General features: G+C 60.1%; 44 protein-coding genes, 3 tRNA genes and 1 pseudogene. 26 read left to right on the forward strand and 22 right to left on the reverse strand.

Annotation, left to right across the window (positions count from 1 at the left end; all coding sequences use genetic code 11):
- Positions 1-256: 256 nt before the first annotated feature.
- From AWT75_RS13845 to AWT75_RS13855, 3 genes are all read left to right on the forward strand, one after another.
- Positions 257-964, forward strand: a complete 708-nt coding sequence (locus AWT75_RS13845) for a GAF domain-containing protein (RefSeq protein ID WP_062789677.1) — start codon at positions 257-259, stop codon at positions 962-964.
- Positions 965-1,047: 83 nt separating this feature from the next.
- Positions 1,048-1,671, forward strand: coding sequence for a GTP cyclohydrolase II (gene ribA, locus AWT75_RS13850; protein WP_045847162.1), 624 nt, complete (start codon positions 1,048-1,050; stop codon positions 1,669-1,671).
- 176 nt (positions 1,672-1,847) lie between these two features.
- Positions 1,848-2,510 (forward strand): hypothetical protein, encoded by a 663-nt coding sequence (locus AWT75_RS13855; RefSeq protein WP_062789679.1) that lies wholly within the window; start codon positions 1,848-1,850, stop codon positions 2,508-2,510.
- 46 nt (positions 2,511-2,556) lie between these two features.
- Here the strand turns inward: AWT75_RS13855 and AWT75_RS13860 are convergent.
- The 3 genes from AWT75_RS13860 to AWT75_RS13870 form a co-directional block, all read right to left on the reverse strand.
- Positions 2,557-2,632 (reverse strand) — tRNA-Ala (locus AWT75_RS13860).
- Positions 2,633-2,653: 21 nt separating this feature from the next.
- Positions 2,654-2,729 (reverse strand) — tRNA-Glu (locus AWT75_RS13865).
- A 25-nt stretch (positions 2,730-2,754) separates the two neighbouring features.
- Positions 2,755-2,830, reverse strand: a tRNA-Ala gene (locus tag AWT75_RS13870).
- A 130-nt stretch (positions 2,831-2,960) separates the two neighbouring features.
- Here AWT75_RS13870 and hpnC point away from each other — a divergent pair.
- From hpnC to AWT75_RS13910, 8 genes are all read left to right on the forward strand, one after another.
- Positions 2,961-3,773 (forward strand): squalene synthase HpnC, encoded by an 813-nt coding sequence (hpnC, locus tag AWT75_RS13875; RefSeq protein WP_062789681.1) that lies wholly within the window; start codon positions 2,961-2,963, stop codon positions 3,771-3,773.
- A 65-nt stretch (positions 3,774-3,838) separates the two neighbouring features.
- Positions 3,839-4,684, forward strand: a complete 846-nt coding sequence (gene hpnD / locus AWT75_RS13880) for a presqualene diphosphate synthase HpnD (RefSeq protein ID WP_045847165.1) — start codon at positions 3,839-3,841, stop codon at positions 4,682-4,684.
- Between the two features lie 7 nt (positions 4,685-4,691).
- Positions 4,692-5,996 (forward strand): hydroxysqualene dehydroxylase HpnE, encoded by a 1,305-nt coding sequence (gene hpnE / locus AWT75_RS13885; protein ID WP_062789683.1) that lies wholly within the window; start codon positions 4,692-4,694, stop codon positions 5,994-5,996.
- Between the two features lie 20 nt (positions 5,997-6,016).
- Entirely contained in the window at positions 6,017-6,775 is a 759-nt protein-coding gene (locus AWT75_RS13890; protein WP_062789685.1) for an SDR family oxidoreductase, read from the forward strand.
- A 56-nt stretch (positions 6,776-6,831) separates the two neighbouring features.
- Positions 6,832-7,431 carry a hypothetical protein gene (locus AWT75_RS13895; RefSeq protein ID WP_062789687.1) on the forward strand — a complete coding sequence of 200 codons (600 nt, stop codon included), beginning with the start codon at positions 6,832-6,834 and terminating at the stop codon, positions 7,429-7,431.
- A gap of 22 nt (positions 7,432-7,453) precedes the next feature.
- On the forward strand, positions 7,454-8,818 hold the full coding sequence (radA, locus tag AWT75_RS13900; RefSeq protein WP_045847169.1) for a DNA repair protein RadA: 1,365 nt from the start codon (positions 7,454-7,456) through the stop codon (positions 8,816-8,818).
- 2 nt (positions 8,819-8,820) lie between these two features.
- The gene (locus AWT75_RS13905) at positions 8,821-9,381 is read left to right on the forward strand and encodes a sigma-70 family RNA polymerase sigma factor (protein WP_062789689.1); all 561 of its coding nucleotides are present in this window, start codon (positions 8,821-8,823) and stop codon (positions 9,379-9,381) included.
- Complete coding sequence (locus AWT75_RS13910; protein WP_045847171.1) at positions 9,378-9,557, forward strand: zf-HC2 domain-containing protein; 180 nt, start codon at positions 9,378-9,380, stop codon at positions 9,555-9,557. Before AWT75_RS13905 ends, AWT75_RS13910 begins: the two co-directional genes overlap by 4 nt.
- A 72-nt stretch (positions 9,558-9,629) precedes the next feature.
- Here AWT75_RS13910 and AWT75_RS13915 read toward each other — a convergent pair whose 3' ends face one another.
- From AWT75_RS13915 to AWT75_RS13925, 3 genes are all read right to left on the reverse strand, one after another.
- Positions 9,630-9,983 carry a DUF2325 domain-containing protein gene (locus tag AWT75_RS13915; protein WP_062789692.1) on the reverse strand — a complete coding sequence of 118 codons (354 nt, stop codon included), beginning with the start codon at positions 9,981-9,983 and terminating at the stop codon, positions 9,630-9,632.
- Between the two features lie 125 nt (positions 9,984-10,108).
- Entirely contained in the window at positions 10,109-10,888 is a 780-nt protein-coding gene (locus AWT75_RS13920) for a hypothetical protein (RefSeq protein WP_062789694.1), read from the reverse strand.
- Positions 10,889-12,571, reverse strand: coding sequence for an ABC1 kinase family protein (locus AWT75_RS13925; RefSeq protein ID WP_045847174.1), 1,683 nt, complete (start codon positions 12,569-12,571; stop codon positions 10,889-10,891).
- Between the two features lie 60 nt (positions 12,572-12,631).
- On the opposite strand from AWT75_RS13925, the gene AWT75_RS13930 reads away from it, so the two are divergent.
- The 7 genes from AWT75_RS13930 to nudB all read left to right on the forward strand — a co-directional run bounded on the left by AWT75_RS13930 (position 12,632) and on the right by nudB (position 18,058).
- Positions 12,632-13,417, forward strand: a complete 786-nt coding sequence (locus AWT75_RS13930; protein ID WP_062789696.1) for a C40 family peptidase — start codon at positions 12,632-12,634, stop codon at positions 13,415-13,417.
- Between the two features lie 75 nt (positions 13,418-13,492).
- Complete coding sequence (locus AWT75_RS13935; RefSeq protein ID WP_045847223.1) at positions 13,493-13,705, forward strand: hypothetical protein; 213 nt, start codon at positions 13,493-13,495, stop codon at positions 13,703-13,705.
- 13 nt (positions 13,706-13,718) lie between these two features.
- Positions 13,719-14,966 carry a lipoprotein-releasing ABC transporter permease subunit gene (locus tag AWT75_RS13940; protein WP_062789698.1) on the forward strand — a complete coding sequence of 416 codons (1,248 nt, stop codon included), beginning with the start codon at positions 13,719-13,721 and terminating at the stop codon, positions 14,964-14,966.
- Positions 14,959-15,648, forward strand: a complete 690-nt coding sequence (lolD, locus tag AWT75_RS13945; RefSeq protein WP_062789700.1) for a lipoprotein-releasing ABC transporter ATP-binding protein LolD — start codon at positions 14,959-14,961, stop codon at positions 15,646-15,648. The genes AWT75_RS13940 and lolD overlap by 8 nt, the downstream gene beginning before the upstream one ends.
- Before the next feature lie 28 nt (positions 15,649-15,676).
- A complete protein-coding gene (locus AWT75_RS13950; protein ID WP_062789705.1) occupies positions 15,677-16,984 on the forward strand; it encodes a mechanosensitive ion channel family protein in 1,308 nt (435 codons plus the stop codon).
- Positions 16,981-17,616 carry a response regulator transcription factor gene (locus AWT75_RS13955; RefSeq protein ID WP_045847178.1) on the forward strand — a complete coding sequence of 212 codons (636 nt, stop codon included), beginning with the start codon at positions 16,981-16,983 and terminating at the stop codon, positions 17,614-17,616. Before AWT75_RS13950 ends, AWT75_RS13955 begins: the two co-directional genes overlap by 4 nt.
- Positions 17,606-18,058, forward strand: coding sequence for a dihydroneopterin triphosphate diphosphatase (gene nudB / locus AWT75_RS13960; protein WP_062789707.1), 453 nt, complete (start codon positions 17,606-17,608; stop codon positions 18,056-18,058). Before AWT75_RS13955 ends, nudB begins: the two co-directional genes overlap by 11 nt.
- Here nudB and chrA read toward each other — a convergent pair.
- Positions 18,055-19,389, reverse strand: coding sequence for a chromate efflux transporter (chrA, locus tag AWT75_RS13965; protein ID WP_062789709.1), 1,335 nt, complete (start codon positions 19,387-19,389; stop codon positions 18,055-18,057). The two genes, nudB and chrA, sit on opposite strands and share 4 nt — an antisense overlap.
- A gap of 141 nt (positions 19,390-19,530) precedes the next feature.
- Between chrA and AWT75_RS13970 the strand changes: the two genes are divergently transcribed.
- On the forward strand, positions 19,531-20,133 hold the full coding sequence (locus AWT75_RS13970) for a phosphatase PAP2 family protein (RefSeq protein WP_062789711.1): 603 nt from the start codon (positions 19,531-19,533) through the stop codon (positions 20,131-20,133).
- A 1-nt stretch (position 20,134) separates the two neighbouring features.
- Here AWT75_RS13970 and AWT75_RS23535 read toward each other — a convergent pair whose 3' ends face one another.
- Positions 20,135-21,313: a HoxN/HupN/NixA family nickel/cobalt transporter gene (locus tag AWT75_RS23535; protein WP_082696108.1), complete on the reverse strand. Its 1,179-nt coding sequence runs from the start codon at positions 21,311-21,313 to the stop codon at positions 20,135-20,137.
- A gap of 74 nt (positions 21,314-21,387) precedes the next feature.
- Here AWT75_RS23535 and AWT75_RS13980 point away from each other — a divergent pair, with 74 nt between their 5' ends.
- The 5 genes from AWT75_RS13980 (at position 21,388) to AWT75_RS14000 (ending at position 25,241) form a co-directional block, all read left to right on the forward strand.
- Complete coding sequence (locus AWT75_RS13980; RefSeq protein ID WP_062789713.1) at positions 21,388-21,675, forward strand: metal/formaldehyde-sensitive transcriptional repressor; 288 nt, start codon at positions 21,388-21,390, stop codon at positions 21,673-21,675.
- A gap of 136 nt (positions 21,676-21,811) precedes the next feature.
- Complete coding sequence (locus tag AWT75_RS13985) at positions 21,812-22,561, forward strand: endonuclease/exonuclease/phosphatase family protein (RefSeq protein ID WP_420835425.1); 750 nt, start codon at positions 21,812-21,814, stop codon at positions 22,559-22,561.
- A 339-nt stretch (positions 22,562-22,900) separates the two neighbouring features.
- Positions 22,901-23,638 carry a methionine ABC transporter ATP-binding protein gene (locus tag AWT75_RS13990; protein ID WP_062789717.1) on the forward strand — a complete coding sequence of 246 codons (738 nt, stop codon included), beginning with the start codon at positions 22,901-22,903 and terminating at the stop codon, positions 23,636-23,638.
- Complete coding sequence (locus AWT75_RS13995) at positions 23,638-24,324, forward strand: methionine ABC transporter permease (RefSeq protein ID WP_045847186.1); 687 nt, start codon at positions 23,638-23,640, stop codon at positions 24,322-24,324. The genes AWT75_RS13990 and AWT75_RS13995 overlap by 1 nt, the downstream gene beginning before the upstream one ends.
- Before the next feature lie 107 nt (positions 24,325-24,431).
- Complete coding sequence (locus AWT75_RS14000) at positions 24,432-25,241, forward strand: MetQ/NlpA family ABC transporter substrate-binding protein (RefSeq protein ID WP_045847187.1); 810 nt, start codon at positions 24,432-24,434, stop codon at positions 25,239-25,241.
- 140 nt (positions 25,242-25,381) lie between these two features.
- Here the strand turns inward: AWT75_RS14000 and AWT75_RS14005 are convergent, their stop codons facing one another.
- The 7 genes and pseudogenes from AWT75_RS14005 to dnaE form a co-directional block, all read right to left on the reverse strand.
- Positions 25,382-25,801 (reverse strand): VOC family protein, encoded by a 420-nt coding sequence (locus AWT75_RS14005; protein ID WP_062789719.1) that lies wholly within the window; start codon positions 25,799-25,801, stop codon positions 25,382-25,384.
- An 82-nt stretch (positions 25,802-25,883) separates the two neighbouring features.
- Positions 25,884-26,549 carry an HD domain-containing protein gene (locus AWT75_RS14010; protein WP_062789722.1) on the reverse strand — a complete coding sequence of 222 codons (666 nt, stop codon included), beginning with the start codon at positions 26,547-26,549 and terminating at the stop codon, positions 25,884-25,886.
- Positions 26,550-26,637: 88 nt separating this feature from the next.
- On the reverse strand, positions 26,638-27,564 hold the full coding sequence (locus AWT75_RS14015) for a pseudouridine-5'-phosphate glycosidase (RefSeq protein WP_062789725.1): 927 nt from the start codon (positions 27,562-27,564) through the stop codon (positions 26,638-26,640).
- Positions 27,561-28,667, reverse strand: coding sequence for a PfkB family carbohydrate kinase (locus AWT75_RS14020; protein ID WP_062789727.1), 1,107 nt, complete (start codon positions 28,665-28,667; stop codon positions 27,561-27,563). The genes AWT75_RS14015 and AWT75_RS14020 overlap by 4 nt, the downstream gene beginning before the upstream one ends.
- A 258-nt stretch (positions 28,668-28,925) precedes the next feature.
- Complete coding sequence (locus tag AWT75_RS14025; RefSeq protein ID WP_062789729.1) at positions 28,926-30,545, reverse strand: methyl-accepting chemotaxis protein; 1,620 nt, start codon at positions 30,543-30,545, stop codon at positions 28,926-28,928.
- A gap of 243 nt (positions 30,546-30,788) precedes the next feature.
- The gene (locus tag AWT75_RS14030) at positions 30,789-32,573 is read right to left on the reverse strand and encodes an ABC transporter ATP-binding protein/permease (protein ID WP_062789731.1); all 1,785 of its coding nucleotides are present in this window, start codon (positions 32,571-32,573) and stop codon (positions 30,789-30,791) included.
- Positions 32,574-32,773: 200 nt separating this feature from the next.
- A pseudogene (gene dnaE / locus AWT75_RS14035) lies at positions 32,774-36,206 on the reverse strand (DNA polymerase III subunit alpha).
- Between the two features lie 193 nt (positions 36,207-36,399).
- On the opposite strand from dnaE, the gene AWT75_RS14040 reads away from it, so the two are divergent.
- Complete coding sequence (locus AWT75_RS14040; protein ID WP_062789735.1) at positions 36,400-37,002, forward strand: flavin reductase family protein; 603 nt, start codon at positions 36,400-36,402, stop codon at positions 37,000-37,002.
- Between the two features lie 60 nt (positions 37,003-37,062).
- On the opposite strand, the gene AWT75_RS14045 is transcribed toward AWT75_RS14040, so the two are convergent.
- The 6 genes from AWT75_RS14045 to AWT75_RS14070 form a co-directional block, all read right to left on the reverse strand.
- A complete protein-coding gene (locus AWT75_RS14045) occupies positions 37,063-37,983 on the reverse strand; it encodes a VirK/YbjX family protein (RefSeq protein WP_052694080.1) in 921 nt (306 codons plus the stop codon).
- A 105-nt stretch (positions 37,984-38,088) separates the two neighbouring features.
- The gene (locus AWT75_RS14050) at positions 38,089-38,340 is read right to left on the reverse strand and encodes a PhaM family polyhydroxyalkanoate granule multifunctional regulatory protein (RefSeq protein ID WP_045847195.1); all 252 of its coding nucleotides are present in this window, start codon (positions 38,338-38,340) and stop codon (positions 38,089-38,091) included.
- Between the two features lie 75 nt (positions 38,341-38,415).
- A complete protein-coding gene (locus AWT75_RS14055) occupies positions 38,416-40,701 on the reverse strand; it encodes an NADP-dependent malic enzyme (RefSeq protein ID WP_045847196.1) in 2,286 nt (761 codons plus the stop codon).
- A 151-nt stretch (positions 40,702-40,852) separates the two neighbouring features.
- Complete coding sequence (locus AWT75_RS14060) at positions 40,853-42,181, reverse strand: TRAP transporter large permease (RefSeq protein ID WP_045847197.1); 1,329 nt, start codon at positions 42,179-42,181, stop codon at positions 40,853-40,855.
- Positions 42,181-42,774 carry a TRAP transporter small permease gene (locus AWT75_RS14065; protein ID WP_045847198.1) on the reverse strand — a complete coding sequence of 198 codons (594 nt, stop codon included), beginning with the start codon at positions 42,772-42,774 and terminating at the stop codon, positions 42,181-42,183. Before AWT75_RS14065 ends, AWT75_RS14060 begins: the two co-directional genes overlap by 1 nt.
- Before the next feature lie 65 nt (positions 42,775-42,839).
- Complete coding sequence (locus AWT75_RS14070) at positions 42,840-43,844, reverse strand: TRAP transporter substrate-binding protein (RefSeq protein ID WP_082696110.1); 1,005 nt, start codon at positions 43,842-43,844, stop codon at positions 42,840-42,842.
- A 152-nt stretch (positions 43,845-43,996) separates the two neighbouring features.
- Between AWT75_RS14070 and AWT75_RS14075 the strand changes: the two genes are divergently transcribed.
- Entirely contained in the window at positions 43,997-46,291 is a 2,295-nt protein-coding gene (locus AWT75_RS14075; RefSeq protein ID WP_231588874.1) for a PAS domain-containing sensor histidine kinase, read from the forward strand.
- A gap of 75 nt (positions 46,292-46,366) precedes the next feature.
- On the opposite strand, the gene nadB is transcribed toward AWT75_RS14075, so the two are convergent.
- Positions 46,367-47,947, reverse strand: a complete 1,581-nt coding sequence (gene nadB, locus AWT75_RS14080) for an L-aspartate oxidase (protein WP_062789733.1) — start codon at positions 47,945-47,947, stop codon at positions 46,367-46,369.
- Between the last annotated feature and the right edge of the window lie 561 nt (positions 47,948-48,508).

Consider the following 48,508-nt stretch of genomic DNA (forward strand, 5'->3'; position numbering starts at 1 on the left):
TTGGGGCCTCCGGGCAGCACCGGGCAGGCTGGCCAACCCGGTCGGCTGGCAGGCCGTGTTGTCGGAGCAGGGAGATGGTGCGATGACCCGCACGGATGCGCAGCGGAGAAAACGGAATATGGATGGCAGTCATGAGGCAGCGATGCAGGCAGAGGGAAGGGCGACTTTTGTTGGCAGTATTGGTATGCTAACGCGTTTTATCAGACAGCTTGGCCGTGTTTGGCTGTCTGTGTTCCAAGCAATGCCAGGAGTATTGATGATACCGACCCGCCAGCTGACCGACTACCTGCGTGAACAGGGCCTGAAGCTAGATCGAACCGAATTGCAAATTGCCGTCATGACCTTGCAGGCCGTGCTGGATGTGGAAAAACCCCCGGTGCAGCGCGATCTGTTCCGCTACCAGGTGCCCGAGCTGAGCGAAGACGGTGCCTGCTCGCTGGTAGAAGAGCTGGCTGATGAACCGTACGACCTGTCGGTATGGTTTGGCGGCGAAACCGAAGCTGCGCGCAGCTTGCTGACCAATTTCAATGCACTGGTCGATTCGGTCAACCAGAAGATCGGTGCAGACTGGCTGGGCATTTATCGCCGCGCCGGTGAGGGCAAGGATGCCCGTCTGGTAAAGCTGGCCTACCAGGGCCTGCCCAGCCGGGCTGAATTCCCGCTGACCGAAGAATTTGCCGCAGGCAGCAATAACAGCCGCGTTGGCCTGACCGGCTGGGGCGTGCTGATTGACGATGTCGCCGCCTGGCGCGCCGAAGGTGGCGGCTACTACGAATGCGACCCCAAGGTGAAGAGTGAAGTCTGCCTGCCCATCGTGGATGAGCATGACCGGGTATTGGGTATTCTGGATGCCGAATCCAGTCAGCTGAGCTACTTTGATGCCAGCCGTCAGGTATGGCTGGCGGCATTGGCCATTGTGCTGGCAGCACCGTTTGCTGCCATGCCGCCGCTTGAAAAGGCGTAAATTGCCCTCAGTTACGGAATATTCCCCACCACATGGCTTCGCGTAGCAAGCGCGAAGTTTCCCGAACAGATTCCGGAGCAAGCATGGCCGCGCAATACCCCAACCCGCAGATTGAACCCGTTGTTGATTACGTGGCCAGTTGCAAGCTGCCTACGCCGTTCGGGGTGTTCACCATGCATGGCTTTGAGGAGCAGGACAGCCGGCGCGAACATGTGGTGCTCACCATGGGCGACGTGGCCGATGGTGAGCCGGTGCTGGCACGCCTGCATTCGGAATGCCTGACCGGTGACGCACTGTTCTCCTTGCGTTGCGATTGCGGTTTCCAGCTGGAAGCTGCGCTGGAAGCCATTGCAAAGGAAGGCCGTGGTGCCTTGCTCTATTTGCGGCAAGAAGGTCGTGGTATCGGTCTGATCAACAAGATCCGCGCCTACAAATTGCAGGATGGCGGGGCGGACACCGTGGAAGCCAACGAGCAACTGGGCTTCCCGGCGGACATGCGTGACTTCCGCGTGGCGCGCCACATGCTGGATGCGCTGAATATCAAGAGCGTGCGGGTGATGACCAACAACCCGCGCAAGCTGGAAACCCTCAAGACCGCCGGTATCGACGTGGTGGAGCGGGTGCCGCTGATGGTGGGGCGCAACCCGCATAACGATCGTTACCTGGATACCAAGGCCGCCAAGCTGGGCCACATGCTGTTTTCCTGATCATTCCGTTTTTGCCGCACTTCCCCGATGCCAGCGCCGTGCGCTGGCATTTTTCATGCTGCTTACGCTGTTTGCTGTTCAACGATTCAAGTATTCTCGATACTGGTCGATAGATTTAAAATAAAACAAATATTTATTGAAAATGTGGTGGGCAGTCCGCTGAGTGAGGCATCGCGATGAAAATCACCGCCAAGCAGAATGTCTGGTTCAACACCATGGCTGAACCACAGGCCCGGCGTGGCAAACTGCCACGGCGCATGCCAAACCGGGATGGCGTAGAGGAAAGCGTGGCCCTGGCAGAGTTTCTGGACTGGGTGGCCATGCTGGATGATCTGGCACGACGTGCCGGTAGCGGACGGGATGAAGACGCGCGTCAGCTGGCCCTGGCCAAGCTGCGTTTTCTGTTGCGGCGCGTCCAGCATTTGCGCGAACAGATGATGCAGGGTGGCCGAGGACAGGCCAGGAGCGGGCTGGAACGCCTGGTGCGTCTGGTTGAGGAATGGGGGCAGGTGCTGCAGGAGTTGACCGGGCGGCAGCCCGTTGTGGTGGATGACTGGCCCTTGCCTTATCGCTTGTACAGCAGGCAGGCCGGAGAACTGCCATCGCCAGCATTTGCGCCGCGGGTGGCGGAGCGGCGGCGACGGCAACGGCCTGGTGACAATGTCTTGCTGCCACAAGAGCAAGAAGCCGCCGTGCTGGTATTGCACGGCATCCGCTTTGTGCTGGCGCTGGTTGGCGAGGGCTTTGGCATGGCGCAGCATCCGCTGCTGTTGCAGGTACAGGCAAGGCTGGCACAGCTGGTGCCGCTGCTGGGGCCGCCGGGGACGGCAGCCATTTGACGCAGGCAAAGAAAAAGCCGGAATCGCGTGATTCCGGCTTTTGTGTTGGTGGAGATAAGCGGGATCGAACCGCTGACCTCTTGCATGCCATGCAAGCGCTCTCCCAGCTGAGCTATACCCCCACGGGTACTACATCGAATTCTTGGCGTCCCCACGGGGATTCGAACCCCGGTTACCGCCGTGAAAGGGCGATGTCCTAGGCCTCTAGACGATGGGGACCCTAGGCAAAACCTGTGAAGACCTTTGGTGGAGCTAAGCGGGATCGAACCGCTGACCTCTTGCATGCCATGCAAGCGCTCTCCCAGCTGAGCTATAGCCCCGTGTCTGTTGTTCACAGTGGGGCGCAGTATAGACAGGCTGTCCGCGGCTGTAAAGGGATCTGCGAAAAAAAATTTAGCGCTGCCCCTGCGCTATAATCACCGGTTCTGCAATGACAGGGTTGGATTGCCGATGTCGGTTGGTCACTACGAAAACTTCCCGGTCGGGTCGATCTTGCTGCCACGGCGCATGCGCCGCGCCGTGCATGTCATCTATCATTTTGCCCGCTATGCCGATGATGTGGCGGACGAAGGTGACAAGCTGCCTGACGAACGCCTGCGCGAACTGACGCATTTGCGTGACGAGCTGGATGTCATCCGCGATGGCGGTATTCCGGCCATGCCGCTGATGCGCAACCTGGCTACCGTCATCAGCCAGCATCAGCTGCCGCTGCAGCCGTTTTATGACTTGCTGTCGGCCTTCAGTCAGGACGTGGTGAAAACCCGCTACCAGAGCTTTGCCGAAGTGGTGGACTACTGTCGCCGCTCGGCCAATCCGGTGGGGCGGCTGATGCTGGCACTGTATGGTGAAAACGACCCGCGCAGCCTGGCCATGTCCGATGGCATCTGCACGGCATTGCAACTGATCAACTTCCTGCAGGATGTCGGCGTGGACTGGAACAAGGGCCGCATCTACATTCCGCTGGATGATCTGGAAAAATACCGCATCCGCGAAGCGCAGATTGCCGGGCGCGATGCCACCGGCCTGTGGCGGCCGATGATGCTGGCGCAGATCGAACGCACCCGCAAGATGCTGCAAGCCGGTGCGCCGCTGGGCAAGGTGCTCAAGGGTCGCCTGGGGCTGGAGCTGCGTCTTGTCATCATGGGCGGCGAGCGCATCCTGAAAAAGCTGCACGACAGCGGCGGCGACGTGTTCCGCCAGCGCCCGGTACTGACCTGGCGCGACTGGATTTACATGCTGTGGCGTGCGCTGCGCGCCAGATAGCAGATAAACATACTTACCCAGATGGGAAGCAGCAGGCTGACCCGTCGGCAACAAAGGAGAGGCGTGTGACGCCGCAGCAGTATTGTCAGGACAAGGCCGCCAGCAGCGGCTCCAGCTTTTACTACAGCTTCCGCTTCTTGCCGGAAGACCGCCGCGATGCCATTACCGCGCTGTATGCCTTTTGCCGCGAAGTGGACGACGTGGTGGATGAATGTCACGACGAAAACGTTGCCCGCGCCAAGCTGGCCTGGTGGCGAGGTGAAGTGGAAAAGCTGTACCACGGCCAGCCCGAACATCCGGTGATGCTGGCGCTCAAGCCGCATGTCAGCGCGCTGGACCTGCCGCAGAACCTGCTGGAAGAAATCATCGACGGCATGCAGATGGACCTGGACTTTGCCCGATACGACCGCTTCCAGGACCTGCTGTTGTACTGCCATCGCGTGGCGGGGGTGGTGGGCCAGCTGGCAGCACAGATTTTCGGCTACCAGGACCGGCAAACGCTGAAATACGCGCATGAACTGGGTATTGCCTTCCAGCTGACCAATATCATCCGCGACGTTGGTGAAGACGCGCGCCGTGGCCGCATTTACCTGCCGGTGGAAGAGCTGCAGCGTTTCAATGTGCCGGCCAGCGACCTGATGAGCTACAAGGAAAGTCCGGAATTTGCTGCGCTGATGTCTTTCCAGATCGAACGCGCGCGTGAATATTACCGCCGCGCCTGGGAGCTGCTGCCGGTGGTGGACCGCAAGAGCCAGCGTCCCGGCCTGCTGATGGCCGCCATCTACCGCGCCACGCTGGAGGAAATCCAGCTGGATGGCCCGGCCAAGGTGTTGAACCAGCGCCTGTCGCTGACGCCAGTACGCAAACTGTGGCTGGCATGGCGCACCTGGACGCTGGGCTACAAGGCCTGATGCTGTGATGAAGGCCAGACCGAAAATTGCCATTATCGGTGCCGGCTGGGCTGGGCTTGCCGCCGCGGTGGAGCTGGCAGGTCAGGCTGATCTGACCTTGTTCGAGGCCGGGCGCGAACCTGGCGGACGGGCCCGCCGCCTGAATAGTGGCGACAGTCTGCTGGATAATGGACAGCACATCCTGATTGGTGCCTACCGCGATTGCCTGCAACTGATGCGCAGAGTGGGCGTTGACGAGGCCAAGGCCATGTTGCGGCTGCCGCTGGTCTGGCAGCGCCAGGGCGGCATGCGCATGCAATGCCCGCGCTGGCCTGCTCCCTTGCATGTGCTGGCCGGCCTGCTGACGGCAAGCGGCATTGGCTGGCGGGACAAATGGCAACTGGCCCGTGCCTTGCAGGGCTTGCGCTGGCAAGGCTGGCGCTTGGCGCAAGACATCACGGTTGCCGAGTGGCTGACCGCACAAAGGCAGTCGGCTCATCTGGTGGAGCAGTTCTGGCGTCCCATGGTGCTGTCGGCGCTCAATACCCCGCTGGAGCTGGCTTCCATGCAGATTCTGGCCACCACCTTGCGCGACAGCCTGGGTGGTCGCCGTGCCGATAGCGACCTGCTGTTGCCGCGCAGTGATCTGACGGCCTTGTTTCCTGGCCCGGCCTTGGACTGGCTGCGCGAACAAGGCCTGCAATGGCGTGCCGGTGTACGGGTCGCACAGATTCATCCGGCAGAGCAGGGTGTGGTGGTGGATGGTGAGCCGTTTGATGCCGCCATCGTCGCGGTGGCACCTTATCATGCGGCCGAACTGCTGCAGGAGCCGCAACTGCAAAGTCAGATCAAGGCATTTCATTATTGGCCGATATATACCGCATACCTGCGCTACGATGCCGACATCAACATGCCGGTTCCCATGACGGGTTTGCAGGGCGGCACGCTGGACTGGCTGTTCGACCGCCAGGCGCTGTCGGGTGAGCGAGGCTTGCTGGCCGCTGTCATCAGCGCACCACCGCCCGCGGTGCGCAACCTGGATCGTGCCAGCTTGCTGGACCGGGTGCAGGCGGATGTCGAGGTGCTGTTGCCGGCGCTCAACGGGCTGGTGCCGCTGGAGCGGCAGCTGATCGTGGAGAAGCGCGCCACCTTTGCCTCTGGCGTGGGTCTGACAAGACCACACTGCCGTAGCAGGGTACAATCGGTTTATCTGGCGGGTGACTGGCTGTGCCCGGAATATCCCGCCACGCTGGAAGGTGCGGTGCGCAGCGGTCTTACCGCGGCCCGCCAGTTAATGCAGGACTTGCCATCATCAAGAGTTGCCGGCAGGTAACTCACAGCTGAAAAAACAAAATGAACCAAACATTTGCCAAGAATTGTCTGGAAGGCCGCGTCATTCTGGTGACGGGCGCAACGCAAGGGGTGGGCCGGGAAGCCGCGCTGACGTTTGCTGCACATGGTGCGGATGTCGTATTGCTGGCGCGCAGCGTAAAAGGGCTGGAGAAGGTCTACGATGAAATCATGGCCGCCGGCGGCAAGGAGCCGGCAGCCATTCCGCTGGACTTGCTGACGGCAACGGACGAACAACTGGGCAATGCCGCTTTCCAGATCAAGCAGACGCTGGGCCGACTGGACGGCATCGTGCATTGCGCATCGCATTTTTATGCCTTGTCGCCACTGTCCAACCAGGGCATCGACGAGTGGATGAACCAGTACCGCATCAACACCGTGGCCCCGTTTGCGTTGAGCCGCGCCTGCCTGCCGCTGCTGAAGGAATCGCCGGATGCATCGGTGCTGTTCATGGGCGAAAGCCATTCCTTGCACCCTGCGGCTTACTGGGGTGGCTTTGGCGCCTCCAAGGCCGGTTTGAACTATCTAACCAAGGTGGCCGCCGATGAATGGGACGTCTACCCGAACCTGCGCGTCAACCAGCTGATTCCGGGCCCGGTGAATTCGCCGCAGCGCAATCGCACCCACCCGGGTGAAGCCAAGAGCGAGCGGGCGGACCTGGCCACGCTGATGCCCTATCTGCTGTACTGGCTGTCGGCAGAAAGCAAGGGTCGCAGCGGCGAAATCATCGAGCTGGACCTGCGCAGCAAAAAAGGCGAATAAGCTGCATCTGCGCCGTGGCCTGTGTGGCTGCGGCGGATGGCAAATGGGGGTAATGCATGAAGAGTCTGTGGATTCTGCCCTTGCTGGCGGTGCTGGCCGGCTGCAATTGGGTCAATAATGTATCCGGCCTGTCCAAAGAGGCACACAAGGCACTCGGTGCCGCCTGTCGTCAGACCGGCCGCTCGCTGGAAGAGTGTTTTCGGCGTAATCCGGATGCCGATACGGCGGCCATTTACGCCGGCTGGCGTGAAATGAACGAATACATGGCCAAGAACAAGCTGGATACCATGGAACCACCGGCAGACAGTGCCGCCGGTCATGCTGAAGCTTCTGCCGCGAAAGCTGCCGCCAGTTCACCGGCAGAAGGCAAGTCATCCAGTGCGGCCACGGCGCCCAAGGGTGCGGTGGCCAATGCGCCGCCGCCGCTGACCAGCGAACAGGCGGACAAAGAAGCCAAGACCGATCCGCAAGTGGCCGCCGTTCTGGCGGCCATTCGCAAGAATGGCGGTGGTGAAAAGTCCAAATCCAAGGCCAGCAGCAGCGGCGAACCAGACCAGAAACGCCTGCTCAACATCATCCAGCAACTCAATGGCAACAAACCGGCAGCCGGTGGCGAGGCTCCGGCAGAGAACGCCAACAACGCCAATCCCGGTTGAACCCCTTCCTGCGCTTTTCCTGATGGCAAAAACCAAAACTGTTTTCAGCTGCACCGAGTGCGGCGGCCAACTGCCGAAATGGCAGGGCCAGTGTCCGCATTGTTCCGCCTGGAACACCCTGGTAGAGGCCGTCTCCACGCCCGCCAGCAGCAATCCTCGTTTCCAGTCGTGGTCCACCACCAATGCCCGTGTGCAAGTGCTGTCCGAGGTCAAGACCGAAGAAGTGCCGCGTGACCCGTCCGGCATCGACGAGCTGGACCGCGTGCTGGGCGGCGGCATCGTGCGTGGTGCCGTCATCCTGATTGGCGGCGACCCCGGCATTGGCAAATCCACCCTGCTGTTGCAGGCGCTGGCGGTAATCGGCAAGCGGCGCAAGGTGCTGTATGTATCGGGTGAGGAATCGCCACAGCAAATTGCCCTGCGTGCCTCACGGCTGGCGGTTGACCCCAGCCAGGTGAACCTGCTGGCGGAAATCCGCCTGGAAGCCATCCTGGAAACGCTCAAGCAAGAGCAGCCGGAAGTCGCAGTCATCGACTCCATCCAGACCTTGTACACCGAGCAGGTGACCTCGGCACCCGGTTCTGTATCGCAGGTGCGTGAATGTGCGGCCCAGCTCACCCGCATGGCCAAGCAGACCGGCACCACCATCCTGCTGGTAGGCCATGTCACCAAGGAAGGCTCTCTGGCCGGCCCGCGCGTGCTGGAACACATGGTGGATACCGTGCTGTATTTCGAAGGCGATACCCACTCCAGTCACCGCATGATCCGCGCCATCAAGAACCGCTTTGGCGCGGTCAACGAGCTGGGTGTGTTCGTGATGACCGAAACCGGGCTCAAGGGCGTGTCCAACCCCTCGGCCATTTTCCTGTCGTCCTACCGCGACGATGTGCCCGGCTCTTGCGTGCTGGTGACGCAGGAAGGTACGCGCCCCTTGCTGGTGGAAGTGCAGGCGCTGGTGGATGACTGTCACGGCATGCAACCCAAGCGCCTCACCGTGGGGCTGGAGCAGAACCGGCTGGCCATGCTGCTGGCGGTGCTGCACCGCCATGGCGGCGTGGCCTGTTTCGATCAGGATGTATTCCTGAACGCAGTGGGCGGGGTCAAGATCAGCGAACCGGCGGCCGATCTGGCCGTCATCCTGGCCATGGTGTCGTCGCTACGTAACAAGCCCCTGCCGGAAAAACTGGTGGTATTCGGTGAAGTGGGGCTGGCCGGTGAAGTGCGTCCGGTATCGCGCGGCCAGGAGCGCCTGAAAGAGGCGGCCAAACTGGGCTTCACCCGCGCACTGGTGCCCACCGCCAACAAGCCACGTCAGCCGATTGAAGGTTTGCAAGTGATTACCGTCGACCGGCTGGAACATGCGGTTGATTACTGCCGTGGAGACTGAACATGATTTCCCATGCAGACCTGGAAGCCGAACTGGGCTATTTGCAGCGCTATGCCTTGGCGCAGCTGCGCGATCGGGATGCCGCCAACGAGGTAGTGCAGGAAACCGTGCTGGCGGCGCTGGAATCCGGTGACAGTTTCAACGGCAAATCGAGCCTGCGCACCTGGCTGACGTCCATCCTGCGCTTCAAGCTGGTAGACCGCCTGCGCCGCAAGGGCAAGGAGGTGCTGTTCGAATCGCTGGAGGATGAAACCGACGATAGCGATTTTGACGGCCTGTTCAGCAAGGACGGCCACTGGCAGGACAAGATCAAGGCCTGGAGCGGGCCGGAGGAGTCCTTGATCTCCCGTCAGTTCTGGGAAGTGTTCGAGCGCTGTTCCGAGGTGATGCCGCGCCGCACCGCCATGGCTTTTGTCATGCGCGAGGTGATGGGACTGGAAATTGCCGAAATCTGTAACAATCTGGACATTACTGCGACTAACTGTTCAGTACTGCTCTATCGCGCACGAATGAGCTTGCGCGAATGTTTCGAAATTCGCTGGACCGGGGAGGCCAGGGCATGAAGATCAATTGCCGACAGGCCAGCCGTTTGATATCGCAAGGGCTGGATCAACCATTGAGCCAGTGGGATCACGTGCGTCTGCGCGTGCATTTGTGGATGTGCGGCAATTGCCGCCAGTTCTCGCATCAGCTGCAAGTCTTGCGCCAGTCGGCCCGCCAGGCCGGGCGCGGCGAATAGCTTGTTCCGCACCAAGTCCTGTTTTGTCACAGGCCAAAGCAAAGCCGACCCGTGGGTCGGCTTTTTCATTGCTCATGAGGCCTGGTGTGCCTGCCTGCGCTGTGCCTGATGCTGCGGACAGCTGGCACAAGCCTGTTCGCACAGCCCGGCACCGGTCAGCGATTGCTTGAGCGCACACACCGAGCGGCGGCAGGCAATGAAGCGGATATCCTGTTCTGCGGCCAGCGAGCGGAAGTGACGCATCACGTTGTGGCCGAGGAAATCGGTAAACAGGATCAGCAAGTCGGTTCCTGCCGGCAGACGGTCCAGCTTGCGCTGGTGCGAGCTGTTGCGTCCGCTCAGGTGGCGGTGAATCTGGATGCCATGTTCCTGCAGCACGGAGGGGATGTTGCCCAGGGTATCTGCACCTACCAGCATTGCGTTCATGAGTGGCTCCTGTCCGGATAAGTTTTGCAAATGATAATCATTACTATTTGCAAATGCAAGCGCCGTGACAGTCCATTGTCATTGTTGTGTGGCTTATTGTGCCTGCCGGCAAGCGAAGATGCCGCTCAGGGCAGGGCCTGCACGCGAATCCGTACGCTGTGGCTTTGCTGTCCCTGCTGTTGGCTGCCGCCGATCAGCAGGCTTTCCCGCCCCTGGCTGTCCTGCGTGGTGCGGGCAACTTCCAGCCATTCTCCCAAGCGGCCTTCTACCGTGGTGGACAGTTGGCTGCCCGTGCGTTGCACACCGTTGAAGGCCTGCTGGCTGACGGCCAGTTCGATGCTCACGCGCTGTCCGTTCAGCCGCGGACGGGCATAAAAACCGGTGATGGCATCCTGCATGCTGCTGCCACGCACCAGGCTGCCTTGCGGCGTCAGCATCAGCCAGGGCAGGGGGCGGCTTTGCACAAGCTGGATAAAGCCGCTGCGCCCGTCCAGCAGGGTGAGGCTTTGCAGGACTTGACTGGATTGTACGCGGCTGTCTTGCTGGGCGGACAGGGCCAGATTGCTACCTGTCTGGCCCGGCATGATGCGGCCGATGCTGATGTTGCCTTGTACCTGCACCCCGGATTGGTTCTGCGCATTGCTGCCGGACTGGCTCACCTCCAGGCGCAGGCTGGCCGGGCGCACGTCCAGCTGACGGGCCAGTGCAGCCAGTTGGGCCTCCCGCGCCGGGCTGGCGTCGATGATCAGCTGGTTGTCCATCGCGCTCAGCCGTTCATCCGGCCTTAATTGCGGTTGCAGCGCCGCTTGCAGTTCGCTTGGCGCGCGCCAGTTCAGTTCGACCAGTTGCAGGGCCTGGGCGGCGCTGTTGGCCAGCAATAAGGAAACAAGTAACACGAAACGCATTTACAGCTCCTTGCCGGAACGCCAGATCGACCAGATCAGCCACACGCTGTTGAACAGTGCAATCATGAAGCCGATGAAGCCGAAGAAGGGCAGGCCGAACAGCTTGGGCCCGGCGTTCACCGTCATCACGATGGAGGAACCGATGATCAGGCAGCCGGTGACAATGGCCATGGTCAGGCGGTTGGTGCTGCGGTCCAGCTGTTTGCCAAAGCTGTCCAGCCGCTGCAAGTCCAGATTGATGCGGAACTTGCCCTGGCGGATGTCCTTGGACAGGCGCAGGATGTCGCGTGGCAGCCCGGTGAGCATGCCCAGCGTTTCCTGCAGGGTGAGCTTGCCGCGCTTGAGCAGGGTTTTGGGGTGGTAGCGCGCCACGATCAGTTCGCGCACGAAGGGCGTGATGTGTTCCACCAGCTGGAAGTCCGGGTCCAGCTGGCGGCCCAGCCCTTCCAGCGTGATCAGCGCCTTGAACAGCATGGCCATGTCCGGCGGCAGCAGGATGCCGTGGTCGCGAATCAGGGCCATGATGTCGTTGATCAGCTGGCTGATGTTGAGGTTCTTCAGCGGGACGTGTTCGTACTGGAACATGAACTCGCTGATATCGTAGGCAAACTTCTGCTCGTCCACCGGTGTGCTGCCGGTCCACTCGATCAGCACGTCCATCATCGCGTGTTCGTTACGCTCGCCGAGGGCGGCCAGCAGATCGACGATTTCATCGCGTCGGCCATGGCTGATGCGCCCCACCATGCCGAAGTCGATGAAGGCAATGCGGTGTTCCGCCAGGAAGAACACATTGCCCGGGTGCGGGTCGGCGTGGAAAAAGCCGTTGAGCAGAATCATCTTCAGCACCGCGTCGGCACCGCGGCTGGCCAGCAGCACCGGGTCCAGCCCGCTGTCGGCCAGTTGTTCCAGCCGGCTGGCGGACAGACCGTCGATATGCTCCTGAACGTTGACTGCCGGATTGGTGTAATCCCAGTACACCTTGGGCACCACCACTTGCGGATCGTCGGCAAAATCACGGGCGAAGCGTTCCATATTGCGCGCTTCCACCGCCAGGTCCATCTCGCGCTTGAGTGAGCGGGAAAACTGGCTGACGATTTCCACCGGCTGAAAACGGCGCGAGTCGGGAAATTCCAGCTCGATCAGCGTAGCCAGATGCGCCAGGATGCGCAGGTCGGCGTCCACCTTGTCGACAATGCCGGGGCGGCGCAGCTTGACTGCTACATGGCTGCCATCGTGCAGGGTGGCAAAATGCACCTGGGCGATGGAAGCAGAGCCGATGGGCTTCTCGTCAAAGCTGGCAAACAGCTCTTCCGGCGGCTTGCCCAGCGCTTTTTGCACCAGCAGCCGTACCGAGGCCGGGTCCACCGGCGGCACGGTGGATTGCAGTTTCTCGAATTCAGCAATCCACTCGGCCGGGAATACATCCACCCGCGTGGAGAGAATCTGCCCCAGCTTGATGAAAGTGGGGCCCAGCTCCTCGAAGGCCAGCCGCACCCGCACCGGGGTGGGCAGGCCGGCATCGGCATCCGGCAGATGCAGGTTCAGCCATTCGCCGGCTTTTTCCATGGCGCGCGGCAGACGCAGGCGCTGGGCAAACTCGCCCAGACCGTGGCGGATGAGAATGCCGCTGATTTCCTTCAGGCGTGGAAGGTCACGCATTGCAACAAGAGTTTCTCTGAGCATGGGCTATCTGGTGTCCAAGTTGGCTTTACACTCCCGTCCCTGTCCGATAGAGTGCGGCCTATGAAATTGCAACTCCGATTACTCGCCGTGATGCTTGCTGGCGTCATGGTTTTTGCCCAGGCCGCACCTGAAAAAACTGCGCAGGACGCACGGCCCAAGGTCGAGGCCTCGGAAGACCCCATTGCCAAGTATGCCTCGCCTGGCGAGGATGCTGTAGGAGATTTGCTGCTGCAGGCCATGAGCCTGCTGGGTGTTGCCTACCGTTTTGGTGGCAATTCGCCGGTCAGCGGCCTGGATTGCAGCGGCTTTGTCCGTTATGTATTCCAGAAATCCCTCAAGGTCAATTTGCCGCGTACTTCCGCCGAAATGGCCCGCATTGGCAAGCCTGTCGATAAAAGTGAACTGGTGGCGGGAGACCTGGTCTTCTTCAATACCCGTGGTTTTGCCTATTCCCATGTCGGCATGTATATGGGTAATGGCAAGTTCATCCATGCGCCGCGCACCGGTCGCAACATCGAAGTGGTCAGCCTCAGTCAAAGCTACTGGCAAAGCCGCTGGAACGGTGCCCGCCGCATCAATCGCAGCAATGCCAATACCGTGGCTGCGGCAGATGACGTGAATGGCACGGACACGGTGTCAGCCAAGGGCAGTGGCGGTAGTGCAGTCGCGCCCACGATGAAGTGCCGCAAGGGCAAGAAGTGCAAGCCGGTGGCCGAAGCCGCCAGCAGCAAGAAGAAGGCCGGCAAGGCGGAGAAGTCTTCCCGTGCAGCCAAGTCCGACAAGGCCGGCAAGCCGGCCAAGGCTGCCAAATCCGGCCACGGCAAAAAGAAGAAACCCGCCAACTGACAAGCTGGTGGTTTGTCATCACCTCCATGCCCGCCTGTGCGGGCATTGCGTTTTCAGGAATAGCCAGCCATGGCAATGAATATCGACATACCGGTATGGAAAGATCCGCAGGGCGGCATTGTGGCCTGCGTGGAAAAAATCAAGGTCATGAACGAGAACCTGGAAGAATTGCAGCAGATGGCGCAGGACGCGCTGGAAGATGCCATTCTGATGGGCTGTGACGAGGCGCAGGTGAAAGACTTCCTGGTCCGTCTGATGCAGAGCCTGCACAACCCCTACCAGCCCTGAAAGGCATTCTGGCATGCATTGGCCATTCGAAGTCCTGATCGGGCTGCGTTATTTGCGCGCCAAACGGCGCAACGGTTTTATCTCCTTTATTTCCCTGATTTCCATTGTCGGCATCGCGCTGGGTGTGGCCGCGCTGATCATCGTGCTGTCGGTGATGAACGGTTTCCAGAAGGAAATCCGTGGCCGCATTCTCAGTGTGGCTTCCCATGTGGAAATCTCCGCCTTTGATGGCCGTCTGCCGCAGTGGCAGAGCGTGGCCAAGGTGGCAGAGCGGGACACGCATGTGCTGGCGGCAGCGCCCTTCGTCAATGGTCAGGGGCTATTTTCCGCCTACGGCAATGTACGCGGCGGCCTGGTGCGCGGCATCGAACCGGTGCTTGAGGACAAGGTGGTGGATGTAGGCCGCCACATGGTGCGCGGCAAGCTGGAGGCGCTGCAGCCGGGCAGTTTTGGCATCGTGCTGGGGGTGGAACTGGCAAGACAGCTGAATGTGGGCATGGGCGACAAGGTGACGCTGTTCACCCCGGAAGGCACGGTGACGCCCGCCGGAATGATTCCGCGTTACAAGCAGTTCACCGTGATCGGCATCTTCAAGGTGGACATGTTCGAGTACGACGCCTCGCTGGCCATGATCCATCTGCAGGATGCCCAGGTGTTGTCGCGGCTGGGCAATACCGTCAGCGGCGTGCGCCTGAAGCTGGATGACCCGATGCTCGCTCCGCTGGTGAAGGCCAACCTGCAGCAGGCGCTGGGCCAGCAGGATCAGGTGACAGACTGGACCGATACCAATGCCAATTACTTCCGTGCGGTGCAAATCGAAAAACGCATGATGACCATCATCCTCACCCTGATCGTGGCGGTGGCGGCTTTCAATCTGGTGTCCACGCTGGTGATGGTGGTGACCGACAAGCAGGCGGATATCGCCATCCTGCGCACCCTGGGCGCGGCACCGTCCAGCATCATGAAGATTTTCATGATCCAGGGCTCGGTGGCCGGGGTCAGCGGTACGCTGGCCGGGGTGGCCGGTGGCGTGCTGGTGGCGTTGAATCTGGATGTGATCGTGCCGCTGATCGAACGCGTGCTGGGCACCAAGCTGTTGTCCAGCGAGGTGTACATGATCGACTACCTGCCTTCCGATGTGCAGCTGGGCGATGTCAGCACCATTACCGTGATTGCCCTGTTGCTGGCCTTGCTGGCCACCATTTACCCGAGCTGGCGTGCCGCGCGCACCCAGCCGGCGGAGGCGCTGCGCTATGAGTAATGTGCTGAACTGCCGCAATCTGGGCAAAACCTATAGCGAAGGGCGGCTCAACCTGACCGTGCTGTCCGATGTATCGCTGAGTGTGGACAAGGGCGAACGGCTGGCCATTGTCGGTGCCTCCGGTTCGGGCAAGAGCACGCTGCTGCACTTGCTGGGCGGGCTGGATACACCCAGCCAGGGCGTGGTGGAAGTGCTGGGGCGCGATCTGGCCGGCCTGACCGAGGCCGAGCGTGGTGTGCTGCGCAATCAGTCGCTGGGCTTTGTCTACCAGTTCCATCACCTGCTGCCGGAGTTTTCGGCGCTGGAAAACGTGATGATGCCCTTGCTGATTCGTCGCCTGCCGCGCAAGGAAGCGGAAGAGCGTGCGGCCAGCATGCTGACACGGGTCGGCCTGGCCCAGCGCCTGCAGCACAAACCGGGCGAGTTGTCCGGTGGCGAGCGCCAGCGGGCGGCCATTGCCCGTGCGCTGGTGACCGAACCTGCCTGCCTGCTGGCCGATGAACCTACCGGTAATCTGGATTACCAGACCGCGCGTCAGGTGTTCGATCTGATGCTGGAACTGAATGCCGGGCTGGGCACCAGTCTGGTGATTGTCACGCACGACCTGGAGCTGGCTGGCCGGGCGCAGCGAACATTGCGGCTGGTGGAAGGCCGTTTGCAGGACGCAGTGCTGAGCGCCTGAACCCTCGGTGCGCGATACGGAGAAAACAATGCTGTTTGTGCGTGAAGAAATGGATTTTGACGTGGTATTGCAGGCGCTGCAGACCGGCCCCGGGCTGACCCAGCTGTTGCTGGGCGTGCTATGCCTGTTGCTGGGGGTGTTTGCCGCGCGCAATACCTTCCGCCGCTGGTTCATGCATCACCCGGAGCGTTACGAGCGGTTCCTGCCCTATACCGCCTTCCGGCTGGTGTTGCCGCTGGTCGCCCTGCTATCCATGCTGCTATCCATCATCGGCTGGATGATGGTGATGCATACGCGTCCGCACCTGCTGCCCTTGTTTGCTGCCATGCTGTTCTGGCTGGGGGTGATCCGCCTGTTTACCGCGGTCATGCGTCAGGCGCTGCCGCAGGGCAAGTTCGAGCGTAATTCCGAACACTTCATCGCCACCATGCTGTGGCTGGGTTTTGTCAGCTGGGCCATTGGCTTTGATGAAGTGATGCTGGACTGGCTGCAGTCGGTTTCCTTCTCTGTCGGCAAGTCGCGGCTGGACCTGCTCACCATCCTCAATGCCATGCTGTGGGTATCGGTCATCGTGGTGGTGGCCTTGTGGGTCAGCCGGGTGATAGAGGCGCGTGTGATGGCGCTCAAGCACATGGACCTGTCCTTGCGCATTGTGTTTGCCAAGATGGCCCGCACCCTGCTGATCGTGGTGGCGGTGCTCATCGCCCTGCCGGTAGTGGGGATAGACCTCACCGTACTGTCGGTGTTTGGCGGTGCGGTGGGTGTGGGGCTGGGTTTTGGCTTGCAGAAGATTGCCAGCAATTATGTGTCCGGCTTCATCATCCTGCTGGACCGTTCCATCCGTATTGGTGACCGTCTGATGGTGGATAACCGGGTAGGCTATGTCACCCGTATCACCTCGCGCTATGTGGTACTGAAAAGCGCAGATGGCTCCGAGGCCCTGGTGCCGAATGACGCGCTGATTTCCAACACCGTGATCAACCAGTCCTACTCGGACAAGGCCATGTGGATCAGCCTGCCCATCCAGGTGGATTACGGTACCGATCTGGACCAGGCGCTGGCCGTGCTGCGTGAGTCGGCAGTGCACCCGCGGGTAAAGACCGACCCGGCCCCGGCGGCTTTTGTCACGGCTTTTGCCGACAGTGGCATCAATCTGGAGCTGGGCATCTGGGTGAAAGACCCGGAAAACGGCTTCATGGGCTTGCGTTCGGAAATCTATCTGGCCATCTGGCGGCGGTTCAAGGAACTGGGTATCGAAATTCCCTATCCGCAGCGGGATGTGCGTATTGTCAGTGATGTGGCCGTGGCCTTGCCCGGCCGGGGAGAGCAGGGATGACAGGCAAACGACTGGCGATTGTGGATGACGATGCCGCGGTACGGCAGGCGCTGATCTGGCTGCTGGACGGTCAGGGCTACCAGGTCAGCGGCTTTGACAGTGCCGAAGAGTTCCTGGCCACCGGCCCGGATACCGGCTTCAACGGTCTGATTGTCGACCTGCGCATGTCCGGCATGTCCGGCATCATGCTGCTGGAGCGCCTTGCCGGTCTGGACTACTGCCCGCCAGCCATCATGCTGACCGCCCATGGCGATGTGCCGCATGCGGTGGCTGCCATCAAGCTGGGCGCGCTGGATTTCATGGAAAAACCATTCGACGACGAGGTATTGCTGTCACGGGTGGAAAAAATGCTGCTACAGGATGAAAGCAACCGCGCCAGCCATGGCCGCCGTCAGCGGGTGGGCAGCATGCTGGCGCAATTGACCGAGCGCGAAAAAGAAGTGATGCAGCTGATTTTGCTGGGCAAGCTGAACAAGCAGATTGCCGAAGAGCTCTCCATCAGCATGAAAACGGTGGAAGTACACCGTGCCCGTGTGTTCGAGAAAATGGGCGTCAAGTCGGCGGTGGAACTGGCCGGCTTGCTGGCCGCCAGCAAGGCCGATGCATCCGGAGGGCGTGGCGATGGGCACTAAGCAGCCGGTTTCCGTGCTGGTGGTGATTCACACCAAAGCCGGTGAAGTCTTGCTGATTGAACGCGCCGACCGGGCGGGCTACTGGCAGTCGGTCACCGGCAGCCGTGAAGGCAGCGAGACCCTGCTGGAGACAGCACGGCGCGAGGTGCTGGAAGAAACCGGGCTGGATGCCGACCAGCATGTGCTGAGTGACTGGCAATTGCACAACCGCTACGAAATCTACCCGCACTGGCGTCATCGCTACCCGGACGGCGTGACGCATAACGATGAATATGTGTTTGGCCTGCAACTGGACGCGCCACAAGCGGTGCGGCTGGCGGAAGGCGAGCATGTGTCCCAGCAATGGCTGCCCTGGCAACAGGCCGCCGAGCTGGTGTTTTCCCCCTCCAATGCCGCAGCCATCCGCCAGCTGGCAACACGGCTGGGCTTGCCTGCCGACTAGCCGTGCAGCAGGCAGCCGGCCACGGCTGCTGCGGCAATCACCTTGATCACCCCCACCTTGTAGCGCTGCAGTGCCAGTGCCGCAGCCACGGCCAGCAGGATGGCCTGCCAGTCCGGCCCGGCTTGCCAGCCTTGCGGCCAGAGCGCATGCCAGCCAAAGAACAGCGCCAGGTTGGCGATCACGCCCACCACTGCCGCGGTGATGGCAGTCAGTGGCGCAGTGAGCGACAGCTTGCCATGGCTGCTTTCAATCAGCGGCCCACCAGCCAGAATGAACAGGAAAGATGGCAGGAAGGTAAACCAGGTCACCAGGCAGGCGGCCAGTGTGCCAGCCAGCCCCGGAACCATACCCCCTGCATGCTGGAAGCCACCGACAAAGCCGACAAAGGCCACTACCATGATGAGCGGGCCGGGTGTGGTTTCGCCCAGTGCCAGTCCGTCCATCATCTGTCCGGCATTCAGCCAGCCATGCTGCACCACTGCACCCTGATAGACATAGGGCAGCACCGCATATGCCCCGCCAAAAGTCAGCAAGGCAGCCTTGGTGAAAAACCAGCCCATCTGGCTGAAGGGGTGGTCCCAGCCAAACAGGCCAAGCAGCACCAGCATCGGGCCGCACCACAACAGGCTGCCGGCCAGCACTACGCGCACCAGCCCGCCACGGCTGAAACGGGCATGAGGAGGCGGTGGAGTGTCATCGTCTATCAGTGCCGGTCCGGCTGACTGATGCGCTGCGCCATGTCCGCTGCCTGCGGCGGCAAACAGCGCCGGGTAGTGTTTGCCCGCCAGCGCGCCGATCAAGGCCGCAGTCAGGATGATCAGTGGGAAGGGCAGTCCGAAACCGGCCAGCGCGATAAAGGAAGCCAGTGCCAGTCCCCACAGCAGGCGGTTCTTCAAGGCACGCTGACCAATGCGCAGTGCCGCATGCAGCACGATGGCGACAATGGCCGGCTTGATGCCGTAAAACATGCCCGCCACCACACCCAGCTGGCCAAATACCAGATAGGCCCACGACAGCGCAATCAGGATCAGCAGCGAAGGCAGCACAAAAAGTCCGCCAGCCACGATACCGCCAGGCGTGCGGTGCAGCAGCCAGCCAATATATGTCGCCAGCTGCTGGGCTTCCGGGCCGGGCAGCAACATGCAGTAATTGAGCGCGTGCAAAAAGCGGCGCTCGGAAATCCAGCGGCGGCGTTCCACCAGTTCCTGATGCAGGATGGCAATCTGCCCGGCCGGGCCGCCAAAGCTGATGAAACCCAGCTTCAGCCAGAAAGCGCTTGCCTCGCGCAAAGAGACGGACCGTGGTGCTGGCGGTGTGTTGTTGACAGGCATGGACTGTCCGGAATCGGTATTTGTGTAAGCAAAGTGTGCCCATTTTGCACGGGCAGTACAAACTTCGTCACAAAACAGGCAAGGACAGCATGCGGCAGGATCGTTACAATCCGTTTTTCCGTTAATTGTCATCATACTGTCATGCTTGCACTGGAAAGCTTCAATCAGGCTTGTTTCCTGCTCATCAACGCCACGCCCGTCTCGTCCGTGCTGATGATCAAGCTGGCCATCTTCTTTGCCAAATACCTGATTTTGCTGATTCCGGTATTGCTGCTGCTGATGTGGCTGTGGGGTGAGCGTGCCCAGCGCGAGCGTGCGCTGAAGGTGCTGTTCAGTGTCGGGCTGGCCTTGCTGTGCAATCAGCTGATCGGCATGTTGTGGGATCACCCGCGCCCCTTTGCCATTGGCCTGGGGTATCGCTTTATCGACCATGCAGCCGACCCGTCCTTCCCCAGTGACCACACCACCATCTTCGCCACCACCGCCTTTGCCTTCTGGCTGGCCGGCAAGGCCAGGCTGGGCCAGCTGCTGTTGCTGCTGACCGCGCTGGTAGGGGTGTCACGCATTTATCTGGGTGTGCACTGGCCGCTGGATATTCTGGGTGGCCTGCTGCTGTCGCTGCCCTATGCGCTGGCCATGCATGCCGCCTGGCCGCGCTTTGGCCAGCGTGTGCTCGATGGCCTCAACCGCAGCTATCGTTGCCTGCTGGCCAAGCCGATTGCGCTGGGTTGGGTCAAGGCCTGATTCAGCCGGCCAGCTGCAGGCCCCCTTGCAGCATCATCACGGTTGCAATCACCACCATCATCAGGCTGGACAGATAAGGCAGACGTCGTATGGTGCCATCCAGCTGATGAAACTTCTCACCCAGCCGCCGTGCTCCCCAGGCGGCCACCACGCCAACGCTCACCAGTGAAATGGCCAGGCCGATGCTGAACGACGCCACCATGGTCAGACCCAGCGCTACCCGCTTGAGCTGCAGGCAAATCAGCAGGATGGTGACTGAGGCCGGGCAGGGCATCAGGCCGCCAGTCAGCCCGAACAGGGCAATCTGGCCATTGCTTACCGTTTTGCCGGCAAAGCGCCGGGCAATTTCCTCGGCATGGGCTTTCTCATGGGCATCCTGATACGGCTCGGCGGTGTCGGCCTGGGTCGACGCGCGTTGCGGCCGTGCCAGCATGCTGCCCTTGCCGACAACAGCGGCATTCTGACTGCGCTGCTGGTAGCGCCGCGCTGCCGGTGGGCCAAAGCGCAGGGCAAACTGATGGCCATGATTGCCATGCAGCATGTGCAGCGTGACGGAAAACTGGTGCGGCGAGGCAATGGGCTGCTCCGCCTGCAGGTAGCTCCCTCGTGATATCAGGAGGTAGTCCTCTTGCTGGCCCTCATCCCGCCGTACCTGTAGCCGGTACTGCACCTCACTGGCCGGCTTTTGCGGGCGTAGCTGTGCGCTGTAGCAATACAGGCGAAAACAGGCCTCGCTGTTCCAGTCATTACCCTCCAGCACTAACTCCACCAGTCCATGGCCGGTATTGATCATCTTGCCGCCGTGCGGGGCGTGCTGCCAGGCCCGGGCCGCCAGATTGTCCAGTCGCGTGCGCCATGCCATCCAGCTGGCAATGCCCAGCACGATGATGCCGGAGAGCAACAGCAGCCATGGCTCCGCCTGTTCAACCAGCAACTGGTTGCCATAGTGCAGGGCGCTTGCCGCCAGCAGCCAGACGACGAGCGAGTGGGACAAGGCCGCGCACAGGCCTAGCAGCACGGCCTGGGCAATGCTGCCGCGGATGGCAATGATGAAGGACGCCATCAGTGTTTTGGAGTGGCCAGGCTCCAGCCCGTGCAGGGCGCCCAGCAGGATGGCGGATGGAATGAACAGCCAGAGGTTGGTGGAACCTTGCTGTATCAGTTCGCTCAGTGGTGGCATGATGCGGATGCGTATCAGGATGAGAATGTCCGCAATATACTACCCCCCAGTATGTTTTGAGAAAGAAAATCGCAATGGGACACACCGTAAAGGGAAAAAAACCGCTACTGGCCAGAGTACGGCGTATCCAGGGACAGGCCGCCGCCATCGAGCGGGCGCTGGAGGAAGGGCAGGAGTGCATGGCGGTACTGCAGCAGATTGCTGCGATACGCGGTGCGGTCAATGGCCTGATGGCCGAAGTGCTGGAAGGCCATTTGCGCGAGCATTTGCTGGCCCCCGCCGCCATTGGTGCCGACGTCGACCCGGAACGGCAGCAGGAAGCCGACCAGGTGATGCGCCTGGTCCGCTCCTACCTGAAATAAAGCTGGCTGCTGCAAGCCGCATCAGCTTCAGGCTGACTGGCATGCTGATACCTGAAGTTGCCTCCCCCCAGGATGGAAATCGCGCATTATTTGCGCCAGGGACTGGCACAAGCGAGGCTGCTTGCGCTATGGATAGATGATGAAGCCACTCAAGATAACGACTTACAACATCCACAAGGGCATGTCCCCGCTGAACCGCCATGTGCGGGTCGATGAAATTGCCCATGCGCTGGAAATGCAGTCACCGGATTTGCTGTTCTTGCAGGAAGTTCAAGGCAAGAACCTGCTGCGTTCGCTGCGTCACGAGGGCTGGCCGGTACAAGCCCAACATCACTATCTGGCCCGGCGGCTGGATCACAAGGTGGTGTATGGCCTGAATGCCGCCTATGAACACGGCCACCATGGCAATGCGGTGCTGACCCGTCATCCCATCATCGAATGGTGTAACCGCGACCTGTCGGTCAACCGCTTTGAAAGCCGTGGCTTGCTGCATTGCATGCTGTTGCCGCGTGGCTGGAACCGCCCGATAGCCGCGTTGTGTGCACACCTCAATTTGCTGGCCCGCGACCGGCGCAAGCAATACGCCAATCTGCTGCATTACATCGAGGCAGCCATTGCGCCGGATACGCCCATCATCCTGGCTGGTGACTTCAACGACTGGCAGGGCGAGGCGAGCGAACGCCTGCAGCAGGCGGGCTTGCAGGAAGTGTTTCTCACCCACCGAGGCCATTACGCGCAAAGCTTTCCGGCACGGCTGCCGGTGCTGCCGCTGGACCGCATTTATGTGCGCGGCCTGCGGGTGCTGAGTGCCGATGTGCTGCGCGGCCTGCCCTGGTCGCGTTTGTCGGACCACTTGCCGCTGACTGCATCGCTGCTTCCAGCCTGAAAATGCTGATGTTCGATATGAAACATCAGTGTTTTGCGATTGATAAAACCATGCCGTAATCCTGCTTTATCAGCAGAAAAATTTCCGTTTTACTGCAAAGCTTGCGCTTTTAGGGCAGGAATACTGCATCAGGCTTGACGTAAAGCGAAAATTGATGTTCAATACCCAAAATTAATCGCCGATTTGACACAGCTTGCGGGCGTAAAACAGCTAAAGCGTGGGTAAGCAGACCCCGTATCAATTCAGTTTCTGCTTATATAATCTTTTCAGTATTCAAAGATTCCATGCATAAAGCCCGCCAGCGTCACCGGCGGGCTTTATGCATTCCGGAGTATTTGAATGATTCATCTGCAAAACATCCGCAAGCGTTTTCGTCGCCCCGGTGGCGGCTGGTTCGACGCTGTGCAGGATACCTCGCTCGCCATCACCGCTGGTGAAGTGTTCGGCCTGATCGGTTTTTCCGGTGCCGGCAAATCCACCTTGCTGCGGCTGATCAACCTGCTGGAGCGCCCGGACAGCGGTGCCGTGATCGTGGACGGGCAAGACCTCACCGCCATGGATGCGCCTGCCTTGCGGCGCGCCCGTCAGCATCTGGGCATGGTGTTCCAGCAGTTCAACCTGATGGCCAACCGCACCGTGGCCGACAACATCGCCTTCCCGCTGGAGATTGCCGGCTGGTCCAAGGCCGATATCGCCCAGCGCGTGGCCGAATGTCTGGAAGTGGTCGGGTTGTCCGACCGTGCGCAGCACTATCCGGCCCAGCTGTCCGGCGGGCAAAAGCAGCGGGTGGGCATTGCCCGCGCACTGGCTCCGCGCCCCAAGGTGATTCTGGCGGATGAACCCACTTCGGCGCTCGACCCGAAAACCACCCAGTCCATTCTGGACTGCCTGCGCGACATCAATCAGCGCTTTGGCGTGACGGTGGTGATTGTCACCCACGAAATGCATGTGGTGCGTTCCATCTGCCACCGCGCGGCCGTGCTGGACGCCGGCCAGGTGGTGGAAGTGGTGGAGGTGAGCGATGGCAAGGTGGATGCCCGTTCAGACCTCGCCCGTTCTTTGCTGGAGGCTGCGTGATGGAAGAAATGACTTTTGCTGCGGCATTGGCCGACCTGGCCGGCATGGCACCGGAAATCTGGCAGGCCTGTCAGGAAACCGGCCTGATGCTGGGCGTGGGACTGGCTGCCGCCATCCTGCTGGGCGGGCCCTTGGGTATCTGGCTGTACCTGTCGCAGCCGGGCCAGCTGTTTGCCAACCGTCTGGTCAATGGTGTGCTGGGCTGGACGGTGAACCTGGTGCGCTCCTTCCCCTTCATCATCCTGATGGTGTCGCTGGTGCCGCTTACCCGCCTGCTGGTGGGCAGCACCATCGGCCCGGTGGCGGCTGCCGTGCCGCTGTCCTTTGCCGCCATTCCGTATTTTGCCCGGCTGGTGGAACAAACCCTGCGCGAGATTCCACGCGGTGTGGTGGAAGCGGCCGAGGCCATGGGGGCCAGCCCCTTGCAGATCATCATCAAGGTCTTGCTGAACGAAGCCCGCTCCGGGCTGATTTCCAGCCTGACCATTCTCACCATCAGCTTTCTGAGCTATTCCGCCGTGGCGGGGGTGGTAGGTGGCGGCGGTATTGGCGATCTGGCCATCCGTTATGGCTATTACCGTTTCCAGACCGACGTGATGGTGGCCATGGTGCTGCTGCTGGTGGTGATCGTGCAGATCATCCAGCTGCTGGGCAACCGGCTGGCCGCCAGGCTGGATAAGCGCTGAATCAATCCTACAGACCGGGCGACACCGTCAGCCCGGCAACCCGGCTGGTGTGCTGCCTGGCAGCCAGGCCAGCTGCTTTCCCTTATCAATCATTGCAAGGAGTTCACATGCGTAGATTCGTCATCAAGGCACTGGCCGTATCTTGTCTGGGTCTGGCCATTGCCGGTCCGGCACTGGCAGCTGACCCGGCCAAGAAGGAAATCGTGATTGGCACCACCGTGGGTGACTTTGGCGACATGGTGAAGCAGTCGATCAAGCCCATCCTGGAAAAGCAGGGCTATGCGGTCAAACTGGTGGAATTCACCGATTATGTACGTCCCAATATGGCCCTGCAGGAAGGTGCGCTGGATGTGAACGTATTCCAGCACAAGCCTTACCTGGACAACTTCGTCAAGGAACACAAGCTGAGCCTGAAGGAAGTATTCCAGGTGCCGACTGCACCGCTGGGCATCTATCCGGGCAAGCTGAAGTCGCTCAAGGACGTGAAGGAAGGCAGCACCATTTCCGCGCCGAACGATCCGTCCAACTTTGCCCGAGCACTGGTGATGCTGAGCGATCTGGGCTGGGTCAAGCTCAAGCCGGGTATCAACCCGCTGACCGCTTCCGAGCGTGATATCGCCCAGAACGTGAAGAAGCTGAAGATTGTCCAGCTGGAAGCCGCCCAGCTGCCGCGCTCGCGTAACGATGTGGACTTTGCCGTCATCAACGGCAACTACGCCACCAGTTCCGGCATCAAGCTGACCGAGGCCGTGTTCCAGGAAAAGAGCTACGCCTATGTCAACTGGGGTGTGGTGCGCGCTGCCGATGCGGGCAAGCCGTGGGCACGTGACGTGATTGCCGCTTACAACAGCAAGGCCTTCAGTGACTGGGCCAAACAGAAATATGCCGGTTACAAATTCCCGCAAAGCTGGAAATAAACCGTAACCCATGCATGTGGCCCTGTCGGGATGATGACGGGGCTGGCAGGTTTTCTTGTAACACTCCTGGCTACAAGACTTGTACGGAGGGCAATGCCCTCCGTTTTTTTATGGCCAGCCCGGATGCTGGCATGACCGGTTTATTCGCACACGGTGAAGGGAGCCTTGTGTTCCAGCAGGCCGGGCTTGTCTTCGCTTGCCGGTGTGGCATCAACCACGGCATGGACCGGGTTGCCATCCGGGTCCAGCAGGGTACAGCGCTTGCTGTCATCCCCGAGAACCAGGCTGGGGGCGGGGCGACCACCGGCAGCCAGGCCCGCGGCCACAAAGCCGGTCAGCAGCTGCGGGCTTGCCGCGCGGAATACCAGATGAACATGGCTGCGCTGTTCCGGCTTGCCGCCTGTCACCAGCAGTTCGTCGGCGCGGAAGAAGTCGGCGCCTTCTGCACTCAGCGTGCGGCCCAGCTCATGCAGGATGGCCTGGTAAAAGCGTTTGCTGGCAGCCAGATCTGCCACCACCACGTGGACCTGTTCCAGCAGACGTGCGTTGTGATAGTGCATGGGACATCTCCTCTGTTATTGACAGCTTTTGTCCCATCATACGCCGCAGCCACAAGGCTTGCCCATCCGGTGAAGTACGGCCTCAGCGTGCCAGCCATTCCTCGACAAACTGCTGGCGGAAGGCATGCAAGCGTGCCAGCCGCTCCACCGCCATGGCACGGCCTGCTGCGGTTTGCATCATGTCGGGCAGCTTTTCCAGTTTCACTTCGATGTGATCGAGCGCGTATTCACGGTCATCCAGCGCCCGGCCTGCGCCCAGCGGGTTGTCCGGATGCGCCAGTTGCCTACCCATGCGGCCCGAGGTGTAGAACATGCGCGCAAGGCCAATGGCACCCAGCGCGTCCATGCGGTCGGCGTCCTGCACGATGCGTGCTTCGTCGGTCTGCGGCGGGATATTGGCAGAAAAACTGTGCGCCTCGATGGCGTGCGCCACGGCAGCCAGCTTGTCAGCCGGAAAGCCAGCATCCGCCAGTAACTGACTGGCCTTGGCAGCAGCCAGCCGCGATGCCTGTGCCCGGTCCGGGTGATTCTTTGGCAGATTGACCAGATCGTGCAAATAACAGGCTGCCAGCACCACCAGGGCATCCGCCTGCGGGTGATGCGGCAGGATGTGCCGCGCCGCCGCCCATACCCGGTGAAAGTGCGACAGATCATGGGCACCGTCGGCATCCGGCTCCTGTTGTTGCAATAGCCCGATCAGCTGCTGTTGCCAGTGTTGCAGTTGCGGGGTGAGTTCAAGCGGTGACATGGTGGCATTCCAGAGGGTGGGGCGAGGATTACACCGCTGCTGCCGGCAGGCGTCAACCATGTCGGCAGCAGGGCGTTGGGGGGTGTGCTCAGGCGGTCAGGCGGCAGTAGTCCTGTGCAATGGCGGCGGCCAGGCGGGCATTGTTCAGTACCAGCTGGATGTTGGAAGCCAGGCTGTTGCCGCCGGTCAGCTCGCACACCCGTGCCAGCAGGAAGGGGGTGGATTCCTTGCCGCCGATGCCTTGATCACTGGCTTCCTGCAGGGCTTGTTCGATGGCGGCGTCAATCTTGTCCGACGGCATGGCGAATTGCTGCGGAATGGGGTTGGCCACCACCATGCCACCCTGTAGCGCCATCGCCCATTTGGCGTGCATCACGGCGGCAATGTCGGCCGAACTGTCCAGACGGTAATCCACCTTGAAAGCACTTTCACGGGTGAAGAAGGCGGGCAGGGTGGCGGTCTGGTAGCCGATTACCGGCACGCCGTGGGTTTCCAGGTATTCCAGCGTCAGTCCCAGGTCCAGAATGGACTTGGCCCCGGCACACACCACGGTGACCGGGGTCTGGGCCAGTTCTTGCAGGTCGGCAGAAATATCAAAGCTGTGCTGGGCACCACGGTGCACGCCGCCAATGCCACCGGTGGCAAATACGCGAATACCGGCCATGGCGGCGATGATCATGGTGGAAGCCACGGTGGTGGCTCCGGTCTGGCGGCCCGCCACGATGAAAGGAAGGTCGCGGCGGCTGACCTTGACCACTTCCCGGCCACGTTTGCCCAACAGTTCGATTTCATCCGCGCCAAGGCCAGCCTTCAGGCGGCCATCAATGATGGCAATGGTGGCGGGTACCGCGCCATGGGCACGCACTTCGGCTTCCACTTGCAAGGCGGTGGCCACGTTTTGCGGATAGGGCATGCCGTGGGAGATGATGGTGGATTCCAGTGCAACGACGGGCTGACCGGCGGCCAGCGCAGCGGCGACTTCGGGGTGGATGTCCAGGTAAGGGTGTTGGCTCATGATTGCTCCGGATAAGGCAAATTGGGGCACAGCTGTTGTACTGCTGTCAGTGACAAGGTGGGGTTGTTGGTAGCGGCGCAGCTCAGGGTGAGAGCGGCACAGGCTTGTGCCAGTTCCACGGCGTGGGGTAAGGGCATGCCTTGCAGCGCGCCCCAGGCAAGGCCGGCCATCAGCGCATCACCAGCGCCGGTAGCGTTGACAATGTCGCAGGCCGGGGCCGGGCACCAGCCATGCGTACCGTCGGCATGGCTGTAAAACACCCCGTCGGCGGCCAGGCTGACAATCAGCTGCCGGATGCCCTGCTGGTGAAACCAGCTGGCCAGGGCCGGGGCCTGTTCGGGGGTATCCAGCGGCAGGCCGGACAGGCTGGCCGCTTCCAGCCGGTTGGGTTTCAGGGTGTGGATGCGGCCCAGCCAGGGACGCAGGCGGTCGGCCTTGAAAGCAGATACCGTGTCCATGAACACCGGGGTGTCGCCCGCTTCGGCAAACAACCAGGCCAGGGCATCGAGCGAGAGATTGGCATCAGCAACAATCAAACCGGCATGGCGCAGCAGTTCGCGCTGTGGTGCCAGACGCGTGGCATCCAGCCGGGTCAGGATATCCATGTCATTGATGGCAATGGCCATGTCGCCATCCGGTCCGTGAATGGACAGATAGGTGGAGGTGGCAGCATCCGGCAGCAGCAGGACGTGGCGGACATCAACCCCGGCGCGCTGGGTGGTTTCCAGCAGCGCCCGGCCGTAGATGTCATCGCCTACGGCGCTGATCAGCCGGCAATCCGCCCCCAGCCGGGCCAGGTTTTCCGCGATATTGCGTGCCACACCACCGGCCGAGCAGCTTATCCTGCCGGGGTTGGAGTCACCCTGACGCAGAGCGGCCACCGTGCTGCCACGAATGTCCATATTGGCACCGCCCAGCGCCACCACATAAGGGCTGTCGGCCAGAATATAGCCCTTGCCCAGAATCTGACCCTTTTGCATCAGCTTCATGATGTGGCCGGCCACGGCCGAGCGGCTGATGCCCAGCTGGTCAGCCAGTTCCTGCTGCGGAATCAGCGGATTCTGCCGCAGCCATTGCAGGATTTCCTGTTCGCGTTCGGTCATTAAACTTATGTTTGTTAGTAAAACATTTGTTTATGCTAATGGCCCGGTCAGCGTCTGGTCAAGTTCAAAGGGCACGCCACTGTGATTTGCGGCTATAACAAAAGTACTGCCAAGGCTGCGACTGGCCTGGGCAGACTTTCACCCTTGCGGTGAATCACCCGTCCGGCATCCGGGCGGGTTTCTTTTTTGTTCCGTTGGTCAATGGCAAAAAAATGCCGCCAGCGTAACACTGGCGGCCACGACTGCAAGGAAGGTGTTTTACAGGCGGTACTGCTGCAAGGTGCTGATCTGGTGGCGTGCCAGTTCGTCCAGATGACGCGCACTGCTGGCCGCTTCCTGTGCTGCCGAGGACGCTTCTTCCGTCATCTGGGCAATCTGTTCTACCTGTACCGCAATATTGTTGGTGGCCTTGCCCTGTTCCTTGATGGCATCGGAAATCTCGGTGACCATGTGTACGGTATTGCCGGTGGCCTCGCCAATCTGCTTGATGGCATGGTCGGCATGGTCGGCACGGCTCACGCCATTGCGTACCAGTTCCTCGGCGGCATGCATCTGTTCGGTGGCCTGGCGCGAGCGGTCACGCATGGCATTGATGGTGGAGGAAATTTCCTGGGTGGAGCTGCTGGTGCGTTCGGCCAGCTTGCGCACTTCGTCGGCCACCACGGCAAAACCACGTCCCATTTCGCCAGCCCGTGCTGCTTCGATGGCGGCATTCAGCGCCAGCAGATTGGTCTGGTCGGCAATATCCTTGATTACCCCCACCACGGTATCCACCTGTGCGCTATAGGTGTCCAGTTCGCGAATGCTGCCCGCTGCGCTGTCCACTGCGCTGGAAATGTCGCGAATGTCGTGAATGGTCTGGCTGATGGTGGTGGAACCCTGATGCGCCAGGCTGCCGGCATTGTGCGCGAGGTCGCGGGATTCTTCGGCACGGGTGGCCACGTGGTTTACGCTCACGGTCATCTGCTCGATGGTGGCAGCCATATTGGCAGAAGAGGACGATTGCGCATCGGCCGCAGCAGCCACCTGGGTGGCAGTCTGCGACAGGTCTTCCGAGGCTGCGGCTACCGAGCGCGCCCCTTCCAGGATGGATTTCAGATTGGTCTGCAAACCACCCAGCAGATTATTGAAGGCAGTGGCGGTATGGCCGATTTCGTCCTGGCTGATGACCGGAGCGCGCTGGGTGAAGTCCAGCGACTGGCTTACCTGCTGCATGGTGTGCTGGATGGAAGTCAGGCCACGGCTGATGGTGCGGAACAGGGTGACGCCCATGAACAGCACCAGCAACACCACGCCAGCAATCATGCCGCTGGTTTGCAGCAATGAAGCATTGTACGCAGCCTTGTTGGTTTCCAGCGTATCAAAGGCCAGCTTGAGGTTGTACTCGGTATGGGCATTCAAGGCCTTGCGCAGGTCTGCACCGGTGGTATTCAAGGGGCCGTCGCGCAGCATGGCATCAGCCAGATCGTCCTTGCCGCTGTTGGACATGTCGAAGTACTTGTTACGTTCAGCACGAAATGCGGCCAGCTTGGCTTTTTCATCCTGTAACAACTGACGGTCGTGATCATCAGCAAGCAGGTTTTTCTCGTAGTCATTCAGCAAATCATCCAGCTTTTTGTCAGCTTCGCCCGACATGGCTTCTGCGGCTGCCTTTTCCCCAGTGGTATGCGATACCGAGTGCTTGATGATGGCACTGCGGATGTCCATGAAGGCATATACCATGCCGTTCAGGTCGCGAATGCTGGGCGCAATATTGCTGATGGTGTCTTCAAACCGGTTGCTGGCCTGCTTTTGCTGGTAAATGCCAAAGCCGCCCACCAGCAGCAGGGCAAGCAGGGCAATGGCGAGGGTGAGGATGAGGCGTCGGATGATGGTCATGAGCGTTTTCCTTGCAAGTGTTCATCTTGTTGTTATTCGTCATTAGGTATATGTAGTCGTGCTACGTAAATATACCTATAGCAGCTAGGCATGACATTTGCAGGAAAGTTTTGATTTTTTAGATGATTATGCAGTTTTGCTTCAAGCAGCATAAAAAAATGCTCCTGATATGGCGGGTGTGATCAGACATAAAAAAGACCGCAGCGGCGCAGGCCGTGCGGTCGTTTAGCGGAAAGGGCAGATTTAGGCTGGCAGTACTTCCCAGCGGCCCTGGCCCAGAATCTGCAATTGCTGCTGATGGTATTGCAGCAGGCTGCTGCGGTGGCCGACGCTCACCAGCGTGGTGTCCGGCAGTTGCTCTCGCAGCAGGCGGTACATGGCATCTTCCAGTCCTTCATCCAGCGCCGAACTGGCTTCGTCCAGAAAAGCGATATCCGGCTTGTTCAGCAACAGGCGGCCAAAGGCCAGGCGCTGCTGTTCGCCCAGCGACAGGCTGTGGCCCCAGTCACGCTCTTCATCCAGCCGCGGCAGCAGGTGGCCCAGCTGTATGCTTTGCAGTATCTGTTCCAGCTGTGCACTGCCGCCCTGCGGCGGGCTAGCCGGGTAGTACAGCGCATCGCGCAGGCTGCCGCCCGGCAGGTAAGGCTTTTGCGACAGGAACATCACACCGCTTGCTGGCAGGATGATTTGGCCCTTGCTATAGGGCCATAAGCCGGCCAGGCTGCGCAGCAGCGTGGTTTTGCCCGAGCCGGAACGGCCGCGAATCAGCAGTGCACTGCCTGCCGGAATTTCCATGGAGACATTGTCCAGCAGGCAGTCGCCAGCCGGGCTGTGCAGGCTGAAGGCTTCCAGCGCCAGCCGCTTGCCCTGATGGCTGATGGCGGGGCGCGGCAGGCTGGCGGCTTCCTGCATGGAGTCGCAATAACCGGACAGACGATTGAGCACTGCGCGATAACCGGCAAAGTCGTCATAGGCATTGCGGAAAAAGGACAGATTGTCGTGTAGCGTGCCGAAAGCCTGGGAGGTTTGCATCAGGTCGCCCAGGGTAATCTGCCTGGAGAAAAAGCGATGGGCCTGCACGATGAGTGGAAACACCACGGCGGTCTGGCTGACAATCAGGTTGAAGCCCTGGAATTTCAGCGACCGGAACACGATGCGCCAGTTGTTGTGGATGATCTGGCCAAAACGGCTGCGCAGCAGCATGCCTTCCACTTTTTCCCCGGCATAAAAAGCAATGCTTTCTGCATACTCCAGCAAGCGCACCAGCAGGTAACGATAGTTGGCGTTGTATTGCTCGTTCAGGAAGTTCAAGCGTACCAGTGGGCGGCCGATCTTCACTGCCAGCACGGTGGCAATCAGCACGTAGACAAATACCGCAAATACCATGGCGCGCGGTATTTCCACCCCCAGCAGCTGCAAGGGGCCGGACAGGTTCCACAGGATCAGCGTGTAGGCCAGGGTGGACACCAGAGCGCTGACCACGCCCATCGACAGGCCGAGCGAACTGCTGACGAAGCTGCTGACATCCTGCTGGATACGCTGGTCGGGGTTGTCGCTGTGTTGCGGCAGGTATTGCAGGCGGTAAAAGGCTTGCTGACTCAACAACCTTTGCAGCAGTTGTTCGTTCAGCCAGGCACGCCAGTGGATGGAAAAGCTCTGGTTGACGTAAAAGCTGAACAGGCTGCGCAGCACATGCAGGCTGGCCAGAATGCAGAAAATGCGGACAAAGCTCCAGAACAGGCTTTCATTCAGTTGCTGCAAGGAGGTATACAGCCCGTTGCTCCAGTTGGACAGCACCACGTCCAGCCGCACGCCAGCCAGGGTCAGCAGCAGGATCAGCGCAATGGCCAGCAGTGGTTTGGCACTGCGCCGCAGGCTGAAGTAAGCACCGCTCAGTTGCCAGAATTGGCGGCCCCAGCTGGTGAGCCGGGTCAGGCTCCACACCGCAATGACAAACAGCAGGCAAGTGATGCCATAGGCCTTGGCTACCCACACCAGGCTGGTGCCCAGTTCCTGATTCCAGTTCATGTTTCCCCTTTGATGCAATCAGACATGCCGTGTGCAAGCAGTTGGCAAGCGCACGGCATGGGTGGATGGTGAGACGCTGCCCGGTAGGCAGCAGCACAGCTTACGATGCCGGCTGCCTGCTGCCAAACGGTGACTGGCTGTCAATGATGAACAATTGTTGCCCGCCAGCAGCAAGGCCGGTGCCGGCGTTCAGCCGGGCTTTACCACAATATCTTCACCGCCGTTTCGCCCAGCCAGTCCTGCAAGGCCAGCAGCAGGCTGTCGTCCAGCCGGACGCCCAGCCTTGCGACAGGGCCACATCGCCTCGTGCTTGGGCATTGCTGTAGCTGATGCGTACCAGGCCGCCGTTTTCCTCGTCACGATAGGGGGTGAGCAAGGCTTTCAGCCGGTTGACATCGGCATTGCCGTTCATCTGCAAGGACAGGCCGCGGGCAAAGCAGCTGCGTGCTTCGCCCAGATCGTAAATGCGGTCGGCCATGATGCGCAGGCCGCCAGAGAAACTGTCCTCGCTCACCTTGCCTTGCACTACCAGCACGATGTCTTCTTTCAGCTTGTTGCGGTTGACTTCGTAGCTGTCGCCAAACAGGCCGATTTCGCGCTTGCTGCTGCCATCGTCGAGTTCGACAAAGGCCATCTTGCCGCGATTGCCCATCTTGACGCGGATGCCGGTGACAAAACCGGCCAGCAGCTGCGGCTCCTTGCGCGGAGTCAGGCGCGAGAGTGTGGTCTTGATGAAGGCTCGCACTTCCTGCGCATAAGCGGAGAACGGGTGGCCGGACAAGTAAAAGCCGATGGCCAGTTTTTCTTCCGCCAGTTTGACGGCGTCATTCCATGGCCGGGTGGCCACCATTTCCACCGCCGGGGCCACATCGTCGCCAAACATGTCGAACAGGCCGCCCTGATTGGCATTGGCGTGGGCCTGATCGGCCGCTTCCATTGCCAGGCCGACATTGGCAAACAGCAGGGCACGGTTGGGTTCGATGCTGTCAAAGGCACCAGCGCGGATCAGCGCTTCGATCACCCGCTTGTTGACCAGCTTCTTGTCGGTGCGCTGGCAGAAATCAAACAGGCTGGTGTAGGGGCCGCTGGCTTCACGCACCGCCACGATATGGTCGACGGCAGATTCGCCACTGCCCTTGATTGCGCCCAGTGCATAGCGGATTTCCTGACGGCTGACCGGCACAAAACGGTAGAAGCTGTGATTGACGTCCGGAGGCAAGAAGCGCAGGCCGTTCTTGGGGTCGGTGGCGTCGTCATAAAACACCTTGAGCTGGTCGGTATTGTCCAGTTCGGTGGACATGGTGGCAGCCATGTAGGCGGCGCAATGATGTGCCTTGAGCCAGGCCGTATGGTAGGCCACCAGCGCATAGGCGGCGGCGTGCGACTTGTTGAAACCGTAGCCGGCGAATTTCTCCATGTAGTCGAAGATTTCGTTGGCCTTGGATTCCGGAATGTCCTGCTTGGCGGCACCCTGCACGAACATGGCGCGCTGCGCCACCATCTCCTCCACCTTCTTTTTACCCATCGCGCGGCGCAGCAAGTCGGCACGCCCAGCGAGTAACCACCAATCACCTGGGCGGACTGCATCACCTGTTCCTGATACACCATGATGCCGTAGGTGGGGGCCAGTACCGGCTCCAGCAGCGGGTGCAGGTATTCGAACTTGGCGCCGTGCATACGCTGGATGAAGTCGGGAATCAGGTCCATCGGGCCCGGACGGTACAAGGCCACGAAGGCGATAATTTCTTCGAACTTGCTGGGTTTGGCCTCCACCAGCATTTTTTTCATGCCGGAGGATTCAAACTGGAACACGCCGGTGGTGTTGGCGCTGGCAAAAATCTTGTAGGCGTCGGCATCGTCCAGCGGCAGATGGGCAACGTCCACGTCCTCGTTGCTGACCTGCTTGATGTAACGCTGGGCCAGTTCGATGATGGTGAGGTTGCGCAAGCCCAGGAAGTCGAACTTCACCAGGCCGATCTGTTCCACGTCGTCCTTGTCGAACTGCGACACCGGTGAGGCACCGTCGGCACTGGCAATGTACAGCGGGCAGAAGTCGGTAAGTTTGCCCGGGGCAATCAGCACGCCACCGGCGTGCATGCCGATGCCGCGGGTGAGGTCTTCCAGCTTCATTGCCAGTTCGATCAGCTCATTGGCACCTTCCGATTCAATGACTTCACCGATCTGCGGCTCCACTTCCATCGCCTTTTCCAGGCCCAGCGGCTTGTTGGCCTCCAGCGGAATCAGCTTGGACAGACGGTCGCACAGGCCGAAGGGCAGGTCCAGCACCCGGCCCACGTCGCGAATTACCGATTTGGACGACATGGTGCCGAAGGTGGCAATCTGGCTGACGGCTTCTTCGCCGTATTTCTGCCGGGTGTATTCGATCACGCGCCAGCGGTTTTCCTGACAGAAGTCCACGTCGAAGTCGGGCATGGATACCCGTTCCGGATTCAGGAACCGCTCGAACAGCAGGGCGTAACGCAGCGGGTCGAGGTCGGTAATGCTCAGGCTGTAAGCCACCAGCGAACCGGCACCGGAACCCCGGCCCGGGCCTACCGGGCAGCCATTGCCCTTACCCCACTGGATAAAGTCCGCCACGATGAGGAAGTAACCGGGGAAACCCATCTGGATGATGGTGTCGCACTCGAACTTCAGCCGGGCATCGTATTCCGGGCGGCGCGCCTCGCGCTCGGCCGGGTCGGGAAACAGCTGTTCCAGCCGCACTTCCAGCCCGCGCTTGGCTTCGTACACCAGAAAATCATCCAGCGTCATGCCTTCCGGGGTGGGGAACAGCGGCAGGTAGTTCTTGCCTAGCACCACCGAAATATTGCAGCGCTTGGCAATTTCTACGGTGTTTTCCAGCGCTTCCGGAATGTCGGCAAAGCGCTCCAGCATCTGTTCGGTGGAGAGGAAATACTGGCATTCGGAGAAATTGCGCGGACGGCGCTTGTCGCCCAGCGTGTAGCCCTCGGCAATGCACACCCGTGCCTCGTGGGCCTTGAAGTCGTCCGGGTCCATGAACTGGATGGGATGGGTGGCCACGACCGGCAGGCCGGTTTCGCCTGCCAGCCACAGTGTGGCCTGTACCACACTTTCCACCTGCGCATTGTCCACGCGCTGGACTTCCAGATAGAAACTGTCGGGAAACAGGCTCTCCCAGTACTGCGCCCGGCGCATCGCTTCTTCGCGCTGGCCCATGGCCAGTGCCACGCCGACATCACCCAGATGGGCACCGGACAGGCACAGCAGGTTGCTGTTATCACCCTGTTCCAGCCAGGCGCGCTTGATTTCGGCGCGGCCACGGTACTGGTTGTGGGTGAAGGCCTGGGTCAGCAGTTCGCATAGCCTGCGATAACCCTCACGGTTTTTCACCGTCAGCATCAGGCGGGTGGGCTTGTCGCGGTCTTCTTCGTTTTCCAGCCAGATATCGGCCGAGACGATGGGCTTGATACCCTTGTTACGGCAGGACTTGTAAAACTTGACCATGCCGAACAGGTTCATCAGGTCCGACATGCCCATGGCAGGCATATTGTCCTTCTGCGCACGCTTTACCGCGTCGTCGAGGCGGACAATGCCGTCGGTGATGGAAAACTCCGAGTGGAGGCGAAGATGGATAAAGCGGGGTGCGTTCATGGCGGCATTTTACCGGCAGCGCGGCATCTGCACCATGCATGCGGCAAGATAAATCGTATGCCAGCGGCAGCATGCTCGCTGCCTTGGGCTGGCTGTTTGTTGCCACTGTCACCAGCCTGTCATTCCTCCTTTTCTTGTGCTGCGTCGCAGCATTAGAATGGTGGCATCAGGAATCAGCCAAACGGTGAGCAAGATGGATTGTGATGTCAGAGAGCTGGATGGTACCAGCCTGTACAAATTACTGACTGGCAGTGTGCTGCCGCGTCCCATTGCCTGGCTCAGCACGCAGGATTTGCTGGGTGTGGCCAACCTGGCGCCGTTTTCCTTTTTTACCGTTGCCGGACTCAATCCGCCGATGCTGGCCGTGACCATACTCAGGAAGCCGGATGGCAGCGACAAGGACAGCCTGGCCAATATCCGCGCGACCGGCGAATTCGTGGTGAATATTGTCAGCCAGGAGCTGGTTGAGGAAATGAACCAGTCCTGTGCCGCCTATCCGGCGGAAGTGGACGAGTTTGATCTGGCCGGCCTCGCCAAAGTCCGTAGCAAACAGGTGAAGGCACCCGGCGTGGCGCGTTCGCCGGTGCGCTATGAGTGTGTGCTGCATAGCTGCCTCGACCTTGGGCACGGGGCGGGGGGGAGCACGCTGGTGCTGGGTGAAATCCGTCATGTGCATGTGGCGGATGCGGTGTATCAGGATGGCCGGATTGATGTACAGGCACTGCACCCCATTGGCAAACTGGCGGGGGATGCCTACACCCTGGTGCATGCGGATTTCTCGCTGGCACGGCCCTGATTTTTTCTGACCACATAAATGAAAAAAAGCACCTGTCCGGTGCTTTTTTCTTGGCAAGGCTTAGCGTAAGGCCTGGCTGATTTTTTCTGCCATCTCGTCCAGCAAGGCATAGCGACGGTTGTATTCGCTGCGCTTCTTGCTCGCAATTTCTTCCATCGGCTTGCGCGGAATGGGGAAGGGGATGCGGAAGTATTCGGTGTTGATTTTCTCGGCACCGATATCCAGCCAGAAGCTGTCGTAATCTGCCTGGAATTCACGCCGGTAGCGCCAGGAGCTGTAAATATGGCTGTCCTTGCACACGGCCAGCACTTGCTGGCAGCCCATTTCACGGGCAATGACGGTCAATGCTTCCAGTACCAGCCGCTTGGGAAACAGGCCGTGACAAGCCTTGGTGGCGGTGCGGATGCACTCATGGCCAAATTCCTTGCGCGGGCCTTGCAAGCCGCCAATCAGTGCCACCGGCTGCCCCTGATACTGGCACAGGGTAAAGGTGAGAGTAGCCAGTGCCACCTGTTGGGCATCGACAAACTGCAGCGACAGCTCGCCTTCCTTGTCGAAGTAATGGTTATGCCCCATCACCCAGCTGAAGCTGCTTTCATCCTTGCCGGTGACGCTGGCAATGCAGATATTGTCCAGCGACAGCAACTGGCTGCGCACGGCTGGCGGCAGTTGCAGTACCCGGCCATAGTGCTGTTGCAGCATCTCTACCTTGGCGGCATTGCCCAGCCCGCGGTGCAAATAGGGGCGATGCAGTTTTTGCGAAAGTCGCGGAGCCAGCTTCAGGTAGTCCAGCAGCATGGGCTGGCTGCTGAGGAAGCCCAGCCAGCGGTAGCTGCTGGACAGTGACAGCAAGCTGCGCAGTACCAGCTTGATGCGGTTCTTGCGTTCATCCAGATAGTCGCGCTGGGAAAATCCGCCACTCGCCAGCTGGCCTAGCAGTCGGACAGGGTGAGGTCGGGACGCTGATTCGATTGTTTTCACGCAGGGTTCTTCTAAAAGCGTTCGTGCACGGAAATGCATTATGGTTTATCCGGGTGTCGGCGTCTTTGGCCGGCTTGTCCCGTCGTCGTTACCGTTTGTGACGGTTTACTTTTTTTCTTCGCGGGGTTTGAGGGCAGACAGGGCTGCGCGTTGCATTTCCAGCGTTTTCATCTGCATGGACAGCATGCCCAGATTCATGGTCAGCCAGCCTTCCACTACCCGCAGCTCTGCCAGTTTGCGGTCGATTTCCTCCTCGCTCATCGGCGGGAGAAAGGGCTGGGCGCTGACAGGAGTGGCAGTTTGCCAGAACTGGCGGAACATGGCGAATGGGTCGTTCGGGTTGAAATCGGCGCTCATGACGTTTCTCCTGGTCAGAAATAGAAAACGGGCAAGACTGGCTTGCCCGTTCAGTATAAGACCAAAGACGACAGCTTAGCTGTTGTTGGCTGCTACCTGCGCATCCACGGCAGCCAGGGCCACCATGTTGACAATGCGGCGTACCGAGGAGATCGGGGTCAGGATGTGTACCGGCTTGCTCATGCCCATCAGGATGGGGCCGATGGTCACACCGTCGGATGCCGAAACACGCAGCAGGTTGTAGCTGATGTTGGCAGCTTCAACGTTCGGCATGATCAGCAGGTTGGCCGAGCCCTTCAGCGTGGTTTCCGGCATGGCCTGGGTGCGGATGGCTTCCACCAGGGCGGCGTCACCCTGCATTTCGCCATCGATTTCCAGGTCAGGCTGGGCCTCGCGGATCAGTTCCAGTGCGGAACGCATCTTGTCGGCGGATTCACCGTTGATGGTGCCGAAGCTGGAGTTGGACAGCAGGGCGGCCTTCGGTGCAATACCGAAACGCTTCATCGCTTCGGACGCCATCTTGGTGATGCCGGCCAGTTGTACTGCATCCGGCTTGGCATTCACGTAGGTGTCGGTGATGAAGATGTTGCCGGTCGGCAGGATCAGCGCGTTCATGGCACCGGCCACCTTGTCGGCATTGTCGTAGCCCAGCACGGTTTCCACGATGTCGAAATGCTGACGGTAAGTACCATAGGTACCGCAAATCATCGCATCTGCATCACCGCGGCGAACCATCAGCGCGCCAATCAGCGTGGTGTTGCCGATCACGCGGCGACGGGCCTGCTCCTGGGAAACGCCCTTGCGCTTCATCAGGTTGTAGTAGTCCTTCCAGTATTCGGCAAAGCGCGGGTCGGATTCGTTGTTGACCAGTTCGAAATCCTTGCCCGGCTCCAGCTTCAGGCCCAGTTTTTCGATACGCTTTTCGATCACGCTCGGACGACCGATCAGGATGGGGCGGGCGAGGCCTGCCAGCACGATTTCCTGGGTGGCGTGCAGTACGCGCTCGTCTTCACCTTCGGTCAGGACAACGCGCTTGCTTTCCTTCTTGGCCTGGGCAAACACCGGCTTCATGAACAGGTTGGTCTTGTACACGAACTGGGTGAGCTGGTCGGCGTAGGCGTCGAAATCCTGGATCGGGCGGGTGGCCACGCCGGAATCCATGGCGGCCTTGGCTACGGCCGGGGCAATCTTGACGATCAGGCGCGGGTCGAAGGGCTTCGGAATCACGTATTCCGGGCCAAAGGACAGTTCCTGGTCGCCGTAAGCGGAGGCAACGACGTCGGACTGTTCGGCCATGGCCAGGTCGGCAATGGCGCGGACGGTAGCCAGCTTCATTTCTTCATTGATGGTGGTGGCACCCACGTCGAGCGCGCCACGGAAGATGAAGGGGAAGCACAGTACGTTGTTTACCTGGTTGGGGTAGTCGGAACGACCGGTACCGATGATGGCATCCGGACGGACTTCCTTCACCAGCGGCGGCAGGATTTCCGGTTCCGGGTTGGCCATGGCCAGAATCACCGGGTGAGCGGCCATGCTCTTGACCATTTCCTGGGATACCAGACGCGGGCCGGACAGACCCATGAAGATGTCGGCGCCAACCATGGCGTCGGCCAGTTTGCGCCAGCCGTTGTCGGCAATGGCGTAACGCAGCTTGGATTCGTCCAGCTTTTCGTCACGGCCGTGGTAGATCACGCCCTTGGAATCGCAGACGGTGATGTTCTCACGCTTCACGCCCAAGGCTACCAGGAGGTCCAGGCAGGCGATGGCAGCAGCGCCGGCACCGGAGGCCACCACGCGGACATTGGCGATGTCCTTGTTGACCAGGCGCAGCGAGTTCAGTACCGCGGCGGCGGCCACGATGGCGGTGCCGTGCTGGTCGTCATGGAAGACCGGAATGCCCATGCGTTCGCGGCACTTCTTCTCGATATAGAAGCACTCGGGGGCCTTGATGTCTTCCAGGTTGATGCCGCCGAAAGTCGGCTCCATCGCACAGATCATGTCCACCAGCTTGTCCGGGTCGTTTTCGTTCAGTTCGATGTCGAAAACGTCGATGCCGGCAAACTTCTTGAACAACACACCCTTGCCTTCCATCACCGGCTTGCCGGCCAGTGGGCCGATGTTGCCCAGGCCCAGTACGGCGGTACCGTTGGTGATGACAGCTACCAGATTACCGCGCGCGGTGTACTTGTAGGCATTGAGCGGGTCTTCCACGATGGCGTCACACGGGGCGGCCACACCGGGGGAGTAGGCAAGGGCGAGGTCACGCTGGGTAGCCAGCGGTTTGGTCGGGGACACCTGGATCTTGCCGGGCTGAGGAAACTGGTGGAAATCGAGTGCGGCTTGGCGCAGTTGCTCGTCCATTCGTGAACTCCTGGGTGGTTTCTTATGGTCGTTTTGAATAATTTAGCTGAATATTATAAGGGCTAACCCTCTATCGGGGCTATGGTCCTGTCAGACAAAGTACGCGGCTAGAGGTTTTCACCTCTGCCGCGTTGTTTGTCCTGTCCTGCTATTAATGCATCATACCTAACATTCGGGGCAGCCACAGTGATATACCGGGCAGATAGGTCACGGCAACCAGGAAACCCAGCATGGTGAGCAGCCATGGCCACACAGCCACGGTCAGTTCGGTAATGCCCATCTTGGTGATGCCAGAGGCCACATACAGGTTAAGCCCCACCGGCGGATGACACATGCCCACTTCCATGTTCACGGCAATCAGAATGCCGAAGTGTACCGGATTCACCCCCAGTTTGACTGCCACCGGGTACAGGATGGGCGCCATGATCAGCACGATGGCCGACGGATCCATGAAGTTGCCGGCCGCCAGCAGCAGGATGTTGGTGAGCAACAGGAAGGCAACCACACCCAGGCCCTGTGCCGTCATCCATGCAGCCATGGCTTGCGGAATCTGCTCGGAGGCCATCAGGAATGAGAACAGTACGGCGTTGGTGATGATGTACAGCAACATCGAGCTCATCGACGCGGCGTTGATCAGCACGCGCGGCACATCCTTCAGCCCCATGTCCTTGTAGACGAACACGGCAATGATGAAGGCGTACACGGCAGCCATGGCGGCAGCTTCGGTCGGCGTGAAGATGCCGCTGTAAATACCGCCAATCACCAGTACGATCAGCAACAGGCCCCACACGCATTCGCGGAAGGCTTGCAGACGCTCGCCCCAGCTGGCACGCGGCAGGCGCGGGTAGTCAAACTTCTTGGCACGGTACCAGGTGGTCAGGCCCAGCAATACCGACAGGCACAGGCCGGGCAGCACGCCGGCCATGAACAGCTGGCCGACCGATGCGGTGGACACGCTCATGCCATCCGGGCCGGTCACGTCCATGCCGGCTGTGGCGATGGAGTACATCACCAGGTTGATGGACGGCGGGAACAGAATGCCCAGCGCGCCGGATGTGGTGATCACCCCGGCACCAAAGCGCTGCGGGTAGCCCTGTTTCACCATGGCCGGCAGGATGATGGAACCTACGGCCACCACGGTGGCAACGGAAGAGCCGGTAATGGCGGCAAACAGTGCGCAGGACACCACGCCAGCCAGACCCAAACCACCATACCAGTGGCCTACCAGGGTGGTGGCAAAGCGGATCATCCGTTTGGCCACACCGCCGTGCATCAGGAAGTTGCCCGCCAGAATGAAGAAGGGAATCGCCATGATTTCGAACTTCTCGATACCGGTGAACAGCTTGAGCGCCACCGATTCGATCGGAACCTGGGTCATGGTGAACAGGAAGGTCAGTACCGTCAGACCCAGCGAGATGGAGATCGGCATGCCGGTCAGCATCAGGGTAAGCAGCAGACCGAAAATGATGAGGGTGGTCATTAGTGCTTGCCTCCGTGGTTCAGGTCGTGCGGGTGCAGGTTGTCCAGATCCTCGGCACCTTCTTCGATTCCATCAACATGGCCGTGGTCATGCTTGGGCAGGCTGCCGGTCTTGATGAAGTTCCAGGCTACTTGCAGGAAGCGGAAGCACATCAGGGTAGAGCCGCAGGGGATGGCGAGATAAACCAGCCACATCGGGGCTTCCAGGTCGGGCGATGTCTGGTCGGTATGGGCGATTTCCCAGACAAAATTGCCGCCCAGCACGGCAATCACGCCGGTGAACAGTGCGCCGGACAAGAGACCGAAGATGATGAACTTGGCACGGGTCTTGTCGGACAGGCGGTTGATCAACACGTCCACACCCACGTGGATGCCGGTCCGCACGCCATAGGCAGCGCCGAACTTGGCCATCCATACAAACAGGTAGATGGTGAGTTCCTGGGCCCACGCCATATTGATATGGGCCAGATACGGTTGCAGGGTTTCGATGCCCGAGCCGTAGCGGTGCAGTACCGCCACGAAGGTGATGAGGGTTGCACTTCCCATCAACAGGGCAATCATCCACTCCTCCAGATGGTCGAGGAATTTCAGCATGATTGTTCTCTTTTCGCAAAAAGAGCGTGGGTGCAACAAGGCACGCACGCTCGATTCAGGGCTGATCAGTTGTTGGGGTTGAAACCGGTTTCTTTGTAAATGGCCTTCAGCAGGTCCGGACCGATACGGTCGGCCATCTTGGTGTGTACCGGCAGCATGGCTTTCTTGAAGGCTGCACGCTCGCCTGCGGTCGGGGTGTAGACCTGAGTCTTGCCGGAGGCCTTGATGGCAGCCAGTGCACGGTCGTTTTCCTTCTTGGCGATGTCATTGGCGTACTTGGAGGCATCAACGATGGCGCCATCCAGCTGGGTACGCACATCAGCCGGCAGGCCGTCCCAGAACTTCTTGTTGACGATGACGGCATAACCGAGGAAGCCGTGCTGGGTCAGGGTCAGGTTCTTTTGCACCTCGTAAGCCTTGCTGGTGTAGAGGTTGGACGCTTCCAGTTCGGTGCCATCCACCACGCCGGTTTGCAGTGCCTGATAGACTTCGGAGAAGGCCATCACCTGCGGCAGGGCGCCTACCGAGCGCATTTCTTCTTCCAGTACCTTGGAGGACTGGATACGGATCTTCATGCCCTTCAGGTCGGCCGGGGTGCGGATCGGCTTGTTGGAAGAGAAGTTCTTGAAGCCGTTATCCCAGTAAGCCAGGCCCTTGATGCCCTTGCTTTCCAGCTTGCCCAGCAATTGCTTGCCGATGGCACCGTGCATCACCTTGTTCACTTCGTCGTAGTTGTCGAACACATACGGCAGGTCGAAAACTTCGAATTCCTTCACGCCCAGCGGGCCAAACTTGGCCAGCGACGGGGCGAGCATCTGAACCGCGCCCAGTTGCAGGGCTTCCAGTTCTTCCTTGTCCTTGTAAAGCTGGCTGTTGGGATAAACCTGTACCTTGACCTTGCCATGGGTACGTTCTTCCGCCAGCTTCTTGAAGTATTCGGCAGCCTTGCCCTTGGGGGTATCCGGCGATACCACGTGGCTGAACTTGATGACGATTTCACCAGCAGCCTGGGCCATGCCGGCTACACCAAAGGAAGCACCGATCAGCAGTGCGGCAATCTTCAGTTTCATGCGTCTCTCCGTTTGCATTTCTGTTAGCGTTGAATGTTTTTGCTTTGTTATTACAGCCCTTGTCTGCGGGCTGTTAATACCGTGTAAAGTAGAAGGCGCGCCAACAACATGCCATTGGGGACTTCATCATTGGGGTTTTCCCTAACTCATTTATGCACGTCATTGATATGCTCGCCCGTCGTCGTTCCCCCCGCCTGCTGTGGCTGGGAACCTCCCTCACCCTGATTGCCCTGGTACTGGCCCTGGGTGGCCTGTTTTATCTGGTGTATCGCGACTGGGTGGATGAGCAGCGGGACAATCTCATTCAGGAAGTGCTCTGGCTGGAACAGTCGATGCGCCTGCATATGGAAGGCCAGCAAGAGTGGGCCGAAGGGGTGGCGGCAGATATTGCCAATGGCAGGCTGAGCCCGGAACGCTTTATTTCCAATGCTGCGTTTTTCATGCGCGAAAGCCCGGAAGTGTTACTGGTGCAGCAAATCGACGCACAAGCCATGCTGCTGCGCGACCAGCACGGACAGGTTGCACCGGGCCGGGTGTTGCATGGTGACGAATATGACGCGGTGTGGCGTGCCATGCGCTTGCGCCGCGCATCCTACGGTCAGCCTTACCGCAGGCCGGATGGCAAATACCGCTTTGATCTGGCCGTACCCATCATTGCCAATGAAAAAGTACTGGGCAGCATACGGCTGGTGTATCAGTTCGATCAGCTGCTGCACCGTCAGGTGCCGTGGTGGATTGCCTCCAAGAACTACATCAGTTTTGTCGATGTGGGGGGGCGCACGCTGGCCAGCAAGTTCGACCCGTCAGAACATCCCGGCAATATCTCGCACCAGACCAGTTTCGATCCGCCCGGTTTCGGCGTTTACCTGCGCGCGGTCAGCTACCGTTCCGGCCTGGGGCTGACCCTGCCGGTGCTCACCGGCCTGATCACTCTGCTGGCAGCGGCCTTGCTGTATTCCATCTGGCGCATCCGTCGCCACATGCGCGAACGCTCGCGCGCCGAGCAGGCACTTTCCACCGAAGTGGCCTTGCGTCAGGCGATTGAAGACTGCATGAAAAGCGGCCTGGTGGCCATCAGCCTGCAAGGCGAAATCCTGCGGGTCAACCGGGCATTCTGTGAAATGCTGGGCTATGCCCCGGAACAGCTGGTGGGGCAGCGGCCGCCGCATGTGTTCTGGCCAGCCAGTGATCATCAGCAGATGCGCGCTGCCATGGATGCGGTGCGGCAAGGCATGCAGCCGGAGCAGGGTTTCGAGTTGCGCTTTGCCTGCCAGAATGGCGATTTTATTGAAGTACGCCTGTATGCCACGCCACTGATCGAGCGTGACGGCAGCCACCGTGGCTGGATTGCCGCGTTGTTTGACATTACCGAACGCAAGCGCCAGCGCCTGGCACTCAATGCCTCGCACCAGCGTTTTCTGACCGTGCTGAACGGCATGCAGGCCGGGGTGTGCGTGGTCAGTCAGGACAGCGGCCAGCTGCTATATGGCAACCCTACTTTTGCGTATTTGTGGCTGGCGGAAGAGCCGGACGCACCATGTTGTCTGCTGCTGCCGGGGCTGCGTGCCGATCCGGAACATGACGATCTGGCCAGTGAGTTCACCCTGCAGGATGGCAAGCAGTGGTTCCAGATGCAGCGGCGCAGGCTGGAGTGGGTCAACGGGGAGTCCGCCTGGTTGGTGATCCTGACCGATGTCACCGAAGAGCGTGAACGCGAAGGGCGGGCGCAGGCGCAGCAGGAACGCTTCCAGACCACTTCACGGCTGATTGCCATGGGCGAGATGGCCTCCAGTCTGGCGCACGAGCTGAACCAGCCGCTGACTGCCATTTCCACTTATTCGGCCGGGCTGGCCAGACGCTTGCCGGACACGCTGGAGTTACCCAACGGGGTGCGCGATGCGGTGTCGGCCATCAGCCAGCAGGCGCAGCGGGCGGGGCAGATCATCAAGAGCATCCGCGCCTTTGTGAAAAAGCACGAACCTCAGCTGGAAACGGTAGATCCGGCCCGCGTGGTGGCGCGTGCTGCCGGTCTGGCCGAGATGATGGCCTTCAAGGCCGGGGTTCAGTTGCTGATCGAGCAGGATGACACAGTCTGCCGGCTGGACATGGACCCGGTGCTGATCGAGCAGGTATTGCTCAATCTGATGAAGAACGCCATCGAAGCCATGGTGGAAGCCCAGACGCGACGCCCGCACATCATCGTGCGTACTGCTGTCGGTGCTGCTTTCTGGCGGGTGGAGGTGGCTGATAACGGACCGGGGCTGGCCGATAACATCAAGAACGAGCTATTTACCCCGTTTTATTCCACCAAGCCGGATGGCATGGGGATTGGTTTGAATATCTGCCGCTCCATTGTCGAGTTCCATCGCGGCGAATTCAGCGTCAGCACCGGGGTGAGCGGTGGCTGTGTGTTCTGGTTCACCCTGCCTTTGCGCCGCGACGCGTAAGCATCATGAAAAACGGCACCACTTGGGTGCCGTTTCCAGATAGCGCAGTGAATGTGTAGCTTGCGCGCTGTTCGCTCAGCGCAGCGGCGGCTCCAGCACGGTTTCCTGCGTTTCCGGCAGCGTATCCGGGTAGTCGCGGCTGTAGTGCAGGCCGCGGCTTTCCTTGCGCAGCAAGGCCGAACGCACGATCAGCTCGGCAGTCTGCACCAGATTGCGCAGCTCGATCAGATCGTTGGTGACGTGGAAGTTGCTGTAGTACTCGTTGATTTCCTCGGACAGCAGGCGAATCCGGCTCAGCGCCCGCATCAGGCGCTTGTTGGTGCGCACAATGCCCACATAGTCCCACATGGCACGACGCAGCTCGTCCCAGTTGTGCGATATCACCACTTCCTCGTCGGTATCCGTCACCTGGCTGTCATCCCAGGCCGGGATCGGCGGCAAGGTGATGACCGGTTCTGCCAGAATGTCCTCGGCCGCAGCCTTGCCAATCACCAGACACTCCAGCAAGGAGTTGCTGGCCAGACGGTTGGCGCCGTGCAGGCCGGTGCAAGCCACTTCGCCCACGGCATACAGCGCGTCCACATCGGTATGGCCGGTGAGGTCGGTCACCAGACCGCCGCAGGTAAAGTGCACGGCTGGCACCACCGGGATCGGCTCCTGGGTGATGTCGATGCCCAGTTCCAGGCAGTGCGCGTAGATATTGGGGAAGTGCTCTTTGATGAAGTTGGCCGGCTTGTAGGAAATATCCAGATAAACACAATCCAGACCATGCTTTTTCATTTCGAAGTCAATCGCGCGCGCCACCACGTCGCGCGGTGCCAGTTCGCCACGCGGGTCGTGATCCGGCATGAAACGGGTGCCGTCCGGCAGCTTCAGAATGCCGCCTTCGCCACGCACCGCTTCGGAAATCAGGAAAGACTTGGTGTGCGGATGGTACAGGCAAGTCGGGTGGAACTGTATGAACTCCATATTCCCCACCCGGCAGCCAGCACGCCAGCCCATGGCGATGCCATCGCCAGTCGCCGTATCCGGGTTGGTGGTGTACAGGTAAACCTTGCCCGCACCACCGGAGGCCAGAATGGTGTGCTGGGCGGCAATGGTCACCACCTGATCCAGCGTCTTGTCCAGTGCATACACGCCATAACAGCGCTTGCCTTCCAGCCCCAGCTTGCGTGAAGTAATCAGGTCGATGGCCAGGAAATCTTCCAGCACGGTAATGTTCGGATGCGCCTTGATCTTCTGACCCAGGGTGGACGTCACCGCTGCACCGGTTGCATCCGCAGCATGAATGATGCGGCGATGGCTGTGGCCGCCCTCGCGGGTCAGGTGATAACCCGTCTTGTGGTTATCATCGCGAGTAAAAGGCACACCCAGCGCAATCAACCAGTCAATTGCTTCCTTGGAGTGCTCCACAATAAAGCGCGTGGCTTCTTCATTACACAAACCGGCACCGGCAATCAGGGTATCGCGGATATGCTCTTCAACAGAGTCTTCCGTATCCAGCACCGCGGCGATGCCGCCCTGGGCATAAGTCGAACTGCCTTCCAGCAGATCACGTTTGGTAATCAGGCCAACTTTGCGCGTGGCAGCCAGATGCAAGGCCAGGGTCATGCCGGCCAGACCGCTACCGATAATCAATACATCAAACTTGAGCATGGCAGATGCCGCCGTCAGGCGGACTAGGGCAGTTTGCAGAAGGCTAAAGAGTAGCAGAAGCGCTGCAGTGCGGCATCAGCATTATCTTGTCGGCTTATATATAGATATTGCAGCGTGGATGCGACCAAATCACCTTCGTTGATCGTGGTCGCGGTTGTCACGACATGGGCGGCGAATGTGGGGCTCGATGTTTGATATAAAACCCGAATTTCATAAAGCATTACCGTTCAGTGACTTAGCGGTCTGTGCGACGGAATTTTGGCAAAACCTGCAGATTTCTTCGCACAAAGTGTTGACGAGGGTGGGGCAGGGCGGTATAGTTCGCCTCCTCAGCAGACAACGCAGCGACGGAAACGAAACGCAGCGACCTGCACCGCTCTTTAAAAAACAGAATAACCGATAGGTGTGAGTGCTTGGCGAAAGCCAAATACTTGCACTGCAAGACAAGAAATACTTGTTATTTTCTTTGATCTTGCGTGCCAGAAATTTGCTATGAGATTGAACTGAAGAGTTTGATCCTGGCTCAGATTGAACGCTGGCGGCATGCTTTACACATGCAAG

It is taken from the genome of Aquitalea pelogenes (genome assembly GCF_001515305.1).
GTDB classification, from domain to species: Bacteria; Pseudomonadota; Gammaproteobacteria; order Burkholderiales; family Chromobacteriaceae; genus Aquitalea; species Aquitalea pelogenes.

Excerpts from the sequence above, each read along its gene's own strand:
- AWT75_RS14010 (WP_062789722.1), bottom strand. The coding sequence starts at position 26,549 with ATGTCACCGCTTGAACTCACCCCGCAACTGCAACACTGGCAACAGCAG.
- AWT75_RS13920 (WP_062789694.1), bottom strand. The coding sequence starts at position 10,888 with ATGCGTTTCGTGTTACTTGTTTCCTTATTGCTGGCCAACAGCGCCGCC.
- hpnE (WP_062789683.1), top strand. The coding sequence starts at position 4,692 with ATGAAGGCCAGACCGAAAATTGCCATTATCGGTGCCGGCTGGGCTGGG.
- radA (WP_045847169.1), top strand. The coding sequence starts at position 7,454 with ATGGCAAAAACCAAAACTGTTTTCAGCTGCACCGAGTGCGGCGGCCAA.
- AWT75_RS13890 (WP_062789685.1), top strand. The coding sequence starts at position 6,017 with ATGAACCAAACATTTGCCAAGAATTGTCTGGAAGGCCGCGTCATTCTG.
- AWT75_RS13845 (WP_062789677.1), top strand. The coding sequence starts at position 257 with ATGATACCGACCCGCCAGCTGACCGACTACCTGCGTGAACAGGGCCTG.
- AWT75_RS13910 (WP_045847171.1), top strand. The coding sequence starts at position 9,378 with ATGAAGATCAATTGCCGACAGGCCAGCCGTTTGATATCGCAAGGGCTG.
- AWT75_RS13980 (WP_062789713.1), top strand. The coding sequence starts at position 21,388 with ATGGGACACACCGTAAAGGGAAAAAAACCGCTACTGGCCAGAGTACGG.
- AWT75_RS13990 (WP_062789717.1), top strand. The coding sequence starts at position 22,901 with ATGATTCATCTGCAAAACATCCGCAAGCGTTTTCGTCGCCCCGGTGGC.
- AWT75_RS13995 (WP_045847186.1), top strand. The coding sequence starts at position 23,638 with ATGGAAGAAATGACTTTTGCTGCGGCATTGGCCGACCTGGCCGGCATG.
- AWT75_RS13935 (WP_045847223.1), top strand. The coding sequence starts at position 13,493 with ATGAATATCGACATACCGGTATGGAAAGATCCGCAGGGCGGCATTGTG.
- AWT75_RS14040 (WP_062789735.1), top strand. The coding sequence starts at position 36,400 with ATGGATTGTGATGTCAGAGAGCTGGATGGTACCAGCCTGTACAAATTA.
- AWT75_RS13855 (WP_062789679.1), top strand. The coding sequence starts at position 1,848 with ATGAAAATCACCGCCAAGCAGAATGTCTGGTTCAACACCATGGCTGAA.
- AWT75_RS13930 (WP_062789696.1), top strand. The coding sequence starts at position 12,632 with ATGAAATTGCAACTCCGATTACTCGCCGTGATGCTTGCTGGCGTCATG.
- hpnC (WP_062789681.1), top strand. The coding sequence starts at position 2,961 with ATGTCGGTTGGTCACTACGAAAACTTCCCGGTCGGGTCGATCTTGCTG.
- AWT75_RS13895 (WP_062789687.1), top strand. The coding sequence starts at position 6,832 with ATGAAGAGTCTGTGGATTCTGCCCTTGCTGGCGGTGCTGGCCGGCTGC.
- AWT75_RS14030 (WP_062789731.1), bottom strand. The coding sequence starts at position 32,573 with ATGAACTGGAATCAGGAACTGGGCACCAGCCTGGTGTGGGTAGCCAAG.
- lolD (WP_062789700.1), top strand. The coding sequence starts at position 14,959 with ATGAGTAATGTGCTGAACTGCCGCAATCTGGGCAAAACCTATAGCGAA.
- AWT75_RS14075 (WP_231588874.1), top strand. The coding sequence starts at position 43,997 with ATGCACGTCATTGATATGCTCGCCCGTCGTCGTTCCCCCCGCCTGCTG.
- AWT75_RS14070 (WP_082696110.1), bottom strand. The coding sequence starts at position 43,844 with ATGAAACTGAAGATTGCCGCACTGCTGATCGGTGCTTCCTTTGGTGTA.
- AWT75_RS14065 (WP_045847198.1), bottom strand. The coding sequence starts at position 42,774 with ATGCTGAAATTCCTCGACCATCTGGAGGAGTGGATGATTGCCCTGTTG.
- AWT75_RS13950 (WP_062789705.1), top strand. The coding sequence starts at position 15,677 with ATGCTGTTTGTGCGTGAAGAAATGGATTTTGACGTGGTATTGCAGGCG.
- nudB (WP_062789707.1), top strand. The coding sequence starts at position 17,606 with ATGGGCACTAAGCAGCCGGTTTCCGTGCTGGTGGTGATTCACACCAAA.
- AWT75_RS13940 (WP_062789698.1), top strand. The coding sequence starts at position 13,719 with ATGCATTGGCCATTCGAAGTCCTGATCGGGCTGCGTTATTTGCGCGCC.
- AWT75_RS14005 (WP_062789719.1), bottom strand. The coding sequence starts at position 25,801 with ATGCACTATCACAACGCACGTCTGCTGGAACAGGTCCACGTGGTGGTG.
- nadB (WP_062789733.1), bottom strand. The coding sequence starts at position 47,947 with ATGCTCAAGTTTGATGTATTGATTATCGGTAGCGGTCTGGCCGGCATG.
- AWT75_RS13915 (WP_062789692.1), bottom strand. The coding sequence starts at position 9,983 with ATGAACGCAATGCTGGTAGGTGCAGATACCCTGGGCAACATCCCCTCC.
- AWT75_RS13925 (WP_045847174.1), bottom strand. The coding sequence starts at position 12,571 with ATGCTCAGAGAAACTCTTGTTGCAATGCGTGACCTTCCACGCCTGAAG.
- AWT75_RS13970 (WP_062789711.1), top strand. The coding sequence starts at position 19,531 with ATGCTTGCACTGGAAAGCTTCAATCAGGCTTGTTTCCTGCTCATCAAC.
- AWT75_RS14060 (WP_045847197.1), bottom strand. The coding sequence starts at position 42,181 with ATGACCACCCTCATCATTTTCGGTCTGCTGCTTACCCTGATGCTGACC.
- AWT75_RS14020 (WP_062789727.1), bottom strand. The coding sequence starts at position 28,667 with ATGACCGAACGCGAACAGGAAATCCTGCAATGGCTGCGGCAGAATCCG.
- AWT75_RS23535 (WP_082696108.1), bottom strand. The coding sequence starts at position 21,313 with ATGCCACCACTGAGCGAACTGATACAGCAAGGTTCCACCAACCTCTGG.
- AWT75_RS14055 (WP_045847196.1), bottom strand. The coding sequence starts at position 40,701 with ATGGACGAGCAACTGCGCCAAGCCGCACTCGATTTCCACCAGTTTCCT.
- AWT75_RS14015 (WP_062789725.1), bottom strand. The coding sequence starts at position 27,564 with ATGAGCCAACACCCTTACCTGGACATCCACCCCGAAGTCGCCGCTGCG.
- chrA (WP_062789709.1), bottom strand. The coding sequence starts at position 19,389 with ATGCCTGTCAACAACACACCGCCAGCACCACGGTCCGTCTCTTTGCGC.
- AWT75_RS13955 (WP_045847178.1), top strand. The coding sequence starts at position 16,981 with ATGACAGGCAAACGACTGGCGATTGTGGATGACGATGCCGCGGTACGG.
- ribA (WP_045847162.1), top strand. The coding sequence starts at position 1,048 with ATGGCCGCGCAATACCCCAACCCGCAGATTGAACCCGTTGTTGATTAC.
- AWT75_RS13905 (WP_062789689.1), top strand. The coding sequence starts at position 8,821 with ATGATTTCCCATGCAGACCTGGAAGCCGAACTGGGCTATTTGCAGCGC.
- AWT75_RS13985 (WP_420835425.1), top strand. The coding sequence starts at position 21,812 with ATGATGAAGCCACTCAAGATAACGACTTACAACATCCACAAGGGCATG.
- AWT75_RS14025 (WP_062789729.1), bottom strand. The coding sequence starts at position 30,545 with ATGACCATCATCCGACGCCTCATCCTCACCCTCGCCATTGCCCTGCTT.
- AWT75_RS14000 (WP_045847187.1), top strand. The coding sequence starts at position 24,432 with ATGCGTAGATTCGTCATCAAGGCACTGGCCGTATCTTGTCTGGGTCTG.
- AWT75_RS14050 (WP_045847195.1), bottom strand. The coding sequence starts at position 38,340 with ATGAGCGCCGATTTCAACCCGAACGACCCATTCGCCATGTTCCGCCAG.